Origin of the sequence: Desulfosporosinus sp. FKB (genome assembly GCF_002196705.1) — a bacterium.
Lineage (GTDB): Bacteria > Bacillota > Desulfitobacteriia > Desulfitobacteriales > Desulfitobacteriaceae > Desulfosporosinus.
Window position 1 is genome coordinate 57,672 of the sequence record NZ_NADJ01000037.1, and the last position, 57,671, is coordinate 115,342.

Annotated in this window: 53 protein-coding genes, 1 other RNA gene, 1 riboswitch and 1 other annotated feature (2 of these 56 cut by a window edge); of the genes, 10 read left to right on the forward strand and 44 right to left on the reverse strand. The window is 39.1% G+C overall.

What is annotated here, in order from left to right; all coding sequences use genetic code 11:
* Positions 1–469, forward strand: the final stretch of a protein-coding gene (locus B5Y67_RS15330) for a ferredoxin--nitrite reductase (RefSeq protein WP_088227304.1). Its footprint begins 1,181 nt before the window's first position; the window shows 469 of its 1,650 coding nt (coding positions 1,182–1,650); its start codon lies beyond the left edge, outside the window; its stop codon occupies positions 467–469.
* Between the two features lie 102 nt (positions 470–571).
* Here the strand turns inward: B5Y67_RS15330 and B5Y67_RS15335 are convergent, their stop codons facing one another.
* The 4 genes from B5Y67_RS15335 to B5Y67_RS15350 all read right to left on the reverse strand — a co-directional run bounded on the left by B5Y67_RS15335 (position 572) and on the right by B5Y67_RS15350 (position 3,821).
* The gene (locus B5Y67_RS15335; RefSeq protein WP_088227305.1) at positions 572–1,120 is read right to left on the reverse strand and encodes a flavodoxin family protein; all 549 of its coding nucleotides are present in this window, start codon (positions 1,118–1,120) and stop codon (positions 572–574) included.
* 115 nt (positions 1,121–1,235) lie between these two features.
* On the reverse strand, positions 1,236–2,417 hold the full coding sequence (locus B5Y67_RS15340; RefSeq protein ID WP_088227306.1) for an MFS transporter: 1,182 nt from the start codon (positions 2,415–2,417) through the stop codon (positions 1,236–1,238).
* A gap of 85 nt (positions 2,418–2,502) precedes the next feature.
* A complete protein-coding gene (locus B5Y67_RS15345; RefSeq protein WP_207652422.1) occupies positions 2,503–3,018 on the reverse strand; it encodes a MarR family transcriptional regulator in 516 nt (171 codons plus the stop codon).
* 221 nt (positions 3,019–3,239) lie between these two features.
* Positions 3,240–3,821, reverse strand: a complete 582-nt coding sequence (locus B5Y67_RS15350) for a flavodoxin family protein (RefSeq protein WP_088227526.1) — start codon at positions 3,819–3,821, stop codon at positions 3,240–3,242.
* A 274-nt stretch (positions 3,822–4,095) separates the two neighbouring features.
* Between B5Y67_RS15350 and B5Y67_RS15355 the strand changes: the two genes are divergently transcribed.
* Positions 4,096–4,260 carry an ATP-binding protein gene (locus tag B5Y67_RS15355; RefSeq protein WP_282432785.1) on the forward strand — a complete coding sequence of 55 codons (165 nt, stop codon included), beginning with the start codon at positions 4,096–4,098 and terminating at the stop codon, positions 4,258–4,260.
* A 32-nt stretch (positions 4,261–4,292) separates the two neighbouring features.
* On the opposite strand, the gene B5Y67_RS15360 is transcribed toward B5Y67_RS15355, so the two are convergent.
* Positions 4,293–5,435, reverse strand: coding sequence for a hypothetical protein (locus B5Y67_RS15360; RefSeq protein ID WP_088227308.1), 1,143 nt, complete (start codon positions 5,433–5,435; stop codon positions 4,293–4,295).
* A 247-nt stretch (positions 5,436–5,682) separates the two neighbouring features.
* Here B5Y67_RS15360 and B5Y67_RS15365 point away from each other — a divergent pair, with 247 nt between their 5' ends.
* Together B5Y67_RS15365 and B5Y67_RS15370 are read left to right on the forward strand one after the other, a co-directional pair.
* On the forward strand, positions 5,683–6,321 hold the full coding sequence (locus B5Y67_RS15365; RefSeq protein ID WP_088227309.1) for a lactate utilization protein: 639 nt from the start codon (positions 5,683–5,685) through the stop codon (positions 6,319–6,321).
* A 123-nt stretch (positions 6,322–6,444) separates the two neighbouring features.
* A complete protein-coding gene (locus tag B5Y67_RS15370; RefSeq protein ID WP_088227310.1) occupies positions 6,445–7,122 on the forward strand; it encodes an isoprenylcysteine carboxylmethyltransferase family protein in 678 nt (225 codons plus the stop codon).
* A gap of 35 nt (positions 7,123–7,157) precedes the next feature.
* On the opposite strand, the gene B5Y67_RS15375 is transcribed toward B5Y67_RS15370, so the two are convergent.
* The 3 genes from B5Y67_RS15375 to B5Y67_RS15385 all read right to left on the reverse strand — a co-directional run bounded on the left by B5Y67_RS15375 (position 7,158) and on the right by B5Y67_RS15385 (position 10,366).
* A complete protein-coding gene (locus B5Y67_RS15375; protein ID WP_088227311.1) occupies positions 7,158–7,667 on the reverse strand; it encodes a nicotinamide-nucleotide amidohydrolase family protein in 510 nt (169 codons plus the stop codon).
* Between the two features lie 153 nt (positions 7,668–7,820).
* Positions 7,821–8,798, reverse strand: a complete 978-nt coding sequence (locus B5Y67_RS15380) for a uroporphyrinogen decarboxylase family protein (RefSeq protein ID WP_088227312.1) — start codon at positions 8,796–8,798, stop codon at positions 7,821–7,823.
* A gap of 407 nt (positions 8,799–9,205) precedes the next feature.
* Complete coding sequence (locus B5Y67_RS15385) at positions 9,206–10,366, reverse strand: transposase (protein ID WP_242975991.1); 1,161 nt, start codon at positions 10,364–10,366, stop codon at positions 9,206–9,208.
* A gap of 144 nt (positions 10,367–10,510) precedes the next feature.
* On the opposite strand from B5Y67_RS15385, the gene B5Y67_RS15390 reads away from it, so the two are divergent.
* Positions 10,511–11,026: a hypothetical protein gene (locus B5Y67_RS15390; RefSeq protein ID WP_088227314.1), complete on the forward strand. Its 516-nt coding sequence runs from the start codon at positions 10,511–10,513 to the stop codon at positions 11,024–11,026.
* A gap of 78 nt (positions 11,027–11,104) precedes the next feature.
* Here B5Y67_RS15390 and ssrS read toward each other — a convergent pair.
* The 7 genes from ssrS to B5Y67_RS15425 form a co-directional block, all read right to left on the reverse strand.
* Positions 11,105–11,288, reverse strand: a non-coding RNA gene (gene ssrS, locus B5Y67_RS15395) — 6S RNA.
* 202 nt (positions 11,289–11,490) lie between these two features.
* Positions 11,491–11,754, reverse strand: a complete 264-nt coding sequence (locus tag B5Y67_RS15400) for a hypothetical protein (protein ID WP_088227315.1) — start codon at positions 11,752–11,754, stop codon at positions 11,491–11,493.
* A gap of 250 nt (positions 11,755–12,004) precedes the next feature.
* Positions 12,005–13,912, reverse strand: coding sequence for a molybdopterin biosynthesis protein (locus B5Y67_RS15405; RefSeq protein WP_088227316.1), 1,908 nt, complete (start codon positions 13,910–13,912; stop codon positions 12,005–12,007).
* A gap of 35 nt (positions 13,913–13,947) precedes the next feature.
* Positions 13,948–15,189 (reverse strand): gephyrin-like molybdotransferase Glp, encoded by a 1,242-nt coding sequence (gene glp, locus B5Y67_RS15410; protein ID WP_088227317.1) that lies wholly within the window; start codon positions 15,187–15,189, stop codon positions 13,948–13,950.
* A 27-nt stretch (positions 15,190–15,216) separates the two neighbouring features.
* Entirely contained in the window at positions 15,217–15,903 is a 687-nt protein-coding gene (locus B5Y67_RS15415; protein ID WP_088227318.1) for a HesA/MoeB/ThiF family protein, read from the reverse strand.
* Positions 15,904–16,128: a MoaD/ThiS family protein gene (locus B5Y67_RS15420; RefSeq protein ID WP_088227319.1), complete on the reverse strand. Its 225-nt coding sequence runs from the start codon at positions 16,126–16,128 to the stop codon at positions 15,904–15,906. It abuts the gene before it with no gap.
* 150 nt (positions 16,129–16,278) lie between these two features.
* Entirely contained in the window at positions 16,279–18,075 is a 1,797-nt protein-coding gene (locus B5Y67_RS15425; RefSeq protein WP_088227320.1) for an aldehyde ferredoxin oxidoreductase family protein, read from the reverse strand.
* Between the two features lie 540 nt (positions 18,076–18,615).
* On the opposite strand from B5Y67_RS15425, the gene B5Y67_RS15430 reads away from it, so the two are divergent.
* The 3 genes from B5Y67_RS15430 to B5Y67_RS15440 all read left to right on the forward strand — a co-directional run bounded on the left by B5Y67_RS15430 (position 18,616) and on the right by B5Y67_RS15440 (position 21,898).
* On the forward strand, positions 18,616–19,620 hold the full coding sequence (locus tag B5Y67_RS15430; RefSeq protein ID WP_088227321.1) for an extracellular solute-binding protein: 1,005 nt from the start codon (positions 18,616–18,618) through the stop codon (positions 19,618–19,620).
* A 149-nt stretch (positions 19,621–19,769) separates the two neighbouring features.
* The gene (locus tag B5Y67_RS15435) at positions 19,770–20,564 is read left to right on the forward strand and encodes an ABC transporter permease (protein ID WP_088227322.1); all 795 of its coding nucleotides are present in this window, start codon (positions 19,770–19,772) and stop codon (positions 20,562–20,564) included.
* Positions 20,565–20,707: 143 nt separating this feature from the next.
* Entirely contained in the window at positions 20,708–21,898 is a 1,191-nt protein-coding gene (locus tag B5Y67_RS15440) for an ABC transporter ATP-binding protein (protein ID WP_088227323.1), read from the forward strand.
* A gap of 64 nt (positions 21,899–21,962) precedes the next feature.
* Here B5Y67_RS15440 and B5Y67_RS15445 read toward each other — a convergent pair whose 3' ends face one another.
* From B5Y67_RS15445 to B5Y67_RS15455, 3 genes are all read right to left on the reverse strand, one after another.
* The gene (locus B5Y67_RS15445; RefSeq protein ID WP_088227324.1) at positions 21,963–22,877 is read right to left on the reverse strand and encodes a helix-turn-helix transcriptional regulator; all 915 of its coding nucleotides are present in this window, start codon (positions 22,875–22,877) and stop codon (positions 21,963–21,965) included.
* Positions 22,878–23,115: 238 nt separating this feature from the next.
* Positions 23,116–25,092 (reverse strand): heterodisulfide reductase-related iron-sulfur binding cluster, encoded by a 1,977-nt coding sequence (locus B5Y67_RS15450; protein ID WP_088227325.1) that lies wholly within the window; start codon positions 25,090–25,092, stop codon positions 23,116–23,118.
* A 376-nt stretch (positions 25,093–25,468) separates the two neighbouring features.
* Positions 25,469–26,632 carry an iron-containing alcohol dehydrogenase gene (locus B5Y67_RS15455; RefSeq protein WP_088227527.1) on the reverse strand — a complete coding sequence of 388 codons (1,164 nt, stop codon included), beginning with the start codon at positions 26,630–26,632 and terminating at the stop codon, positions 25,469–25,471.
* A 540-nt stretch (positions 26,633–27,172) separates the two neighbouring features.
* Here B5Y67_RS15455 and B5Y67_RS15460 point away from each other — a divergent pair.
* The gene (locus B5Y67_RS15460) at positions 27,173–27,778 is read left to right on the forward strand and encodes a class I SAM-dependent methyltransferase (protein WP_088227326.1); all 606 of its coding nucleotides are present in this window, start codon (positions 27,173–27,175) and stop codon (positions 27,776–27,778) included.
* Between the two features lie 172 nt (positions 27,779–27,950).
* On the opposite strand, the gene B5Y67_RS15465 is transcribed toward B5Y67_RS15460, so the two are convergent.
* From B5Y67_RS15465 to B5Y67_RS15555, 17 genes are all read right to left on the reverse strand, one after another.
* Positions 27,951–28,913, reverse strand: a complete 963-nt coding sequence (locus tag B5Y67_RS15465) for a helix-turn-helix domain-containing GNAT family N-acetyltransferase (protein ID WP_088227327.1) — start codon at positions 28,911–28,913, stop codon at positions 27,951–27,953.
* A gap of 139 nt (positions 28,914–29,052) precedes the next feature.
* A complete protein-coding gene (locus B5Y67_RS15470; protein WP_088227328.1) occupies positions 29,053–29,706 on the reverse strand; it encodes an MBL fold metallo-hydrolase in 654 nt (217 codons plus the stop codon).
* 262 nt (positions 29,707–29,968) lie between these two features.
* Positions 29,969–30,877: a DMT family transporter gene (locus B5Y67_RS15475; RefSeq protein ID WP_088227329.1), complete on the reverse strand. Its 909-nt coding sequence runs from the start codon at positions 30,875–30,877 to the stop codon at positions 29,969–29,971.
* 156 nt (positions 30,878–31,033) lie between these two features.
* A complete protein-coding gene (locus B5Y67_RS15480) occupies positions 31,034–32,275 on the reverse strand; it encodes an MFS transporter (RefSeq protein ID WP_088227330.1) in 1,242 nt (413 codons plus the stop codon).
* Between the two features lie 171 nt (positions 32,276–32,446).
* On the reverse strand, positions 32,447–32,938 hold the full coding sequence (locus tag B5Y67_RS15485) for a MarR family transcriptional regulator (RefSeq protein ID WP_088227331.1): 492 nt from the start codon (positions 32,936–32,938) through the stop codon (positions 32,447–32,449).
* 293 nt (positions 32,939–33,231) lie between these two features.
* The gene (locus B5Y67_RS15490; protein WP_088227332.1) at positions 33,232–33,921 is read right to left on the reverse strand and encodes an aspartate/glutamate racemase family protein; all 690 of its coding nucleotides are present in this window, start codon (positions 33,919–33,921) and stop codon (positions 33,232–33,234) included.
* 48 nt (positions 33,922–33,969) lie between these two features.
* Positions 33,970–35,154 carry a PLP-dependent aminotransferase family protein gene (locus B5Y67_RS15495; RefSeq protein WP_088227528.1) on the reverse strand — a complete coding sequence of 395 codons (1,185 nt, stop codon included), beginning with the start codon at positions 35,152–35,154 and terminating at the stop codon, positions 33,970–33,972.
* Positions 35,155–35,197: 43 nt separating this feature from the next.
* Positions 35,198–36,715, reverse strand: coding sequence for a PLP-dependent aminotransferase family protein (locus tag B5Y67_RS15500; protein ID WP_088227333.1), 1,518 nt, complete (start codon positions 36,713–36,715; stop codon positions 35,198–35,200).
* A gap of 402 nt (positions 36,716–37,117) precedes the next feature.
* Positions 37,118–37,522, reverse strand: coding sequence for a PaaI family thioesterase (locus B5Y67_RS15505; protein ID WP_088227334.1), 405 nt, complete (start codon positions 37,520–37,522; stop codon positions 37,118–37,120).
* Between the two features lie 81 nt (positions 37,523–37,603).
* The gene (locus B5Y67_RS15510) at positions 37,604–38,233 is read right to left on the reverse strand and encodes a DUF2238 domain-containing protein (protein ID WP_088227335.1); all 630 of its coding nucleotides are present in this window, start codon (positions 38,231–38,233) and stop codon (positions 37,604–37,606) included.
* Between the two features lie 1,078 nt (positions 38,234–39,311).
* Positions 39,312–40,529, reverse strand: a complete 1,218-nt coding sequence (locus B5Y67_RS15520) for an MFS transporter (RefSeq protein ID WP_088227337.1) — start codon at positions 40,527–40,529, stop codon at positions 39,312–39,314.
* On the reverse strand, positions 40,530–40,976 hold the full coding sequence (locus tag B5Y67_RS15525) for a MarR family transcriptional regulator (RefSeq protein ID WP_088227338.1): 447 nt from the start codon (positions 40,974–40,976) through the stop codon (positions 40,530–40,532).
* A gap of 309 nt (positions 40,977–41,285) precedes the next feature.
* Positions 41,286–41,837 (reverse strand): prolyl-tRNA synthetase associated domain-containing protein, encoded by a 552-nt coding sequence (locus B5Y67_RS15530; RefSeq protein ID WP_088227339.1) that lies wholly within the window; start codon positions 41,835–41,837, stop codon positions 41,286–41,288.
* Between the two features lie 517 nt (positions 41,838–42,354).
* The gene (locus B5Y67_RS15540; protein ID WP_088227340.1) at positions 42,355–43,572 is read right to left on the reverse strand and encodes an aminotransferase class I/II-fold pyridoxal phosphate-dependent enzyme; all 1,218 of its coding nucleotides are present in this window, start codon (positions 43,570–43,572) and stop codon (positions 42,355–42,357) included.
* A gap of 106 nt (positions 43,573–43,678) precedes the next feature.
* Positions 43,679–43,917: a binding site (T-box leader), on the reverse strand.
* Positions 43,918–43,966: 49 nt separating this feature from the next.
* Positions 43,967–44,491: a 3-isopropylmalate dehydratase gene (locus B5Y67_RS15545; RefSeq protein ID WP_088227341.1), complete on the reverse strand. Its 525-nt coding sequence runs from the start codon at positions 44,489–44,491 to the stop codon at positions 43,967–43,969.
* 15 nt (positions 44,492–44,506) lie between these two features.
* Positions 44,507–45,793: a 3-isopropylmalate dehydratase large subunit gene (locus B5Y67_RS15550; protein WP_088227342.1), complete on the reverse strand. Its 1,287-nt coding sequence runs from the start codon at positions 45,791–45,793 to the stop codon at positions 44,507–44,509.
* Between the two features lie 643 nt (positions 45,794–46,436).
* The gene (locus B5Y67_RS15555; protein ID WP_242975992.1) at positions 46,437–48,050 is read right to left on the reverse strand and encodes an APC family permease; all 1,614 of its coding nucleotides are present in this window, start codon (positions 48,048–48,050) and stop codon (positions 46,437–46,439) included.
* Between the two features lie 785 nt (positions 48,051–48,835).
* Positions 48,836–48,982, forward strand: a riboswitch (cyclic di-AMP (ydaO/yuaA leader).
* Between the two features lie 154 nt (positions 48,983–49,136).
* Here B5Y67_RS15555 and B5Y67_RS15560 point away from each other — a divergent pair.
* A complete protein-coding gene (locus B5Y67_RS15560; protein WP_088227343.1) occupies positions 49,137–51,143 on the forward strand; it encodes a KUP/HAK/KT family potassium transporter in 2,007 nt (668 codons plus the stop codon).
* A 311-nt stretch (positions 51,144–51,454) separates the two neighbouring features.
* On the opposite strand, the gene B5Y67_RS15565 is transcribed toward B5Y67_RS15560, so the two are convergent.
* The 9 genes from B5Y67_RS15565 to B5Y67_RS15605 form a co-directional block, all read right to left on the reverse strand.
* A complete protein-coding gene (locus B5Y67_RS15565) occupies positions 51,455–52,177 on the reverse strand; it encodes an amino acid ABC transporter ATP-binding protein (RefSeq protein ID WP_088227344.1) in 723 nt (240 codons plus the stop codon).
* Positions 52,164–52,838 carry an amino acid ABC transporter permease gene (locus B5Y67_RS15570; protein ID WP_242975993.1) on the reverse strand — a complete coding sequence of 225 codons (675 nt, stop codon included), beginning with the start codon at positions 52,836–52,838 and terminating at the stop codon, positions 52,164–52,166. The genes B5Y67_RS15565 and B5Y67_RS15570 overlap by 14 nt, the downstream gene beginning before the upstream one ends.
* A gap of 95 nt (positions 52,839–52,933) precedes the next feature.
* A complete protein-coding gene (locus tag B5Y67_RS15575; RefSeq protein ID WP_088227345.1) occupies positions 52,934–53,737 on the reverse strand; it encodes a basic amino acid ABC transporter substrate-binding protein in 804 nt (267 codons plus the stop codon).
* 823 nt (positions 53,738–54,560) lie between these two features.
* Positions 54,561–54,869: a type II toxin-antitoxin system RelE/ParE family toxin gene (locus B5Y67_RS15580; RefSeq protein WP_088227346.1), complete on the reverse strand. Its 309-nt coding sequence runs from the start codon at positions 54,867–54,869 to the stop codon at positions 54,561–54,563.
* Complete coding sequence (locus tag B5Y67_RS15585; RefSeq protein ID WP_088227347.1) at positions 54,862–55,122, reverse strand: type II toxin-antitoxin system prevent-host-death family antitoxin; 261 nt, start codon at positions 55,120–55,122, stop codon at positions 54,862–54,864. Before B5Y67_RS15585 ends, B5Y67_RS15580 begins: the two co-directional genes overlap by 8 nt.
* 291 nt (positions 55,123–55,413) lie before the next feature.
* Positions 55,414–56,052: a uracil phosphoribosyltransferase gene (locus tag B5Y67_RS15590; RefSeq protein WP_088227348.1), complete on the reverse strand. Its 639-nt coding sequence runs from the start codon at positions 56,050–56,052 to the stop codon at positions 55,414–55,416.
* Between the two features lie 4 nt (positions 56,053–56,056).
* Entirely contained in the window at positions 56,057–56,752 is a 696-nt protein-coding gene (locus B5Y67_RS15595) for a DUF4062 domain-containing protein (RefSeq protein WP_088227349.1), read from the reverse strand.
* A 1-nt stretch (position 56,753) separates the two neighbouring features.
* Positions 56,754–56,966: a WYL domain-containing protein gene (locus B5Y67_RS15600; RefSeq protein WP_088227350.1), complete on the reverse strand. Its 213-nt coding sequence runs from the start codon at positions 56,964–56,966 to the stop codon at positions 56,754–56,756.
* Positions 56,967–57,213: 247 nt separating this feature from the next.
* Positions 57,214–57,671 carry the end of a helicase-related protein gene (locus B5Y67_RS15605; protein ID WP_088227351.1) on the reverse strand. It continues 2,371 nt past the right edge of the window, so 458 of the gene's 2,829 nt are visible here — the last part of the coding sequence; the start codon falls outside the window, past its right edge — the gene reads right to left on this strand; its stop codon occupies positions 57,214–57,216.

Below are 57,671 nucleotides of genomic sequence, written 5' to 3' on the forward strand. Positions count from 1 at the left end.
TACGATTTCCTGTGCCGGTAAGGAGTTCTGTAATTTTGCCATCGTAGAAACAAAAAAATATGCCCAACAACTCTCCCATTACCTCGATGAAACATTAAATACAGATGATCCCATACGTATTCATGTTACCGGTTGTCCCAATTCTTGTGGGCAAGTGCAACTTGCAGATATAGGACTACGAGGAATTAAGACAAAAAAGGCAGGCCAAATCATTGAAGGTTTTGAACTACAAATTGGAGGTATACTAGGCCCGGAGCCACAATTTAGTACAAATTTGAAAGGATTCATTCCGGCAGATATAGTACATCTAGTACTGGAACATTTGATTCTTTATTACAGGGTTCACAGAAAAGATAGTGAATCTTTCCATATATTTATTAATCGAGTTGGTGTAGAGACATTTCAGACTATACTTAATGACTTTCTAGACAGTGTTTTTAATTTGAAGGAACCTCGATACGGCTCATAGACTCCTTGGTAAATGAACACCAAAGGTCTAGCCATTGAGCGACATGAAAAAAGGAGAGCTTTCCGCTCTCCTTTTTTAAGTGAACCACACAATTTCAGGTTGCTAGATTGTTTTTCCTGCTTCATAAGCTTTTAATAAAAGTTCTTGATTATTAGCCGCAGTATTGGGATCTAAGCCCCCCGTTAGTAAAATGGTATTAACTACATTTAAGCCAAACATCTTAAGCATCGCTTCATTGCTTTGAAAGGATGTCTGAAAAGCCTGGGCGTTTGGATTTCCTTGAGAATATACCATAATCAGGCTTTTAGGAGCATACCTAGGTTTATGATTTTCATCGAACAAGCCGCAGAGTCTATCCCATAATAGTTTCATTTGAGCTGTAATCTGCCAAACAAATATGGGGGAGGCGAAAACCACCGCATCGGCTTCAATAATATGTTTAAACATGTTTTGAAAATCGTCTTCCATGACACATTTTCCGGTCTTACGACATACTTGGCAGCCTTGGCAAGGCCTGATATTCATATCGTACAAGTTAAAAATAGTTGTTTCGACACCAGCATCTTGCGCTCCCCGAATAACTTCTTTCACAAGGGTAGCTGTGTTGCCATTTTTTCTTGGGCTCGCCATAAAAGCGACCATTTTTTTCATAGAATATAACATCTCCACTCTTTAATGTGTTGCATTGATTCTACCACCTAGTTTATCACGCTAATAATCCCACGCCAATTCGGAATCTTCGAATTGAAAGATTCAGTATTGACCGCTACACTCCACGAACTGTACCGGATCTTGTACTATAAAGATAATACACGTAAAGTAAGAAACCTACAAAGGTGATTAGCGTAGTCGCTAAAAAGGTAACCTCATATGAGAAATGCTGAATGACCATTCCCATTAGTAATGCACCTAAGCCAAGCCCGCCGTCAAAGGCAATAAAGAAAGTCGAAACTGCAGCTCCCCTCTCGGTGTGACCAGCTCTGTCCACTGTCCAAGCTAAAATTGACGGTTGTGCTGCTCCAAATCCAGCGGCGTATACAACACCAACCAAAAGAAGAATTGGGAAAGACCACGTATAGGCTAACAAGAATGTCCCACCGGCCAATAAAAGCATTCCGGGCATGATAGCCGCTTTGCGACCGTATTTATCAGAAAGTCGTCCCCAGATCCCTCTAGTCAAAAGTAAAGTTAAGGCATAAACAATATAATAAAAAGCATAATCTGACAAGCCAAGAAAATTTCCAGTAATCCCTCGATCCATTACTAATGTAGGTAAAAAACTAACCACACATCCGTAACCAATACTTGCAGTCATCATTACAAAACCCGGCAAAAGTGCTGCTCGACTTAAACGAGAACCATTAGATCCATCAGAATTTGGCTGGTAACGCTCATGTACAGACCCTGCAAATGCAAATGCGGGGAGAAGAGTAAGTGCAGCACCCCAAAAAACTGCTTTATAATTACCAAACTGGAGTAACAACACACCGGCAAATGGTCCAATAGCCATAGCAACATCCATGAAATTTGAATAATATCCCATAGCTTCGCCCCGACGTTTACCGGGAACGACATCGGCGACTATTGTACTAATCGCAACAGGCACCACAGACCAACCAATGCCGTGTAAAATCCTGATCAAGATAAGCCACCAGAGTTGATGAACTAGCGGATAAATTATAAAAGAAACTAAAATTACGATTAAGCCAAACATCAATAAGAGATGCCGGCCACGAGTATCCAGAAGTTGCCCTACTATCGGACGAACAGCCACAGCCACTAAAGTAAATATTCCCATGACAAGACCCACCGAAGCAACTGACCCGCCCAGCTGCAAAACATAGTACTGTAGTGTTGACAAGAGATAATAGAAGCTGCCAAAAACTAAAAAACTTGTTATATCAACAAAAAGAAAATCTCTTGTCCAAAGACGCTCTTGTTCTGGCATACTCTTTCCTCCAAAATTAGTATTTTCCCATATCTATACCCAATCAAATGTGGCACCTCCGCGATGTATGTCTGAAATTTATAGACTAAGATTCAGAAAGACCCTGATCTAGAATTGACTCAATGCCACAGAGAGTTTCACGGTTTTCCTCATTTATCTCTCCTTTGGTAACAAGTAAGGCATGTTTCGACATTAATTTTAGCTTATTAATAATATGATCTATCTCACCTTCATTCATATCCGTTGCTAAAATATCCGTCCAACGACTAAGCATATCTAATATTACCGGCTGCACATTCTTACCTTTTTCAGTTAGTTTTACAGTGTATGATCTCTTGTCGTCTAAACTCTTATTTCGTGTTACATATCCTTTTTTCTCTAAGTTTCTTATTACTCTTGTCGTCAACGCTTCATCGATATACAGCTTATCAGATAAATATTTTTGACTAACTCCATCATCCTTTTCAGCTAAATTTACCAAATAGATATATTCTGATGAGTTTAAATCATAAGATTTCATCTCATGATTAACATAAATTTGAAATTGCCTATGAAGTATTGAAATCCACTTTCCAATACTTTTCCTTTCTATATTTTGCAATATCCTCTGCCCCTTTTTAAAATACTTGATAGCTCAAGTAAATTATATCAATTATAGTTGATATGTCAAGTATATTGATAATTTACACTCCCTCTGGAGAGTAAAGTGTCTATCCGATAAAATCTTCAAAAAACGTAATTGCCAGACCGCATAAAAAACGATCTGGCAAATGTATTCCCTAAATGAATACCCCTGTTTATCTGCAAATTGCAATATCCTTATTATTTCGGTAATCGTTCCGAAATCAACGATGAACCGATATCCTTTAAGACAGTATGCAGATCTTTTCTTTCATACGCCGGTCCATTTCGCATACCGGTAACGACAGGTACCTCTTTAACATCAAATTCCAGCAACTCAAACATATGTTTCGTATAATCAATATACGACTGAAACAGGCTGGAATCAGGATTACCCTGATTAAACGTAAGAATTAACTTTTTTTGGGCGGCATTTTCTTCTTTGAAATATGGAGAGTATCGCGGAGAGAATCGCGCAAACATCCTATCGATGAATATCTTCGCCTGGGCAGTCATCTGCATCATGTAAATCGGAGAGCCAAAAACAATGGCATTGGCATGATCAATCGCCTGATTAAGTTTCTGCATGTCATCTTTGATAACACAACCCTGATCGCCCTTATGACAGCCCCAACACCCCCGGCACGGTTTGATATCAAGATCGCTGAAATACCAGGATTGAGTTTCAGCGCCTTGCTCTTTCGCACCTTCGAGTATTTTGTTTACTATCCAGGCAGTATTGCCTTCTTTCCGCGGACTTGTAATAAATCCGATGACTTTCATCTTTCCGCCTTGCCCGTCTTGCCTGTTTATGGTTTGTTCTGTATATTGCGTATTCATTATAAAATTCTCACCTCAAAAGGAATAATTATGTTTCCTCGGCAACACAATTATTCTATCGCTTTATTGTTTCCCTGTCAACAATTAAACTTTTGTAATTGGCAAAAATATCATTGTTATTAATGCTTTGCTATTAAGATATCTCGATAAAAACTTCAGAAAGTCTTTAGTTTTTTCCTCCCTTTCTCTTTAGTTTCCTGGGATATGATTAATCTCGTTGAAAGGGATAAAAATCCTGGAGAAATCTCGGTCCAAGGAGACCGGAGGTGCAGGATTAGGTCTTGCTATTGCCAAAAGTATTGTTGAACTCCACGGCGGAAGGATTTGGGTCGAAAGCCAAAACGAGGCCATTTATTTTAACGTCTGGATGCCTTTAGACTAAAGTTTAATTTAATTGAAGATTTCTTGTTGACTTTAATGTCCCAAACCCTGGCCAAGTCCTAGCGATATATTTACATAAATGCAAATACCTATTGACTTTAAAGCGTCCCCAATCACCCTTTGCCTATTGTTAACTATCATATTAATCAATTCATTAACACAAGGATTAATCTTGGTCAACACCAAAGGATCATAAAATGCCAGCAAGCTCCAAGTTCCAATAGATGTACGGTAACTACTTGATGAGAGCTCTTTTCGAGTTGAAAACGGGGAAATGTTGTCATTTACCATTATTTTACTACAATCTATGTGTACGATTCTTTTAGCTGTATTTGCTACTCTTTGGAAGTCAAGCGTCGAATAGACCGAAAGACACGCTTCATGATGAGCAAGCCAAAAGCCCATCATTGTTAGGCCGGCATGTGAAATATCTTCCCAGCCGCTTTCACCATAATAATATGGCCAGTAACTCCAATAATAGCTATTTGACGTTTCATCCCATCGAAAACACGTTTGGAAGTAGTTGAATCCTTTGACGGCTTTCTTTTTATGGTTTGATGTGGCGCATAACTTATCAAGAAGTACACAAGCAGCAAGATAAGCATTACCTCTGTTAGGCATAGTAACCTTACCGGCTTCATCGAAATTACCATAATTCGGTTCAACAGGATAACCGGTTATAAGTGAGAAATCCATCCAATTATCGGGGGTATTGTGTGCCTCCAGTGCATCCCTACAAACCAACAAGTAGATATCCAATCGGTCAAAGTATCGTTGAATACCTAATGTCATTACCACTTTAATAAAAAGAAGTATTGGCATACATATTACGGCAGTGTGGACGGGATAGGCATGTATCCTACCGTACTGGCCCCCATCATTCCACACTGGTAATTTTATTCCTGTACCCAAATAACTTTCTACATCCAAATCAGTGTCCCGCTGGCTAATAATCCACTCAATTTGGGGAACCATCCAGTCAAGGTATTTTACGTCACCTGTTGCTTTAAACATATAGTACAAACTAACCCCGATTGCACCCCAACCCCAAGCAAAATCACCGCCTCTATATGATGTATTCACTTCTGCAAACCATTTACCCGCGGACACGCCAGTGTGGTATGGGTCCTTGTTTTTATATATCCAGTCAAAGACTTCTTGCGCTGAATCTTTCATATAAAACCTCCATTCCGACGCTGTTGCACAATCCTGCGAATAAATTATCTTCATTACTGAAAACTGACTTTAACTCAAATATATGTAGCATTCCTTTTAGATAGTATCTACCCTAAAAGTGCATACTTTCATATTTTTAACTATTATATATAATTATACATATAGCTCGCTTCTAAACTAAACGTTGGAGCAAAAATAATAACAGGTTTAAAAGTCGTTATTTAAGCAAGAAATAGGGGGAATTATCATGGAAATTAATGAATGGCATAATGAAACAATTGGGTGCAAGGCTGTTGAAGCTTTAAAAAAGAATGAATTTGACGCGGTGTACTTTGCAACCGCTGAGGAAGCGGCGGCTTTTATTATGAATCACGTTAAGCCAGAAATGACCGTAGGTTTTGGCGGGTCAATGACAATCAAGAACATGGGAATTCAAGATAAAGTTAACGCTGTGGGTGGCAAGGTGTTGGACCACGGTGCGCCAGGTATTGCCCCAGAAGAAAAGATAACTATTTCTCGTCAGGAAATGCTGAGTGACTTGTACCTGTGCAGCAGCAATGCCATTACTCTGGACGGTATGCTAGTAAATGTTGATGGCTTAGGAAATCGAGTCGCTGCCATGAGTTTCGGTCCAAAAAAAGTAATTATCGCAGCTGGTGTCAACAAACTTTGTAAAAATGAAGCTGCCGCCTTTGCAAGATTAGAAGGGATTGCAGCTCCTATGAATAATAAAAGACTGGAGACTCCCAATCCTTGTACTAAAAACGGTGTATGTGTTAATTGTCAAGCCCCAACCAGAATATGCAGGGTATATTCTGTAATGAGGAAGAAGCCGATGGCGGCAGATATAACGGTATTAATTATTGGTGACAGCTGCGGATATTAATTCTGCAAAGGGCATTATTTAATGAAAGATATTGCAATTGCCTCTTCTTCTCTATTTTGGGTATATTATTGTTGAGGGATTTTACGGAACAATAAGCTCCAGGTAGAAATTGGAGGGTTTGTGATGAATAACTTATTAGGTAGAACATTAGCCGGATTTATAATGCTTATAATTGCTCTGGCTGCATTTGTTTTTTTACCTGCATGGACAATTAATTACCTGCAGGCTTGGATCTACCTGCTAACATTTTCAATTTCGGTAATACTTATAACTCTATACTTATTTAAAAAGGATCCGCAATTGTTGGGACGTCGTCTCAAAGCAGGAGCAACCGCCGAGAAGGAAAAGAGCCAGAAAGCGATACAAGCCCTGGCAAATTTGTTTTTCTGTTTTATTTTCATTTTTGCAGGGCTTGATTTTCGCTTTCATTGGTCCCGTGTACCCCTAAATATTAGTTTGTTTGCCAATGTTTTTGTTTTATTAGGATTTTACATAGTATTTCTGGTTTTCAAAGAGAACAGCTATACTTCCGCTATAATTGAAGTAGATAAAAATCAGAAAGTCATTTCAACAGGACCCTATAGGTTAGTGCGTCATCCTATGTATTCTGGGGCAATACTCATGATGATATTTTCACCTATTGCTTTAGGTTCATATTGGGCTGTACTCTTTGTAATGCCGTTAATCCTTACCATTGTTCTTCGGCTTTTGGATGAGGAAAAATTCCTATCTAAAAACCTCTCAGGTTATACAGAATATTGTAAAAAGGTTCGTTATCATTTAATACCTTTACTTTGGTAAATATCTAAAGACGTTCAGAACGCTCCAGTAGGGTGTTACACGTTGACCTTAAAATTTAATATCGCCTTATGTATCGATTCAAGAACATCCACCACTCTTTTTAGCACGATTTCTGTAACAAATTGTTTTTGATCATGCCTCTCCATTATCGGGACATTTATTTTCTCAGCGATTGCTTGCTCCGCTTTGAACACTATTGAGAAATAGACAACCCCCGGTTCACTGCCTTCATTATGTAAATCAATATTTGCGAAGGTTCCGGTTACCCCAACACTAAAATCAGCTTGGGTATTCTTCTGACCAACAACAGCCATGGCCTTTGCACACTCTAAGCTATATACACCATAGTTCTCAATAATATCTTCAGAAATTCCAATAGCTAGTTTTTGGCGGTTTGAATAAGTAACATAACCCCCTGGAGTGACATCTGATGCTCCTTCTACATCTGTAATCGTGGAAATGATATGTCCTCCTGTACAACTCTCAACAGTTGTGATGGTTGCAGACAGCTCTTTAAGCAGCTCTACAACCTTTTTTGCACTCATAAAAACTTCACCTCCTTAGGAATGATCGCCAACCTTATCAAAAGATATTTCAAAACTATTCTGGGACAAATTATAAATTTATGTCTTAAGCTAGTAAAGTTCTGCGCACCATGAAGAGAAAACCTCCGGAGATGGCTTCGGAGGTTTTCTCCACTAAAACATTTCCTTGCTTACTTTATCAATCTCGGCGCTAACACAATCATAGACACCGGGGAAGGAACTAACGCCCAAGCCCTGGGTTAAACAGGGAATGAAGTAAAGCTTTCCGCAATTTGTACAGGCTCTTCTAACTTCTTCCCCACAGATCTCCTGCGTCCAGTCCGGGAAATCGATGGTACCGCTGTCCAAATCGCCCATGAAAGAGATTTTCCCGCCGTATTTCTTGATCAGCTCAGGCGTGTTATTGGTCGTCATGACTCCCTGCCAGATGTCAATTCCCATTTCAATCATATAGTCAACGAGGTTAGCGGCATAGGAATCGCTGTGATGTACGATAAGTTCGACGCCATTGGCTTTATAGAAACCGTAGACTTTTTTATAAGCGGGTAAATAAAACTCTTCGAACATTTCCGGAGAAATAAACGAGTTTTTCTGACTGCCCCAATCGTCATGATGAAAAAGTGCATCGGGATGGATGTGGTTGATTATTTCTTTTGCATAAGCCAGCTCGAAATCAACTAGGTAATCGATGAGTTCATGCATGGCTTCTGGCTCTTCATATAAGGCCATCAGAGCATCTTCCATGCCCATGAGATTATGGCACTGTTCAAAGATTCCGGGTGCAACAAACGCTGTCACGAATTTTTCATTGCGGTCCACAGAGTTGGCATGCGCTACGGCTGGAGCCCAGAATTCATCAGACGTCGAGATCACTGGTGCTTTGACGTACTTTTTCCACTCGGTAATATCTTTCAATACCTTGTGCTCTTCATCATGCACAGGAAACTGACCGATCTGTCCTTCGGGCCATCTATAAGTGATTCCCCAGCTGTTTATGCCCTCCCCTCCGATCGGAAGCTTTTTATCAAAACGGGTTTCCATGATTATTTCCATGAATTCATACTGGTTGACAAAACGATCAGGTTTGCCACCTCTGATTGTTTCTAACAAATTCTGTCTTGGGGTTAACATGATTCGGCCTCCTTATTACTACTTTCAGATTAGATTCGAAGATTTTCAACAGCCACCACAAGCAGGTTTAAAATAGCAATGTGTTGAATATGTATAGCGATTTTATTATCTTCCGAAACACGTCAAAATACAAGATGTCTTTGGTTACAATATCCAAATTGCGGAAAGATTTAACTAAAGCAAGATAACATCCCCATTATTCGTCATTAAACATTATAGCCAATCTTACCAAATAGAATGGCAGAGATTATTAACAAGCGAAGTGCTTCCCAGTATTTGACACTCCCACGGCTGAAGCCGGTGGGATTCTTGGGTGATTAAACCAAAATCTATTTCTAGTGTCGGAGTATGACCCCAAGTTCAGGGCTATGCCATTAGCCCGTCCTAGAGCAGTACACAATGGTACTCTAGGCTGATAGCCTGTTACCAGCTACCACAGTTGCTGAGATTATATTAATCGCCCCAACTCGATCTCGATGAGCCTTAAATCCACATTCACATTGATACGTTCTGTCTTTAGCATGGTTACGTTTACCACAAGACGGGCATGTTTGGCTAGTGTATTTAGGATTGCCGTATTCAACTCGAATACCTGCCAGAAAGGCCTTGTACTCGATAAACGATGCTAGGCGATAGAAGCTCCAAGTATGTAGATTCTTCTCGTTTTTACGGCTTGTTCTTGCCGTCTGGCGTATACCAGAAAGTTTTTCTAATCGAATGACTTCCACATTGTTTTCTTTCGCGAAATTCACGATCTGTCGGCTCACTTTATGGTCAGTATCTTTCATCCAACGTTGTTCTTTATCATGGCGTTTTCGTATAGCTTTGAGTTTCTTCAGTTTGCCGAGTTTTCTACGAACTGACCGATGTTTACGCTTGATAAACTTATTTTGTCTGCCATTACCGAAGAATTTGGTTTTACCAGATTCAGTTGTAGTCACAGCAGGAACTTTAAGCCCTAAATCAACACCCATAACCTTATCGGCTATATTGAGTTGTTTAGCAGCTTCGACAGCGATTTGAGCCATATAGTTACCTGACTTTTGCGTTATTCTAAGGCTGCCCAATTTACCGATCAGCCGTTCTTGCTGATAATTCGTTAGGATAGCTTCAATCTCAAGACGCTGTGATTTGCCGTCAATAATTACAGGAAACGAGAATATATTGCCTTTAATCGCATAGTTTTGATTGTTCCAGATAGCTACCGCTTTTTTGAGTATAGGGACTTTAATTTCTTTCTGTTCTTCAGGTTTTAGTTTGGCGTTTGCTTTAACCGTTTTTTTGTACTTCGTGAAAACACTCTTGGCCTCTCGAATGGCTTGATTTTTAACGGCACTGGGTAGGATCGCCACTACATCTTTACTTGAATATTTGAGATGCGCGTCTGCTGAAATGAAGTCTGAAACAACCTGATTGACCAAGCGTATGTACTCTTTAGTAGTTTCACTGAGTAGCTGACGTTGTTCACTTGTCAGCTGTAGCTTGATTTTTATGGTGATTTGCAAATGCTCACCCCCTTGTTTTTTGTTCCGCAATGTATCGCTGAATAAATCCCCAGATAATTCCACTTATAAATTCCTTTATGCTTTCCACATATATTTTAGATATCCTTCTGATGAAAATTCTTTTATTCTTTTATTTTTTCACTTTCGTATAATATTTAATATAGGATATTGTACTTATATGCCAGTTTTGGATAGGAGGAGAAAACCATGAGACGCTTATATCTTAGCTGTATCATATTAACATTAGTTATTTTAATTATCGGAGTATTTGCATATCTATGTAGGTTTATTGAACCAAAAATATCAATAACAGCAGCGATAAGGCCGATCACTATTTCTGACTATAATAGAATTAAGGAACGTAAGGATGAATCATTTGCTTCTTCAAAAATAGATGATTTTAGAAACGTAAGTATAGCAATCAAATATACAGAACCATTAGCTCTAATTAAAAATAGAAAGATAACCTTTGAACACCTATCGAAAACAATTGCAAAGGGAGGAAAAGTTATTGATTTAAGCGGAGGGTATAGCGAGCAAGATAACAAAAATGAGCTGAAGGCAGAATATACCGAAAGTGCAGAGGTCTATCTTAACGGGCAAAGCGTTTATTTCTTTAAAGATTTACTTGCTGACGATAAAATTCGAATAAGTTGGGATAAACTCGGAACAGGGAAAGAAGAGAGGGTTTATTATTTAAGTGATCTGATTGAACTTAAATAATGTTATAACGCATTGCCAATTTCTTTTATAAGAAAAAATCCAGAGCATTTCGTTGCTCTGGATTTCATTTCACCAATTAAATTCCCCGCAAAGCCGTTTAGATTATTTGGTTTTTACCCCGCTCTCGCAGGTGGGCATTTTCACCCTACTTTTCAGCCTTCCTCTAAAAGCAGAGGCCTGACCTAATCAGTAAGTTTCTCAAATTCCCGAAATTTCAAATAGGATCAAAACCAAATCAGATCTTCGCACATCGCAGGTTTGTTGGAAGTTCATTATAACAAGTTTAAGTTTAAAAAGCAATTAGGGAATTTATGGTTAACATATGATCTTGCCTTCCATCACAAACTGGCATCGATAATTAGCTCTCCCAAGGTTTTCGGTCCGCCTTTTTCGCCGGGGGAATGATTAATTTATTCTGTGGAATTCCATTGATAAATCAATCATGACGTTATTATCAATTTCATTTATCCTCCAGCACGTAAAAAGTTTAAACTGAAAGCCAAAATTAAGGGTTCTATAAGTTCCTTGTTGCCACGGAACTTAACTTTTATCGCTGGAAGCTTAAATGAGCCTATGTGAATAAAACTTTCTTCGCTTACTTCGACATTCGACTCGCGAACAATAAATTTCCCATCGCTGACTTCTTCTCCATTCATACTTTTAAAATAGTCAATTATTTCCACCCTCCGGATTCCTCTCATTTCTAGTGCTTTTTCGGCAAATATCATTTCGATACAGCTCCTGTTAGTTAGTTGGTTAAATACTTTTCACCAATTTGCCTAAATTAACCAGAGTGTCGAGGGAATTTGCTGGAGAAAAAAGAGAAGTTCCTTAACTTCTCTCGATCGCCTCGATTGATCCACTATTTGATATAATAAACCGTTATATAATCCCTCAATAAATTAAGAATGCATTCAAAGCATAAGAGCACCAAAGCTGCTGCTAGCGTTAGAGTTTGCGCCAGCTTTTCATTTTTAATCACGTATAAAATATTCCGGTTTCCCTAACGTCATATCCGCCAAGAGCAAGGACAGCTTCTTGGAAATCCTTACTTTGAACAACCGAGATCATTGCTTGCATACGCGGTTCTTCAAGATATTCAATGGGTATCGCCAGATCATAGCGTTCTTCCCCAATAAAAATGTAATCCAAGCCCAGAGCTTCTGCTGCACTTTGAATGCCCAGCCCCACATCCGCTGATCCCGAAGCGACCGCTACGGCAACACCTAAGTGCGTAAATTCCTCCCGGTCATACCCTATAATTTGTTCTTTATTAAGACCTTGCCTCTGAAGCAGGTAATCCAATAATACTCGAGTTCCAGATCCACCCTGACGATTTATAAATCGAATCCCTGGCCGGACTAAATCTTCCAAGGTTCTTATATTAAGAGGATTTCCCTTGGGTACAATAAGAACCTGCGTTCTGTATACCAAATTCATCAAGGCAACATCTCTTTCCGGCAAGAAGCGCTGTAGATATGTGCGGTTATAGTCCCCAGTTTCCGGATCGAGTAAATGAATTCCTGCAAAATGTGCTTCCCTTTTGCGTAAAGCCAAAATTCCGGTAAGACTGCCAACGTGCGCTGAGGCTAATCCTCCATTTCCTCCCCTGGCCTTCATATGACTGCTCAAAACGTCAAGAGTAAGATCATGGGATCCAATGCAAACTAAGGTTTCCTCTAACTCGGTGACAGGCCGCAGTAACTCAACGGGCACAGTCTCTCCTTCATGAAACCCTTCCTGCAAGCGGGGAACCCGAAGTATCCCATCTGCTCTAACCAGACTCATGGTCACGCCTGCCCCCCTGCTCAAAGGAGCAGCAACCCAACGATCGCCGACCTTTCCTACTTTAACCCTGACAAATTCTTCACTTCCTAAGGAGGAGAAGACTTTCTTGCTGATAACTGCATCGAGGGTCGATGGTGGTATTTTGCTTAATCCCTGCAAATTCTTGACCCAAGGCTCTAAGAACAAATGGGCAGTCAGAAAAGCAGATACCGGGTAACCAGGGATGCCAATCGTTGGCTTTCCCTGAACTTCCCCAAGAGCAACCGGTTTACCAGGCTTGATTGCAACACCATGAAGATATAGCTCACCATGTTTTTCAATTAACTGGGCCGTATAGTCATCGCGTCCCTGTGAGGATCCTGCGATGATGACCAGAATATCTTGCGATTCGGCCATCTGCAGCATAGCTTCTTCCAATAAGTATGGCTGATCCGGCGTTATCGGCCATACTGTAGCTTCTCCACCCCATTCTTGAACTAAAGAAGCAAGCACACGGGAATTTGAATCCACAATATCACCTATCTGTAGTTCTGCCTCAGGTGGACGTATTTCGTCTCCGGTCGGTAAAATCCCCACTCGCGGCTTACGGCGAACTTCGACTTGCAAAACCCCACCGGCTAATAATGCCCCTTGATCTTGAGGACGAATGAGATGATGTATTGGGAGAAGCACTTCTCCTTCTACAAGATCTTCGCCAACCGGCCGAACATGGTTCCAGGGAACGACTGGAGCCTGCAGCAAGATGCCGCGTTCACCTACTTGCAATACATCTTCCAGCATAACCACCGCGTCCATCCCTTGAGGTATAGGGTCTCCTGTGTCGACTTGAACCGCCTGGACCCCAAGTTCTAACCAACGCGGCTCGCGCTCCGAAATCCCAAAGGTATCTTTAGCCCTAAGAGCATAGCCATCCATCGCCGAAGCAGCAAAATGAGGCGAACTTCTCTTAGCGCGAACAATAGTACCTGTAACTCGATGTAAAGATGAACAACTATCCACAATTTCATTTTTAGGCACACAGCATTCCGCAAGCTTTTCCATCATTAAAGACAGCCCTTCTTGCCAAGCCATACTTTTCAGATATATTCTGCGTTCCACGATTATCTTACCCCCATTCCATCAGTTATCCATAGTTAACGGATAAGCCGAAAATAGACATCATTTCCAGCCTCTATACCCTCCGTATCCAAGCCGATGTGTACTAGAGCATCAGCCAGAACCATCGTCCGTATTAAACCGGATTTTCCACGAATCGGTTCAACTACCCACTTTTCTCCGTTTGAACTAAGTTGGACTCGAATAAATTCCTCCCGGCCACTCCCAGAGTATAAATTCTGGGTTATTGTTCCCTTAGGCAAGGGCTCGGTTTTAGGATGTAAAACAGAGGCATCTAACCACGGACGGACAATTGTATCAAATACGACCATCGCAGAGGCTGGATGACCAGGGAGCCCAAAAATCAGTTTCTGATCCACGATTCCGCCAATAGTAGGCTTACCTGGTCGTAATGCTAAGCCGTGAAAAAGCAACCCTGGCTCTCCAAGTTCGTCAATAAGCTGAGCAGAAAGATCTCTCGAACCAACGGAACTCCCGCCGGAGAGCAGAACTATATCGTTTTCCTGTAACATCGTAGTTAATATTGTGCGCATTTTTTCTAAGTCGTCCTTGACAATACCATAGTGGTGAGCTTCGGCACCACAAGCAATGGCTTGCCCAAGTAATGTATAGCCATTGATATCTCTTGACTGGCCAGGCTGCGGTATTTGATCCGGCGGAATAATTTCATCACCGGTAGAAAGAATCCCAACTCGGAATCGTGGCAAAACTGGGACGGTCACTAACCCTTGAGAAGCCAGAAGCCCCATTTCTTGTGCTCTAATTCGAGTAAATTCCGGAAGTATAACCTCTCCTTTACTCAGATCCTCTCCAATATCAATAAGATTTTCCCCAGGTGCAGCAGACTTAGTAACACCATAAAGTCCATCCCCAAAGTTTTCGAGATGCTCAATCATTACAACAGCATCTGCACCTTCCGGAAGCATTCCTCCTGTGGGGATTAAAATGCCAATCCCCTTCTCTAATTGTTCCGCAGGAGCCTTGCCCATGAGCACTTCCCCGCGGCATTGGATTAAGGCCGGCATACTCTCACTGGCTCCAAACGTATCCACAGCCCGAACAGCCATTCCATCCACCGTTGATTTGCGAAAATGGGGCAGGTCACAGGTCGCCGGTATATCCCGGGCTACAATACGTCCTAATGAATCTTCCAAAGAAACCTTTTCAACGTGTTGATATAAGGAGAGAACATAGGGTTTTAAGGTTTCGATCGCCTCTGTTAATGTTTTGACTTTAAAAAGTTCACTGCTGCTTCCCATGTCTCATTAACTCCTTCTCCTCCAAAATTACTTAATCTTAAACCTTTCAAATTCCATGGTTAGCAAATCAACTTGCAGCCAAGCATTCCTCAAAGAGGGCTGGCGCCCAATAAGTATTTTTACAGTTTCAGCAACACTTAAGCAAGCCAAAACTCCAGGTGTAAACGCTGGATTACCCCAAGTCTTCTCAACACCATTACCTCCGCGTCCGAATAACCACTGAGCACTAAAATCCCCCGGCAAACTCACTCCCAGCTGACCATACCAACCCGCGATACTGGCATATACCAAAGGCAAATTCATTTGGTGACAGACCCTCTCCAACATAACACGAGTTTCTCTGGAATCAAGGGCATCACACACGAGATTGACTCCCTGTAAATGTTCGGGACCGGTATCTTCTCTAAACCAGCCTTTAATAGCATCAACATGGATCTCAGAGTTTACAATTTTTAATCGTTCCTGTGCTGCTTCTACTTTCCACTGTCCGATATTAAGCTCTGTAGCCATGATTTGGCGGTTAAGGTTACTTATTTCGAAACGATCACCGTCAAAAAGGATTAATTTGCCAACCCCAATACGGGCAAGTTGTTCGGCAATATGCCCCCCTAAACCACCGCAGCCAACAATTGCAACTGCGGAATTCGCTAATTTTTGCTGATCCTCATCGGTTAATGTTTTCTTATTACGACGATACCGGCCTTCGAAAACCATTTATCCCCCTCCTACTGGTGGAAATAGCGCCAAGGTATCATCATTATGCAACACAGTATCTGGCTTGGCATCCTTCCCATTACGATAACAGATGGCTATTTCTTCAGGTGTAATGTTTAAGGATTGGATAACATCAAGAACGCATGTTTCTTCGGGAAAGTCAAACTCTCTGACCTTAAAACGCCCATCGCGAAATGTAGCGAACAATTTAACGATTACACGCACCTTCTGTCCTCCATTCTAATCCATGATTTGATCGCAAAGTCTTGTCCACATTGAATTACTCAAAATCATACTACCTCAAATGGGGGACCATAAAGATCCCCCATTTGAGGTAGCATACAGTATTATCGAGTCAATCAAAGATATACCCTGCTAAATCCCTAATTTTGCAAGAGTTTCGGCAGTTGGTACGCCATTTTCGTCCCAGCCACGTTCGGAATAGTAAGCAGGCAGAAGTTCAGGTAATCTATGAACACTTCCTTTGGAACTTCCCGATTGAATCGGAACCTCTAATAAACGTTTTGGAAGTGTGTCATCTGCTTTAGTCATGCCTATGCGCAAATTCTGCAAGCGTTCTAGGTTCCAAATTCGTTCTCCACATTGCAGGATTTCTTCATCCGTGTAGTTGCATCCTGTCACAGCATTGATTATTTCGGTGTAATCAGAGAGCCCCAAGGCAAACGAAGTGAATAAGCACATTCCAATAGAATCAATCACAGCCGTGAGATCTTGAAAAATCTTAACCCACCCAGCTTTTCCTTCAAGGGAGTCTTTATCCAGTTTTTGCGGTAAACCAAGAATCTCTGGAGAAACCATGTATCCTCGAACGTGACAACCGCCGCGATTATTTGTAGCATATTGAAGTCCATGGCCTTGGATACCGCGTGGATCATATGCCGGAATATCGAGCTTCTTAACTGACATAGACAGTTCCGGATGACCATACGCTTCAGCCAAGCGATAAGAACCAGCAGCCAATTTAGCTCCTAATGCACCTTCGGCATACCCCATTTTACGTGTCCATTCAACCATACCTTGGCTATTTCCAAATTCCAGAGGTACCCCTTCCAGTTCCTCTTGCTTAATATATCCACGTTGAACAAGTTCCATGGCTACTGCTATGGTACAACCAGCTGAAATCGAATCCATACCTAGTTTGTTGCATAAGTCATTGGCAACATGAATCGCATCATAGTCATGAACACCGCAGTCTCCGCCAAAGGACCATACTGCTTCGTATTCAGGGCCGCCACCTTCTCCGCCTTTCCATTTGTTATAACGACCGCAAGCAATGGGGCAACGGAAACAGGGGTCTTTTTTGATCAAATGCTTTTCGGTCATTGTTTCGCCACTGGTCAGATCGGCATCGGGATCATAGGAATCCTGAAAATTTTTGAAAGGAAATATTCCGCTCTCATTGATAATATTAACAAGAATAGCTGTCCCATATGTTGGAAGTCCTTGACCTGTTACACCATTTTCTTTAATTTTAGCTAAAGCCGAACGGAGAACTTTTTTCATATCATCCGGTTTAGCATTTTCGACCTTGCCTGTTCCACGGCATACGATCGCTTTGAGGTTCTTCGAACCCATTACAGCACCTACACCACTACGCCCGGCGGCACGAAATTTATCATTCATGATCGCTGCGTTCATGGAAAGGTTTTCACCTGCAGGGCCAATAGTTAAAACTTTTGCTTTTGGATCTCCAAATTCCTCTAAGAGAGCAGCGGTGGTGGCATAGACATCCTGTCCCCAAAGATGAGCAGCATCTTTAATTTCTACTTTATCATCGAGAATGGATATATATTGTGGATTTACCGCTTTGCCTTCTAAGATTACCATATCCCAACCGGCAAACTTTAATTGTGCTCCCCAATATCCGCCCGAGTTGGAAGACGCAATGGCTCCATTAAGAGGAGATTTTGTGACAACCATGTAACGTCCGCCTGTGGGAGCGTTGGTACCTGTCAGAACTCCTGCAGAAATAAATATCTTATTTTCTTGTGAAAGCGGATCCACATCAGGGCCTACTTCATCAAAACACATTTTTCCGCCAAGACCACGACCGCTTAAATATTTTTTAGCCAGTTCCATATTTAAAGGCTCCGTAGTTATTTTCCCTTCTGTCAAATTAATACGTAATATTTTTCCTGTATAACCAACCATAATCTTCCTCCTCATGATTATCTTATTTCAGCACAAAAATTTTATAATAGTTGAACAAATTAACTAAGACGAATATGACAAATATATAAAGCAATTCTAATGCCAATATAAAGTGTTATAATAATTTTTTGACTTGCTTGAATATTTATCAATCCAAACCAAAATACATCCAATTAAAACAAATTAAATCAAATTAGATTAAATTCAAAACAACTTTGCAAAATCAATTCTTAAAATTGTTGTGAGGTAACGCAAATTAAATAGTGCTCCAAATTAGAACAGTCCAGAATTCAAACTGCTCCAAACTTAAACATTTTTGACCATTAAATCAAAAAGCGAAACAAGATTTAATCAAAATAATTATAATTAAACCAAATTATATTAAATTAAACCAAACTTAATTATTGACGGCCAAATATATTGGAGGTTATACTATCTGATAGATAAGCAGGTAGCCACTAATGTTGCCTTAAAACTTAAGTACAAAGAATTAGTGGTGACTGATTGTAAAAATATTTTAATTTGGGAGGAGTTAGAGAAATGAAAAAAAGAATAATACCATTATTACTAGTCGCTATCCTTACTGTGCTCACTGGGTGCGGTACAAGTAGCGGAAATAGCAGTTCAGGCGGAACCAGCAGCTCCACTCCTGATAAAAAAGTGACATTAAACATTTTAGCGGCAGGAACTTTAACAGTGCCGTTTAAACAAGTTGATGAAGCTTTTCAAAAGAAGTATCCTAACGTAACCGTACATCCTCAATTTGGCGGCAGTGTTAAGATGGTTAAACAAGTTACGGATTTGAAACAGCCGGCTGATCTAGTGGCAGTAGCCGATTATACCGTTATCCCTAAATACATGTTTGGCAGCAATGGTCAGCAAAAATATGCCGATTGGTATGTTGGTTTTGCCAGCAATGAAATTACCTTTGTTTATACGAATCAAAGCAAAGGCCACGATAAAATAACACCGGATAACTGGTATCAAGTGCTTGCTGAAAAAGGTGTGCAAATTGGTCGCTCGAATCCTGACACTGATCCTTCCGGCTATCAAACCTTACAAATGTTAAATCTAGCTGAGAAATACTATAAAGCTCCTGACTTAGCCAAGAATATTCTGGCCAATGCTCCGGCAACAAATATCCGCGATACAGAAACTGAGCTTTTAAGTGCTCTTCAAGCCGGACAGATTGATTATTTAGCAATCTATAAATCTGATGCCTTACAGCATGGATTAAAATACTTACAATTACCAGCCCAAATTAACCTCAGTGATCCTAAATATGCCGATTCCTACAAAGAAGCCAATGTACAAACAAAGAATGGAAATCTGACCGGCATGCCAATCGTTTACGCTTTGACCATACCCAATAATGCTGCAAACGCAGATTGGGCGCAGAAATATGCCGCTTTCCTCTTCGGACCTGAAGGGCAGGCAATCTTCCAAAAAGACGGTTTCGGAATGCTGCCTAAGCCTTATGCCAATGATGTCAGCAAAGTCCCTTCCTCTTTAAGTTCGTTAGTCAGCTCCTGGCCGCAAAAATAGTTATAAAAACACATCAGATGGAGTTTAACTCTATCTGATGTGTTGACGTATTATGGTAATTTCAAATTCGTAGGATAGCATAATATTTTGCATTTACTTATTGGTAATAATACAATGTTTTAATAAATGGTCCTAGGAGGAAGTTTCGGGTGGGTAACCGTATATTTTTTCTGTTATTTTGGTTAGTTGGCAGTATTATTCTGGCTTTTACCCTCATCCCTTTAGTAAATCTTTTTCTTACTCAACCTTTATCATCAATTGTGAATGTTGCCGGGATGCAGGATGTTCGGGCTTCAATTTATTTAAGTATGATTACTGCTGTCATAACGGCTTTATTAGCCGCTATATTGGGGACTCCCTTAGCTTATCTGTTAGCAAGACGTTCATTTCCTCACCAGGCAGTTATTGAAGCGATTGTAGATTTACCTTTAGCGGTACCCCATACGGTGGCCGGTATATCCCTTTTATTCATTTTTGGGAGAAATGGTCCTATTGGCAGAATAGCCCAACATTTTGGTTTAAGTTTCTGGGGGAGTTCCTTAGGTATTATTATAGGAATGCTGTTTGTCAGCTCGCCGTACATGATTAATGCTGCTCGGGAAGGTTTTGAGAGTATTGATATTCGTTTAGAAAAAGCAGCCCGTACTTTAGGAGCTACTCCTAGACAAGTCTTTTTACATGTATCTCTTCCTCTCTCATTACGGAGTATCCTGACAGGGATTGTACTTACCTATGCTCGTTCCATTGCCGAGTTCGGGGCAGTAATTGTCATGGCTTATTATCCGCAAACCGCACCGGTCAAAATTTACGAACTCTTCCTTAGCGGGGGTATAGAACAAGCCGCAGCAGCAGCAGCACTTTTGTTGTTGATCACTCTTTCCACGTTTGTACTTTTCCGATATTTTGCCTACAAGCCTAGGCTAAAACAGTATCATAAGAATTAGTGAACTCGTTCAGCTAATATCCTGTGGACAGTTTCGCTGAAAGCGCCTAGCCCATAACAGATGCTATCGCGCTGCAGGATGGACTCTACCTCCACCGAAGCAAGGTATGGGAACCACTCCCACTTGAAGTGGGAGTTTTGCGATTGAATAAAAATAAGAGAATCGATTTTATGCCATTAAAAATGAAAGGTACTGTTGAAGTTATGACTATCCAGGTTGAAAATCTTACGCTGCAAATTGGAAGTTTTAGACTTAAAGATATTAGCTTGAATGTACCGACAGGCAAAGTAGCAGTTATCCTCGGCCCAAGCGGTTCTGGAAAATCAATATTATTGGATGCTCTTGCCGGATTTAGCCGGCCACAGAGCGGACGAATTCTCCTCGACAGTCAAGACATAACTGCGCTTCCCCCGGAAGCAAGAAAAATCGGTTTTATGTTCCAAGATAATGCCCTTTTTCCTAACCTTACTGTGCGCGAAAACATTCTATTTTCACTTCGGTTTCGCAATAGAAGAACGCCGGCTGACGATAAAGAATCCAAGATAGACGTTGGACAAATTATGAGGATGCTTCACATCGATCATCTAACCGATCGTGCTATTGGTGGATTAAGCGGAGGAGAAAAGCAACGTGTGGCTTTGGGTAGGGCCCTGGTTAGAAACCCTCGGATTTTTTTATTCGATGAACCCATGTCAGCTCTTGATGCTCGGGCTAAAGAAGAGCTGCAAATAGAATTGAGTGAACTATTACATAAATTATCTCTCACAGCAATTTATGTTACCCATGACCAAGCGGAAGCCTCAGCCTTGGGAGACCTTATCTGTATTATGGAAAATGGGCAATTAGCTCAGACAGGAACTCATGACGAGATATTTCGCCATCCTAACTCACCTTTTGTTGCCAAATTTGTCGGCATGGAAAATTTATTTGATGGTAAGGTTATTGAACTACACCCGGAGAGCGACAGACGCTCACTGGTTAGTGTTCAAGTTATAGGGACCGACGGTTCATCCACCGCCTTTACAATCATTACGAATCAAGAGGTTAAACTTGGAGAACAAGTATTGATTGGGATACGTCCGGAAGATTTAATTATTCAACCCAGATCCCCTAAACAACAATTCATAGATAATGGCGATAAAATTTTCGCAACTATAAAGGATATCGTACCCTGGGGTATCGTCTATAGGCTTCAAATGGAAGGACCGTTTTTGATAACAGCTTATCAGAACCATCAAAACATCGAGAAACTCAATTTAACTGAACAACAGTATGTGCAGGTGACGTTCCCATCAACTTCGCTCCATCTTATCAAAAAAGGGCTAAAGGATTAAATACGTACGAATCAAAGGCAGGGTATAATTTCTTCTAAAATTATACCCTGCCTTCAACATTCAATTATGTATTTAATAGAATTTTCCCTGTCATTGAAGTATCGTATCCGGTCTGCTGGTTAACGGCCTGGATAAATCCTGGAGATCCTAAAGTATTAAGCAACTGATTCCAAATAGATGTTTTTGCTGTCTTACCCAAACAGACTAGATCATATCTTTCTTGGAATAGCGGGATAAAATCAAGGCCAAGTCGTTTTGCGGCGGCTTTTACTCCAACGCCCACATCGGCTTGTCCGTTAGCGATAAGACAGGCAAGGGCCGAGTGGGTAGTTTCTTCGTGAGCGTAACCCTGGATTCGATCAGGTGAGATTTTTTTCGCTTGTAAGAATGAGTCAATTCGCAAACGAGTACCGGATCCTTTCTGGCGGTTAACAAAACGAACCCCTACTTGAGTCAGATCGTCCCATGTCTCTAGATTGAGAGGATTTCCAGAAGCCACGATGAAACCTTGCTGACGTTGAACTAAGTTTACAATGCAAACAGATTCATTGGGGATAATATGACGGACGTAAGAAATATTATAATCTCGTAAATCGTTATCCCACAGATGTATCCCTGTAATATCTGCTTCCCCGTTGTAAAGTGCAATTAGCCCGTCCATACTTCCTCTAAAAGAAAGTGACGTTTCAATGGGAATCGCATTATGCTTAAGAAATTCAAAGAGTAGTTCTACGACCGGGTCATGACTTCCAATAAAACAAAGACTTGGTTGTGTCAGATTCTCCGATGGTATAGTCTTAGAAGTTTTATAGTTACTCATTGTTCCGTGTAAATAATGGTCAAGTACAGCAGGATCTACCCGAAGTTGTCGGCCAATGCGCTGAGCAGGAATCTCTCCCCGTTTTATCAGCTCATACATGGTGTACGTCGAGATTTTTAGTATTTTCGCTGCTTCAACCGGAGTCAGTGTTTGACTCAATGTAGTCACCCTCTGTATAATCATAATTCGTGAACTTAATAGGGTTGTCTAAAAAGCAAATCAATACGGCAAATTAAACTGTAAGGGTTTAGCTTGAACCTGAATAATGAAGACACTGTCCCAATATTTATGATATATTAAATGATCTTGAAAATCAAATACTTCTTTTTTTGCTCTAACATAATATAGTCTCTCAGAATGATTAAAGCCGTAGTTTATGTTTAATACCCAAAGGTGGCTAAAGAGAATTATACACAATTTCAGCAATGTCCTGACATTCGATCACCTTTTCGGAATTCTGCGCTTCTTTAGTTAGTGTTAATAAACACAAGGAACAGGCGCTGGCAAGAAGATCTGAATTGGTCCTAAGCACTTTTTTCATAAGGAGGCTGCTAATACCCTCCTTCTCTTTGTCTTTTATCCATATTCGGCCTCCCCCGGCTCCGCAGCAAAATGCCATGTTTCGATTACTTTTTTTCATCTCTATCAGTTCCAGTCCGGGAATTGAAGTTAAAACAGCCCTAGGTGCTTCGTAAATCGAGTTATACCTTCCCAGATAACATGGGTCATGAAAGGTGACTTTACATTGATTGGCCTTTTGTGGTTTAATTTTCCCTGATTTGATAAGATCTGCAATTAGCTCTGAATGATGCATAACATTATACTGTCCTCCGAGCTCTGAATATTCGTTTTTAAGGGTATGAAAACAATGTGGGCAATGAGTAACGATCGTTTTAAACTCATATCGATTTAAGTTTTGGATATTTTCAAGGGCCAGCTGTCGAAAAAGTTTTTCATTTCCTAATCGCCTTACCGTACTTCCACAACATTCTTCTTCCTTACCTAGGATGGCATAATTTACCCCTGCCTGTTCTAAGATTTTAATCATTGCCTGGGAAACCTTTAAATTGCGGGAGTCAAATGTCCCATAACATCCTACCCAATACAAAATATCTGTTTGCTTTACCTTACTAAGAAGAGGTGCCGATGTTCCTCTGCCTAAATATTCCTTTTCATCGAAACAGAAGCTTAATCCCCAGGGGTTACCTTTTAGAGCAATATTATCGAATTTCGTATAAACTTCAAGAGGATAGCCAGTTTCCATTGTAGCTAGATTGCGTCTCAGATCTACAATTCTTTTAATATGCTCCATATTGAGCGGGCATTTAACTTCACAAAGTCCACATGTTGTACAAGACCATAACGTCTCTTTGGAAATTATGGTATCAATTAAGGGAATCTCGAAAGTCTCAGCTATATTTTTCGAGTTAGCGTGTCTTTTAAAATCCTGAATCATCCCTCTTGGCGTAAGGGGATCTCCACTTGCATAAGCCGGACATCCCTTTTGACACCTCAGGCAGGAAACACAAGCGTCAAATTCAATAAGTTGTTTTTTGCTGAAATCCTTTAGCCGGGCAACTCCAGTGTCATGTTCTTGTTCTGTGATTGGATCAGCCGTGGTCAAAGTTCCAAGAGAGGATGAAGGTTTGAGGATAATATTTAGTGAAGATGCAATCATATGAAATAGTTTTGAGTATGGAATATACGCAATAAGTCCTATACCTATAATCATATGAAAATACCATAAGCCGGTATAAATTGAGTGGGCCGCTTTAACTGATAATCCGGATTTCTTGGCTAAAAATGAGAGAAATAGCCCGACAGGTGTCCATACTGCCCAACTGTCACCGATAACATATATCCTTAAACCCTCTAAAATAAAGCCCGTTAAAAGAATTGCAAAAACCAGAAAAAGCAAAAAGCCATCGTCAAACGTATAATCAGAATGGTCACGTTTGGTGATATAACGTTTGTAGGCTGCCATAAGTGTTCCTATCGTCGCCAGCAGTCCGAATATATCCATTAAAAAGCTAATAACCAGATACTTTATGCCATAAAATATTGGTATTTTAAAATCCACTTGAAGTCCTATCATTACTGTTCCTATCAGTAAAATCAAAAAGCCATAAAACATACCCAGGTGCATAAGGCGGCGAAAAGTTCCCTTGAAAATTTGATTATTATGCATAGATAAGTCCGAAATGAACGCTTTATATCTATAGCCTAAGTTATCAAATGGCCTTGACCGTCCTTGTCCCCAACGTCTTAGCTTTTTAACAGTGCCAATTAAAAAAATCAGGAAGGATACTAAGGCCCAAAGATACATTATACCCTCCCCGTTTGTGTTCCAAAACAAGGGTCTTGTTGCTCCCATTAGAAACCTCCGATTTATGATTTTGAATGAAAACTCATTTGAGTCACCTTAATTATAATATAAAATCCAACTATACAACTGAATTTTTGATCAAGCTCTTGAACTAGATTTCGAAATCCGACCATTATCTATCCTATAGAAACCATACGAAGAAAACAAAACTGTTGATCTTATTTAATAGAAAAGCCCCTCGTCTCTTGGATCGAAGGGGTGTAGGGTAGGCGGAAATAGAGAGATTGTCGAGCTATGTAATAATGATTAAGACATCAAAGAGAGAAGCCTGAATATTAGCTCCTCTCTTTGAATTAGCTTTATTCTTTATTAATTATTTTGGAATTTTTTCGCACAAAGCTTCTCGTACTGATAAATATACCGCTTACATTGCGTTTTTATAAATTTGAATCACTTGTTCCAGGGTTGCTGTCCGCGGATTGGTCAATTGACATGCATCCATTTTTGCATTACCTGCCATGAGGGCAAAGTCTTCTTCTTTGACTCCAAGTACAGATAATCCTGTGGGAATTCCAACATCTTGAGAAAGTGTTGCAATTGCGCTGAAACATTTTTCAGCAGCTTCTCTGGCCGAAAGTCCTGTAATATTTTCTCCCATGGCTTCAGCAATCTCTCCAAAACGTTCGAGATTACCTATCATGTTAAAGCGTGATACATGCGGCAAAAGGATGGCGTTACAAACACCATGAGGTAAGTTATAAAAACCACCTAATTGATGAGCCATAGCATGAACATAACCTAAACTGGCATTATTGAAAGCCATACCGGCCAATAATTGAGCATAGGCCATTTGTTCACGTGCTTGAAAATCATCGCCATTAGCTACGGCTCGACGCAAATATTTACTAATTAATTTAAAAGCCATCAGAGCTGCCGAATCCGTTACAGGCGTGGCTATTGTGGAAACATAGGCTTCCACAGCATGGGTAAGGGCATCCATTCCGGTAGATGCTGTCAGACTAGGCGGTTGTTTCATCATCAATAGGGGATCATTAATGGAAACATTAGGGGTTACATGCCAATCAACAATAGCCATTTTGATATGTCGTGCTAGATCCGTGATAATGCAGAATCTTGTCATTTCTGCAGCAGTTCCAGCGGTAGTATTGATAGCTATCATTGGAGCCATCGGCAAAGGAGATTTATCCACACCTTCATAGTCATTAATTCTTCCACCATTTCCAGCAACAAGTCCGATCCCTTTGGCACAATCGTGCGAAGATCCTCCGCCTACGGATACAATAAGATTACAGCCCTCTTTTGTATAGAGGTCAAACCCATCATGAACATTTTTGTCGGTTGGATTCGGTTCAGCCCCTCCATAAATAACAACATCGAGACCTTCTTTTTTGATGATATCAGCAATATCTTGAGCCATCCCGATTTTTTCAAGGAAGGCATCAGTTACCAAAAGTACTTTTTTTCCACCCAATAATTTAGCTTGTTTTCCAGTCTCTTGAGCTGCTCCAGCTCCCATGAGGTTCACGGTTGGCATATAATAGCCATAAACTTGATTAATAATTGCCATATTAGTTTCCTCCATTTGCTTTTGATGTTTCGTTTTTTGCTTAATGGTTTCTTCGTTTGCATTATTCTCGGGATCATCCATAAAATAAAGCAAAATTCATGCCAAAAAGTAAGAAAATTTTAGTAATTAATTTCACTTAGAGAGAAATCAGTGATAAGTTAATATTGAATTAAATGAATGATGTATAAATTCACACTTTATAGAAATATTAGTTTCGTTAATGTGTTAGTATGGAGCACTTTGTTCAAGACAGGCGCATTATTTTGGAACACTTTGTAGACCATTGGCTAATTAACAAGTTTTAGCTCAAAAAGCAAATAGGAATTTTATGGTTAATATATAATATTACCTTCCATTACAAACTTGACTCAGAGCGCACCGACAAGGATTTAAGTTATTGTGCTTAACAAATAAATACATCTGTGGATGTTCTCGACTTCTAAATAATATATTATAATTAATATAATAATCTGTTCCAGTTTACACTCCCACAAGTAATTTCTTAATGCTTATTGTTACATCTGAAGGAGGTATAACAAGATGATCGAAGAACAATTTCAGGAAAGATACAAATCTGGAAATACACCTTGGGATAACGGCAAACCCGATTTCAACCTTATTCAGACTGTAACAACGATGGACATAAAACCCTGTCATGTATTAGAAATCGGATGCGGAACTGGCAATAACTCTATATGGCTTGCACAAAATAACTTTGATGTTATTGGTATCGATGCTTCAGAGATTGCGATACAGAATGCTTTTGAGAAAGCTTCAAAAGCCAAGGTCAATTGTTCCTTTATCGAGACGAACTTTCTTAAAAACAAAATTGAAGGCGCACCATTTGGCTTTGTCTTTGATAGAGGTTGTTTTCATGTATTTAATTCGGATCAAGAACGAATTATCTTTGCTAAAAAAGTATCAGCCAATCTGGAAAAAGACGGTCTCTGGTTGAGTATTGTTGGCAACGCTGATGAACAACGTAATCATCCAGGTCCACCTCAGCGTAATGCCAGAGATATAGTTAACTCAGTGGAACCTTACTTCGAAATTCTTTCGCTCGTTTCAAGCCATTTCGAATCCGACCGTCCGAACCCTCCTAGAGCTTGGGTTTGTTTAATGCGAAAAAGGAACTCTTCCTTTTAGTGCCACCTCTTTATAATCTTGACAAATTCTTGAAACAATGCTCATAAAATATCATGAATTTTATTGTATTCTAATTGCAGAGGAAATCACAAAGATAAAGATAAGAAAAACCATGAAAAAGACTAAAAGCCGCCCTTGCTGTGGGGCGGCTTTTAATTTGAAACCTTTACTTTTAAAACTTAAATGAATCCAAATTTCCTATAGGTAAGTCCAACTCATAGGTTCGTTCGATCAGTTTCTTTCCCCACTCCTTATTTTCATGTTCCGCCACTTTCTTAAACCCTACCTTCATGTACATTTTGATCGCAATTTTCTGGTCATCTGTAGTCTCCAGAAATACCTGCTTATATCCTTTCTCCTGGCAATATTTCATAGCTTCATCTAACAAAGTGTTTCCTAAGCCAATTCCTCTGAATGATGGATGGAGAATGAACCATCTTAACTGAGCCCGTGCCGCAGAATGTCCAATAATAGCAACGGCGCCAATTATTTCTCCATTCGCTTCTGCAAACCAGAATCTATCCTTTTCCGCGTTGTAATTATTAAACATATCGAAAATAGTTTTGCAGACATAACCTTCAAACATATAGTTATATTTACATTCTTCAGCATAAAACCTTCCATGAAGATGAATTAAATAGCCCACATCTCCCGGTCTCAATTCACTGCGAATTGTAATCTTTTCTTTGATTTTTAGAGGGTTTTCTGAGAAAGCGTTTTGGATCGTTTTCATACTTTCTACAACGCTCATTTTATCTTGTTCTGGCAGACAGCTGATTAATTTATAGATTTGAGCATTAGACAGATCATCCAACGTTGAAAGAGTATTTTTGCCTTTATCCGTAAGGTAAAGGTAATATAACCGACCATCTTCCGGGGATTGTACTCTGTATATAAGGCTATCATTCTCAAAGCGTTTTAATATTCTGCTTAGATAACCCGGATCAATTTTTAACTCGTCTATTAATTTCTTAGCTGTACAAACTTCCATATGTTCAATATCGTATAAGACCCGAACTTCTGCAAGCGAAAATTCGCTTTCATAAATATGCTTGTCCAGTAATCCCAAAATATTAGTGTAGAACCGATTGAAGCTTCGAATGATTTGTATCAAATTCATGTACTGCGAATTCACGATGGACCCTCCTCCTCAATATAGTCACTTAATTAAATATGATATAATTTTAATAAATTATTTGACTTTGTCAACTATTTATTTACACTTTTTCAAATTGGCATGAATATAACTCTACTCAGGTTCAAACTGTCTGGTCTCATTCATATTGAAGGATAACAATCTCTTTATCTTCTTTGTATTCTCTTATATTGGCTTTATCAATGTCCAATTCCTTACACGTTTTAGCCTTTAACCCTGAAGCAGCAATGAATTTATCGACCTTTTCAAATAAAAAGCCAAGTAACCCGAACGCCTTTGTCCGGTAATGCATCGGGATCACAATTGCCGGATTAAGCTGCTTCATAACTTGAACAGCATCCAGTGCATCAATGGTAGCGCGTCCACCAACGGGAAGCAGGAGTATGTCTACGGTTCCTATTTCGTTAATCTGAGTATCTGTCAGCATATGTCCCAGATCGCCGCAGTGGCAAACATTGATTCCATCGATACTAAAGTTATATACCGTATTTTTTCCTCTTTTGCTGCCCAAAGCCTTGTCATGAAATGTTGCTACCCCTTTTATAGCAATACCATTTACCGCAAAAGTTCCGAGTTCGTTGATATGGGTAAAGCTGCATTTGACTGCATTAACATTATTATGATCGCTGTGATTGTGACTGGTTGATACGATATCCGCTTCAATTTCAGGCAGCTTATAACCCAACATATTTTTAAACGGGTCAGTGAGTATTTTTGTTCCATTTTCCGAAGTTATCAGAAAACATGATTGGCCTAACCATTTGATTTTCAATTTGCGGCACCCCTTTTTATGGTTGATCAGCACATTTCATTATGTTAGCAAAAGTGGAGTGTTCTCCATTTAGTATAAATAGTATAAACGGAGATCGCTCCACTTGTCAAGATGATCAACAACCAACTTACCATCAAAAACAGGTTAGATTTCCGTCAGCTTGAAGTACAGGTCTACATCAAATTGTCAATCGGTTTTGCCGTTTTGAATATAGTCCCCTCGACAGCCTGCTTGGGAGGGGACTATGAAATTTGCCAAAAAATCACCCTTGACGGTTCAAATGATGTTTCAAAGGATAGGGTTGTTTCAATTTATCTAATTTAAGCAGCAAAACTCCGGATACAATAAGCAACCCTCCAAACAGTTGGCCGCTTGTTAGTGTTTCTCCTAAAATGAAACTAGCTAATAAGGTCGTAATTGCAGGTTCTATGGTACTTAAGATAGAAGCTCGGCTTGCGCCTAAAAGGGATAGCCCTTTTTGATAACAAAAAAGAGGAATAATCGTACATAATATGGCTGTTCCAAGGCCTACGGTCCACAGGGTCAACTGAGAGTGCCCCGAAAAGACATTGATTGGAGGATAAATTACAATGGTGGCAAACAAACAAATGATGGTTATACAAGCAGATACGGTAAATGGATCCGACTTTTCGGAAAGATACTGTCCATTGATATTGTACAGGGCATAAAATAAGGCAGATGCAACAGCATAAAAAAGTCCCGACATACTCATTTTTTGCCCAGACATGTTTCCGGCATCTACAACCAGCAAGCAACCGATAAAGGCGATAAGCAAAGTAACTACCTTAACGAATGATATTTTCTCTTTAAAAATTAAGGTGGACATAAGTACAACCATTAGAGGATAGGTATAAAGCAATATATTTGTAATGATGACAGACATATGCTTAATGGAGAGAAAATAGGTATATGAACATCCAAAAAAAAGTAAGCCCTGGAGGGCTAATTGAATAGAACAAGATTTAGATATCTTGAAGCCCTTTTTTCTACTGACAAATAGGATAAAACCCATTAAGCTGCTGGCTATGAAAAATCGTGAGAATAACATATGATCCATGGTTAGGCCTATGTTATACCCCCATTTTATGAATATGGGCAAAGCCCCATAGCCTATGGCAGCTAAAATAATTAATAAATAGCCATTTAGCATGTCATTGTTTCACTTCTCCTAACACATATTACCCGATACTTAAAATTATAGGTAACGAACCGACTATTTACCAATACCTAATGATTATATAGGGTATACACAAAATTTTAGTAATTTTACGTGTACCAAAAAAGTGAACCTAGAAATGCCAATATATTATGAACCTAAAACTTTACAAGTACCTTTGTTCATAGCTGCTACTGCCGCCGCCACCAGAATTATTCCCATTACGGCAGGCGCGTAATGTCCAAGTGATACATACAATCCACCTCCAAGGATAGGCCCGATAATTCGCGTCAAAGCCTGAACGGACTGACTGCCTCCTTGAACCCTGCCTTGCTCATCGGAGCTGACAGCACTGGAAGTTATCCCATTTACTGCCGGGCCAAAAATGGCATCTCCAAAACCGAACACAATTGTACCTGCGATAAAAAATGGAAAGTATAAGAATATACCGGATACCGCAATGAGAGCATAAGCTATAGTCTCAGAAACCATGCCAAGAACTGCTATTTGTGACACTTTGAGTTTCTTCAGAAGCTTGGGCATTATAAGACTTTGAGTAATAATATCCAGTACGCCGAGAATAGAGAACATAACTCCTATTATTGTCGGACCCCATTTAAAGGCATCTTTGGCGAATTGTGAAAAAAGGGTTTGCAGAGAACCGGAGGGTACTCCGAGCAAGAATATCGCAATGAAAATCCATTTTAGATTATTGGTAGAAAATATACTTGCTAATTGAGTAAATGGATTCAACCTCGCTAAGGAGATTGTATCCATTCTGCGGTCTTTGCTAAGACTTTCGGGCATATAAATGGCCCCATAGACGACATTTAACAAAGTTATTATTGCTCCAAAATATATGGGAGTAGAATAGCCGAAATTAGCAAGCAATCCGCCTAGACTAGGTCCGATGATGGAGCCTGCACCAGCCGCTGCGCCAGCCCATCCGAAGTATTTCGTTCGCTGATCCGCTGGAGTGATGTCTGCAAAATATGCCAAGGTGGTGCTTATGTTACCGCCTGTAAGCCCATCTATTATGCGTCCCAGAAACAGTACCCACAGAGCTCCGCCTATACCAAAGATCAAGTATCCGGCAGCGGAGCCCAAAAGGCATATTATGAGTATCGGACGGCGACCATACCGATCGCTCAAAGCTCCAAGACCGGGAGCCGCCAAAAAAACGCAGACCGCGTAGATGAAGGTCAGCAGTGCAACGACTATAGCCTGATTTCCAGGACTCTTTACAAAGGGTTGTACCAAAAATGGGACAACAGGTGCTGTGAGACCGAAACCTATACCATAAAGAAATACGGAAATCAGACCGAATATTAAAGCATTCTTATTAACAGTTTGTTCTATAGATTTTGTATTAATTGATTTTAATTCGCTCATCAAGATTTCTCCTCTCGAAAAAAAGTGGTTATGTTTCCTTGGCAACATAACCACTTTAGCATTGTATTGTTTCCTTGTCAACTATATTGTTTCCGTGTTAATTATAAAAAGAGGAGAGTATCCTACGTTGATATTCCAACGTTTTGACACTCTCCCCTTTAGGCTGATTTATTACAATCCGTTATTCAAATTCATTTCCATTTGCCATTCTACACTTTGTTTCTTGATTTCTGCATCCAAATGTCTTCTATACGTTTCCACGAAGCTTAGCATCGTATCAAATTGTTCTTCGGTTACCTGCTCAAATACGACTTTATCCCGCTCCTGAAACTCTTTATGCAGTTCCTCATGGACTTTGTAAATTTCTTTCCCTTGCGGAGTCAAGCGAAAATAGATTTCTTTCTTGTTAACTGGCTTCTGGTAGCTTTCAATAACGCCTTTTACAATGAGCTTCTTAGCTATTTTACTTATGGCTCCCCTGGTCATATAAAAGGACTCCGCAAGTTTTGTCACATTGGAATCCTCATTTCTTCCGATGTATTCAATGCAATGTACTTCAGAAGACTTATAACCCTTAAGACTGTCTTCCATCTTCCTATTAAGAAAAACCATCTTGTTGTATAAGTCCCTGAAGCCCATCATGAGCTGTTCTTCTTTGTCCATGGCCAGTCCTCCCACCCGTTGGTGCATTAACAATATTATATTAAACTTTTGTTTCTATTTCAACAATACTAAAGTAGTTATTCAAAGCACCTATCTTTATAGATAAATCTTTTCTTATGCTGTTCTTAGGCGGGTTAGGAGCATGTTCTGACACGTTATTCTCTTTATATAAAAAGACGTCAAGATTTGTTCTTCTGACGCCTTTTTGTTTTACTCAGTAAATTTATTGTTTTGGGGCGATAAACAAGCTCGGACACTCGATTAGTCGGTTTAGCATCTATGAACTAACACGATTAAGCAAGAGCAAAATTTACAGCCTCTTTAGCATGAAGTTCGGTTGTATCAAACAATGGCACTGTGGAGTCTTCAGATTTAACTAATAGACCAATTTCTGTACAGCCTAGAATAATTCCCTTCGCGCCCAGCTCAATTAAGTTCTGAATAATACGCTGATAGTTAGCCCTGGATTCTTCTAAGATTTGTCCCAAGCATAGTTCATTAAAAATCACATCATTTACAATTACCCTATCTGCTTCCTCAGGAATCAAAACCTTGATGCCCTGAGCCTCTAAACGCGCTTTATAAAAATCTTGTTCCATTGTATATCTTGTTCCCAAAAGACCAACAACATTGATTCCTTTCGAAATAACTTCTTGCGCCGTGACATCAGCAATGTGCAATAATGGTATATGAACACCGGCCTGGATCTCCTCTGCAACTTTGTGCATAGTATTGGTACAAATAATAATAAAGTCAGCACCGGCGGCCTCTAGACTATGGGCAGCACCTGTTAGAATTTGAGCAGCCTTTTCCCACTCATTATTCCTTTGGCAAACTTCGATTTCCTCGAAGTCAACACTGTAAAGAACGCATTTAGCGGAATGTAAACCTCCGAGCCTCTGCTTAATTTCTTCATTAAGAATACGGTAATATTCAGAGGAGGATTCCCAACTCATCCCACCAATTAAACCTATTGTTTTCATCAATACTCTCCCCCATAATTCCCTCCACCGTTGGTACGCTATCCCAAATCATATAAACTGTTTCAAAGTTTCTCCAAGATATTTAATACCTTCAATTATCCTCTCCTCAGGCATGTTAGAATAATTGACCCTAAAGGTGTTCTCTTTTCCGCCGTTAGGAAAGAAAGAACCCCCCGGCACAAAGGCGACTTTATTTTCTAGACTTTTTTCCAAGACGTCTCTGGCATTAACGTTCGCGGGCAGCTCTACCCAAGCAAATAATCCCCCTTGAGGTCTCGTAAAGGTTACACCATCTGGAAATTCCTTTTCCATAGCTTGGACCATTATAGTTTTCCGTCTCTTATAAACTTCACGTATTATAGCAATATGCTCATCAATATCATACAACTCAAGGTATTTGGCAATTTCCCTTTGGGCAAGGGTATTGCTTTGCAAATCTGTCCCTTGTTTTACAAGTACATACTTCTCAATAACCGACTTTTCACCTGCAACCCAACCAATTCTATAGCCTGGACAAAATGTTTTGGAAAATGTTCCATAACAAAGCACACTACCTGCCTGGTCGAAGGATTTAACAGATGGTAAATTTTCACCTTCAAACCTCAGTTCTCCATAAGGATTGTCTTCAATAATCATAACATTGTGCTTTGTTGCCACCTCAACCAGATATTTTCTTCTCTCAAGGCTCCAGGTTCTTCCCGTTGGATTTTGAAAGTCAGGAATGATGTAAATTAATTTCACTCGTTTAGTGTTTTCCAAAATCCGATCCAGTTCTTCCGGTATCATCCCCACATCATCTGTAGGAACCTCTACAAACTCGCAGCCATAAGCTCTGAAGGCACTTATAGCAGCAAGGTATGTCGGGCTTTCACATAGTACAATATCTCCTTCATCAAGAAAAACTTTACCCGTAAGGTCAAGAGCCTGCTGAGAACCGTGGGTTATAAGTATATTTTCGGAATCGAAGCTAGTTCCTAACCGTTGATTCATTCTTTGCGCTATCCATTGCCTGAGTGGGGCATATCCTTCCGTGGCTGAATATTGTAACGCTTTTGCACCTTCTTCCTCAAGCACAATTCTGCATACTTCTTTGATTTCTTCTACAGGGAAAAGCTCTGGTGCAGGCAAACCTCCAGCAAATGAAATATACTCTGGTCTCTCAGCAACCTTTAAAATCTCTCTGATCTCGGACGCCTTTATGTATTCCATTCTCTTTGCATACTTAAAATCCACACTAACTCCTCCTTCATCTCGCTTAAAATGAAAACCATCTATCTTAAACAATGGGATTGATCTCCAGTGCGGGATAAACGTCGCAATGATTTTGCTCATCTATCAACTCTTTCATAGCCACACACAATCTTTGAATCCCATCCGTGATATCTTTAAGTTCTTCAAAGGTAAAGTTTAAACGTATAAAATCGTCACCCTGCCCCGAGGTAAAGAAAGGAGTTCCCGGGACGAAAACTACCTTGCGTTCTGCTGCCTTGGTAATTAGTTTTGATGCTGAAACTCCACATGGAAGCTTACACCAAATGTAGTAGCCTCCTCTAGGCATATTCCATAGTAAATCTGCCGGTGCATTTTTGGTCAGCGCATCGTACATTGCATTTCTTTTTTCCCGATAGTCTTTGCAAAGCCTGGGAATATGCGCTTCAAGTCCCCCGCTTCTAATAAACTGTTCAATAATCCACTGTGATAAACTGCTGGAATGTAAATCCATGATTTGTTTCGCAGCTGCAAATTTTTTTATGACCTTTTTATGCGCCGTCATCCAGCCCAATCTCAAACCTGAATAAACAGTTTTGGAAAAGGTACTTAAGTAAATTACATATCCGTCATTATCCATTGCTTTCAGCAAAGGAAGTGAATGACCTTCATAACAAAGGCCCCCATAGGCATCGTCCTCAATAATCAGAACCTTGTATTTATAGGCCAGTTCAATCAGTCGTTTTCTTCGTTCCAGCTCCATTTCAGTCCCTGTAGGATTGTGAAATGTTGGTATTGTATAAATCAATTTGGGTCTGTACCTTTGTAATAGCTGTTCAAGTAAGTCGACTCTCATACCCTTTTCGTCAATCGGAATTCCCATAACTCTGGCACCGATAGATTTGAACACTTGTATCGCGGGAAAAAATGATGGTTCTTCAACGACAACGATATCCCCTGGATCAAGTATTATCCTTGCTGCCACATCCAGACCTTGTTGTGAACCCGAAAGAAGCATGATTTCATCATAGCTGCAATATACTCCTCGTTTATGCATCAAACCGGAAATGGCTTCACGCAACGATGTGAAGCCTTCTGTAGGAGAATGCTGCAAAGGCTTATAATTTCTGCTTTCAATTAATTCTTTCTCGATGCCGAGAAAAGCATTTAAAGGACCATTTTCCGGAGAAGCCATTCCTGTCGCAAAAGAAATTACGTCTTTTCTGCTTGCTAAGGTTAACAAGTCCTTTAGAATATAGGAATCAAAATCATTAGCATGATGGCTAAAAATTTGGTTCCAAGCAGGTTCCTGTGAAGTGAAGTTACGCAAATCCGACTCATCCTGAAGACAGGAAAGTACTACAGTTCCATTTCCAACATGAGAACCAACCAGTCCTTCAGCTTTTAACTCGCGATAAGCGTTCAAGATTGTCGTTCTATTAACGCCAAGACTTTGAGCCAACTTCCTTTCAGGAGGAAGTCTGAAACCGGGTGAAAGCTCCCCGGATATAATCATCCGACGTATCTGCTCAAAAATTTGAATATAAACAGGTGTATGATTTCCTCTATCAACGACAAGCCTCATACCAAATCACCTCATTGGATTCATCCAATTAAATTATTAACCCAAAACACACCCAAATCAACTACCAATACCTTAGTTTTTTATTCAGCCAATTGATAATAATGCACTTCAATGGTTCTGCATTGAAGTGCCAAGGTCGGAAATATTTAAAACTATAATTGTTTATAGAGAAACTTAGGCCTTAAATAAAAGTTTAAGTTAGGACTGGATCTCCTAATTCTTAATACACTTTCATCTGAGGCCTAAGCTTTGATCTATTCTGCATCATCGTCATTCTGTAATGTATCGAACAGAATACATATATAATTACGCCTTCGATATAACACGCGGTCTTAGATGTGCCTCGATTGACTTGTCAATATAGAACAATGCATAGATAGCTATTCAAGTAAGCAAGTTTTCCTACTCAAATTCAATCTTATCTTTCTTTCTGTATACAATACCATTAAACCTAGCAATAATTTCCTTATTCTCATCAAATACATCAACATTATAATTTCCGATTTTCTTAGTTGATGATACTTCTTTGGCTTCAGCAATGAGTGTACATCCTTTAGGGGGACGAAAATACGATATAGCAGCATTTATCCCAAGAGAAACTTGTCCATATGAATTAGACGCAGCCGCAAATGCAAAATCTGCCAGCGTAAATATTGCTCCTCCATGCACAATATTAACAGCGTTTAAGTGCTTATCGGTGATCTCCATCTTGGCTTTTGCATATCCAAGCTTCACTTCGACTAGTTTGATTCCTGCCAGAGCTGCGAACTGATCATTTTCTAGGTAACTCATAATGTTTTCGTTCATTACGTCCTCCTGACAATACAATTTTTATGAACTTCCCCACTCGCCACTGGCTATCATGTACAAGGCGTTTAATTCCCTACTCTATTTCCCTTTTTCAAGGCTTAAATCATGGAATTTCCAAAGTGTGACTAGGGAGATAACCGAGCCGCATAAAGCGAAAAACATATCCCACTGGGTATCCCATACATCTCCTTGAGTTCCAAGAAAGGCAGCAGCCGCACTACCTGTAGCCTCTGCTACACCCCACTCAATTAACTCATATGAGGCACTAATCGCAAGACAAATGCAAATTACCAGGAATGACAAAAGTTTACCTCTCCTTATAGGTGACTTTCGCAACAGTATTTCCCTGGAAATAATTGCAGGAACAAAACCCTGTACAAAATGGCCTAAACGGTCATAATAATTCCTTGCTAAGTGAAAATGATCCCGCACCCAATTGAAAAATGGCATTTCAGCATACGTGTAGTGTCCACCAATAACAAGAATTAAAGCGTGCAATAATATTAATACATAGACTAAATTAGTCAGCCGAAACCGAGGATATGTAATAACGATAACTGCCAACCCTATGATGGCTGGTGATACTTCTAAAAACCAAGTAAAAAGATCCTTTGGATTGATGACAGACCAAATGAGGGCAAATAGGAAAATCAATAACAAACCGACATGAAGCGGTTCAATAGTCTTTAATCTTTGTACACGACTCACCTAACTTCCCCTTTCAAGAATTTTGCTGAATAAGTAAATACTCTTCACAATCCTATCCCAACCTTAGAAATGAACTAACTTCTTCCCTCCTACTTATTCCATCATTATCTTATATTTCCTGCATAAAGTCAGCAATAAAAGCAAAGGGAGTGCTCATTCGCTCTGGCATCGATTATTCATTCATTGCATTGTAATTTGGTTTTAATTGGTTATTAATTATTGGTTAAAAAAACAGCATCAAAATGCTGCCGTGGAAAAAGGCTTAACCTTGACCAAGGTCATCGATCAGCCATGGTCCATTATCACTTTCTCTAATCAAAGTAAAACTTTCAGTTTGAATTCCACTAGGCCATGGTCCTTTTCTATATAGAGATACATAAGTAACTTTGTACGCCATAACGTTGTTCGGTTTAACTCCGTTAACTGACCCGCGGCCACAACCCAAATATGCATTAACTATTGTCATATCGTTATTTCCAATAATTAAAGGTTTTATAAATACTAGATTGTCAAAGTCAAACTCCACATTTGATTTGTCATGCCATCCGGTTAATGTGGATAACAATCCCTGCCTATTTTTCTCATTGTAGAATTTAAAGTAGTTTTCTATTACTTGTTTTGGTTGTGATAATTATTGGTGCTAATAGGAACGCTTCCATTGCCACATCTCATCAAAGTAAACACAAATAGGCTTATAAGTCCTAGGATTACTAAAGTTTTCTTCATGATACCCCTTACCCTCGAAGATTTCGTTTATCATCCTTTAATCACATTTACCATACCCTGCTCTGGGACTGACAAAACAATTCCTTTACATCTTCTCGAAATTGTTCAGGCTGTTCAGGCGTCTTATGAGCTTCATGGATAAATCTAAAGTAGTCTTTTCCCCGATCCGGGAATGGTCATCTGTCCTGATTTTTTCAAAATTGAATCACTATTTCTCTTATAATATTCTTTTTTTCATGCGTCCTATTTACAAAATAGCGAAGAAATAGTTACAGAATTCTTAATTTGACCTCTCTATTTTTCTATAGTTTTGCATTAACATCTTTTCTGAACAATCTTCATTATTTTTTATTCAAATCGCATTTTCAAGCAAGTCTTCTTTATGTATAGCACTTTTCTTTTCCTTTAATAGGACAAAACCGTATGCCAATATAAAAATAACCATAAAGATGTCAGAAAATCGATACATTATAGCATAACTCTTAATTTCTGCAATGAGGCTTAATACTATTGAACCAATTGTAAAGCTTAAGTCCATTGAGGATAGGAACGTTCCATTTGCCGCACCTATACGCTCAACTGGTGATCTGTTTATCGCCCAGGCCTGTAATGATGGCTGAACAGCACCATATCCAAACCCATAAAATAGTGACGAAATGACCAAAGTAGTAACAGAATGTACGTAGGAGAGTATTATGAGTCCTATGATCATTGATATTGCTCCAGGTATAATTACTACAGCATGACCTTTTCTATCAAATAACTTTCCGACAAAAGATCTTGTCACTAAAATCATTGAGACATGTCCAATAAAATATATCCAAATGTTAGATAGCTTTATTTCTTGACCATATAACATTATATAACTCATTATTCCACACAAAGGAATTACCAATAAAAAACAAAGAAACGATGGAAACAACGCTCTCTTTTCAAATAAATCTCTCAATACAATGATATTTTCTTTTTTAGGTCCTAACCTTTGGATCTTATTGTGAGGAATCTTTAATAATTGTAATAATAGTATTGCAACACCAACTAGAATTATAGAAAACACAGCTACTACATTGAATTTATAACTATTCATAACCATAATTGCTATAATTGGGGCTAAAGACATCGAAATTATCATAGATAGTGAATAATATCCCATTCCTTCGCCTCGAAGTTTACCGGGAACCATTTTCGAAACTATGGCAGCAATAGCTGTAGATGACATTCCCCAACCAACCCCTTGAAGAATGCGTACTACTATGACTGCCGAGATTGGAAGGAACATATAAGAAAGAGTACATAAAGCTAAAATAAAGAGTCCAATTACTAAAAGCGGCTTCCTATCAACTTTATCAGCCAGATATCCGGTAACTGCCCTACATATAAGTGAAGATATAGAAAATCCACTAACTACTAAACTGGCTTGTAAATTACTCCCGCCAATCTGTTTTGCAAACGCAGGTAAAGTTGGTACCAAAAGATAAAAAGCTATGTAAACAAATAAATTTATGCTTAAAATCAATGTATAACTCTTTGTCCAAAGTCTGTCCGAAGAATTCAAATTTAGTCTTTTCAATTATTTCTCCACCTTTTCTTGAATAGTTATATTTCTTTTTATTTTCGAGAGAACACGTTTATAAGTTTCAATTTCCTCACCTGAAATTCCCAAGACTATTGTTTCAAACAAATTTTCAAGAAGAGGTGTCACTTGTTTCTTTAGGTTTATCCCTTTCTCAGTCATATGTACTCTAAATGCTCTTCTATCCTTTTCATTAGGTTTTCTTTCAACAAATTTTTTTCTTTCTAAAATATCCAATATCCTTGCCAAAGTAGGTTGATCCTTATCTACATTTTCAGCTAACTGCTTCTGTGTGATTTTATCTTGCTGTGATAGCTTCGATAATACAATCCACTGCTCAAGAGTAATATCATGCAATTCAAGTTTTGAGTTTAAATAGCGCATTATTATTTTATTAGTTTGATTTGTCAGTTGTCCTATCGATTCATCATAAGATTTGTACATATTCCTAAACCCTCTCTTACTTGTTTAAACAATTATTGTTGCACTAATTATATTTCAGAGAATAATCAAAGTCAACAACCCATATACAGATTTGACAATATGTTGTTTTATATAAAAAATCATGGCCCTGCTTTAAGGTATAAGTTTCCTCAAAAGCAGGGCCGTTTATATTGGGTGCACCAATTTAGTTCGTCAATAAGCACACCACTACCTAGCCAGGACAAAATTGCAATAATAAAAATATTGTACCACTCGAAGTTGCGCGTGTGTATATTTTTGGCTTCTTCTGCCCGAAGAAGTGACTTATCCTTACAAATCCACCGGGATTGGCTGATGTCCGGTATAAGGCAAAAACTTTGTGAGAAGGTCTGACGTCTTAATCTTTAAACTGGAAGTATTAACACAAGGATGACATCCTACATATTCGCTCTGCAAAACATCCTTATCAATAAGCAATTGTACAGATTGACTTATGTCATTCACAAGGCCTAATACACTAACTGATCCCGGTTTAATGTTCAATAGTTTTTCCATATCTGCCGCCTCGGCAAACGATAACCTGGATGAATCAATCTGTCTCGATAAATCTTTTGTCCTAAACTTCTTTCGGCCTGGCATCATTAGCAGATAAAACCTTGTTCTTTGTGAGTTGCAAAGAAACAAATTTTTACATATTTCAATTTCCAATAGTTTTTCAACCTCATCACACAACTCAATGGATGGTGTTTCATCATGGTCGAGCCTGAAATATGGAATATCGAGTATTTCCAATAAATCGTAAATATCCAGTTCCTTTTTTGCCCGGTTTGCTTTGTCCGGTTTGGTCTTATAAATCGTGCGATCTATTTTAATATTTTGCATAGTTTACCTCATGTTTTCTATCTACGCATAACCAGCAGAAAGGGGTGCGTATAGGTATATAACCTCTATAATAATGTCGGGATGCTGAAGCATCCCGACTCAACTTACCGATCATATCATAATATTTCTGCTGCTAACTGCTTTGGCTGCCCAGTTTTACCTGAGCCTTTCTATATCAAAGTTCATTTTACAGAGCAGCAAAAACCGGATTAAGATCAATTACCAAGTCCGCTAAAGCGCTTAAGGATATTTTTTTCTTCATCTGTATACCTCTGGCCGTCCATAGCGCTTATTGTTCTGTTACGTAAACACGCTCACGAACTTACCGTCTGGTTCTAAAATCCAATACTCTTTAAACTTCAAAAGCTTATCGTACCTTGCCGTTGAAGGAGATGATGTATTTACCATATTATAACACATCATCAGCGGGGCTATAAAGAGTATAATGTCTGCCTTAATGCAGATTTATATTTTTGCAAGCTATAGCGCCAAATTGCTTGATCTGTATTTAACTCTTTTAGGCCTGCCGATACCCATCCAGAAAATCGCCTAGGCGGTCACAGGCAATTTTTAATTCCTCGATTTTGGGCAAATATACGATACGGAAATGATCAGGCATGAGCCAGTTGAATCCACGCCCATGAACCATAAGGATGTGTTTTTCATGAAGAAAGTCCAGGACAAACTTTTCATCATCAGTGATATGGAACCGTTTGGTATCAATCCGGGGGAAGACATAGAAAGCAGCTTTAGGTTTTACCGCCTGAAGACCAGGAATATTGTTTAAAGCATTGACTATATATTCACGCTGCTCATAGATCCGTCCTCCGGGCAAAAGAGTGTCGTCGCATTTATGGATGTCAGAAAGGGCTGACTTAATGACGTACTGGGATTGTACGTTTGAACACAACCGCATTGATGACAGAATGTTTAACCCGGCAATATAGCCGCGGGCATGTGACTTGTCTCCGCTTAAGCACATCCATCCGCAGCGGAATCCGGCGATCTTATGGGATTTTGAAAGGCCGTTCAGAGTTACAACAAATAAATCCGGAGCCAATGAAGCAATAGATGTGTGCTGAAAGCCGTCCATCATAAGACGGTCATATATTTCGTCAGAGAAAATAATAAGACCGTGCTGCCGGGCAAGTTCTACAATCTGTTCCAATATTTCGGCCGGATAGACCGCACCGGTCGGATTGTTCGGATTGATAATAACAATGCCTTTCGTTTTAGGGGTTATTTTTCTGCTTAAATCTTGTATATCCGGATACCATTCGGACTGCTCATCACAGATGTAATGGACGGCTTTTCCGCCCGCCAATGTGACTGCTGCCGTCCACAGCGGATAATCGGGCGCAGGAACGAGAATCTCATCTCCGTTATCGAGAAGTCCCTGCATAGCCATCACGATTAATTCGCTGACACCATTGCCGGTATATACATCGTCTACCCCAACATGGGGTATTTTTTTAAATTCACAGTAATTTACGATTGCTTCGCGAGCTGAGAGAATACCCTTTGAGTCCGAATATCCTTCAGCATTGTGAAGATTTTCAGTCATCTCGTAAATTATTTCTCCCGGAGCATCAAATCCAAATGGAGCAGGGTTGCCGATATTTAAACGCAAAATATCGATACCTTGACTACGCATGCGCTCTGCTTCCTCAAGCACAGGCCCACGGACATCATAACAGACATAATCTAGTTTCTTTGACATATTGAATGTTCTCATGACAAATCACCCTTTTACAATATTTTTCGCAATCGCCCAACAGATCATTGCTCTTACGTTCAACAGGCTAAAGCCCAAAATAAAAAGCCCTAAGCTGCTTTAATCAGCTTAGGGCGAAATAGCATATCCGTGTTACCACCTAAATTCAGAGGTTACTCTGCACTCTGTCGGCACAAAATGCCGCTTCCGTTATAACGGTCGGAACTCCGGTAAAGCTTACTGGATAAATATCATTCGGCTAAACAGCTCAGAAATGGCTTCCCCGTTTTCTTCATGAAGATTTTCACCAACCATCTTCTCTCTGCGCATATTAAAACAAGTACTATTTTTCGTCACAGCTTTGTATATTTAATTTTTGCCATTATAGTTCATACGTTTAAAAAAGTCAATACAATCAATAGTTTTTATCAGCGTAACCGACCCAGCCCTCTTCTTTAACTAGGGTTTTGTCAAACCCGCCGACTTTGAAATCTATTTCTTCAGACTGCTCTGATGAAGTTACAACAATCTTATCGTTATCAATATCAATAGTTATTGAAGTGTCTTTGCCTGCATAGTTCTCAAAAAGATATTCGATCTTATCCTTTGGTAATTCGATAGCAAACATGCCGCAATTGTACATGTTCTGTCTGAATATCCTTGCAAAATTTTCAGCAATCACTACATTGATTCCATTGACTTCTAAAGCCCAGGGAGCATGTTCTCTGGAAGAGCCACAACCAAAATTAGCTCTTGTCACAATGACTGCTTTGTCCTTGACATCTTCTTTATTTTTAAATCCGGTAAGAGACAAATCCTCTAATAAATAAGGTTTTAAGGCCTCTTTAGTGATTTCAGTAAGGTACTTTGCTGGAATGATTTCATCGGTATTGATATCACATCGATCCAAGAATAGAACTTTTCCGCTAAATTGTTTCATTGTTCCCTCCATTACTCACGCTTTATATAATTGTGAATTTGTTATTTTCCCTTCGAGCGCTGAAGCTGCAGCTGTAGCAGGGCTCATCAGATGAACGGTACCGCCCTTGCCCATTCTGCCATTAAAGTTTCGATTTGTTGTCGAAGCACAGACCTCACCATCAGCAAGAACCCCATTGCTCATTCCAAGACATGCACCACAGGTTGGGTTTGTAACACAAAAACCGGCGTTTTGGAAAATCTCAATTAATCCTTCTTTTAAGGCTATGGAAAAAATAGCCGGGGTTGCAGGGCTTACAATAGCACGCACGTCATCATTAATTTTTCTGTCTTTAAGAATACTTGCAGCAATTCTCAGATCTTCGATACGGCCATTGGTGCAGCTTCCTATATAAACCTGATCAATTTTCGTCTCTGACATTTCCTTAACGGTTTTTACTTGGTCCGGTTTGTAACCAAACGTAACCATCGGTTCTAAAGTCGTAACATCATATTCATAGACTTTTTCATAAGAAGCATCCTCATCAGAAACCCATTTGGTGTATTCTTTCAAGGCGTCTTCCTTCGTTTTAAATTCGTCTTTTATGAATTCCCATAAATACTCGACGGTTGTCATATCCGGGTAACAAATGCCACAAGTGCCTCCGGCTTCAATGGCCATATTACAGAGGGTCATACGTGATTCCATGGACATGGCATCGATGACCGGTCCTGTAAATTCTATGACCATGTTTGTAGCACCGTTTACGGTTAATTCTTTAATAAGAAAAAGTATCAAGTCTTTGGCATAAACGCCGGGCTTTAAAGTGCCCTTAAGCACAAATTTAATGGTCTTCGGAAAGTGGAAAGCACAAACACCCTTAAGAATTCCTACTTCCAAGTCGGTCGTACCGACACCTGCTGCAAAAGCTCCAAAGGCCCCATGAGTACAGGTGTGTGAGTCCCCCATAATCACAGTATAACCAGGTCTTACGAATCCCTTTTCCGGAAATATGGCATGACAAACACCATTTCTTCCGATGTCAAAAAAGTCTTTGATACCATGCCTTTTAGCCCAATCCCGCAGTATCTTTCCTTGTTCAGCCGTTTTAGAATCTTTGGCAGGTGTTACATGGTCTATGACTGCTTTAATTTTCGTCGGGTCAAAGACTCTGTCCATTCCCCTTGCAATAAGATCCGTGATGGCAATCGGCGTGGTAATTTCATGACAAAACACCCTATCCAATTTTAAAACATGCGTATCTGGAAAAGGCATGTTTACCCTGTGCGCATCAAATATTTTCTCAGCTATTGTTTTACCCATTTTCTTCTCCTTGTTTTTCATCAAAATCTTCAAAATTGACTGGTTGTATCAAATGTCTATACTCATTTTACAACAAATTGTTATAGTATAAAAGTCAAATTTTGTGACCTGTTTAAAAACTATTTTACAATTGTTTATTTCAAAAGTTATAGAAGTCCAATACTCGATATTTTCAATAGGCAACGGTTACTGTCACATACAAGAACAAATACAGCAATGTATGGTTTACGCGACAAAGGATGTCCTTCCCATAGTAAGCTGATCCATGGCTGCCTGTACCATACGTTCCGTACGTGTATCCACCGACTCTCTTTCTGACCTCTCTCTTATTTGCCTTTATGTTACAGTTATTTCTTGTCTCATATCCTCAAGAAACTTGCTGCAGCTCTCGGTGTTAGTATTGCAGTACTAATCTGAGAACAATTTCCCAAACTCCTGGAAAAGAAATGGGGAGCATCGCTCACAACTTTAAAAAGTAGTTTCGCTACACTCCCGCACCACGCAAGACTCGACACTTGACCTCATGGACATCGTCAACATTGAGCTTTAGCCTATTTCGCATTCTGTCAACCTGGTTAACTAATCATAAAACTTTCACCCAACCAGTCCATCATGCTTCGAAATTGGCCTTCTATTGTGTCTACTATTTTTTGTCCTTTGCCTGTTCATCAACAATGTTCAGTATTTCCTCTGTTGGGAATGCGCTAGCACTTCCCCAGAAGTAGAAAATAACTGCTCCTATCATCGCGACAACTTGGTCCATGGGGTATTTGATTAAGTCTTTGCCACCGAACTTAGAGCTTCCGAGGTAGCTGATGGCGATCATGAAAAACATATAAACCACAAGCCAGATGCCAGCTTTAATATGCTTACCAATATTTTTCCGTAAATCAGGCCGAACTACCAGAAAACCGACAAATAGTATGAGACCAAAGAGATTGGCAAGCATTACGACCGAATCGGTTGCCCAACCACTCCAATAAATGATCATAGTGCTAACGATAAAAGCAATACCAGCCACAAAGCTGAAGCCTTTAAGAACAAAAGGACGGTGAAGTCCGGGAGCAGTTCGGCGAAGGGCTACGAGGCTAATTGGGCCAATCATATACGTGAAGACAACTGCTCCAGATACAACTCCGACTAATTTTCCCCACGAAGGGAAAGGGGCTGTCCAAACCAAGGCTAGCACCATAGTCAGCCAGAGAGCAGGCCGTGGAACCCCTGATTTAGCATGTACTTTCTTAAATACTCCCCACCAAAAACCATTTTCCGACTGAGCCATGATCAAGCGTGAGGTGGTCCCCATGTAAATGTTACCAGTCCCAGCAGGAGAGATAACCGCATCTGCAAAGAGGATTGCGGCGAGCCAGTTAAAGTTAAGAAGCATAGCTAACTGGGCAAAAGGAGAACGAAAATTAATATGCCCCCAACCTTTAGCCAGTTCACTCGCAGGTAAAGCCCCAATAAAGACAGTTTGTAAAAGAATGTATAAAATGATACCCAAGCCAATCGCGAGACCAATCGCTAAAGGGACATCACGCTGAGGATTTTTAGCTTCTCCAGCCATAACAACTGCTTGCCGAAAGCCAAAATACGAGAAAATAATCCCACCGGAAGAAATAGCTGTAAACACTCCTGGTACACCAAAGGGAGCAAAACCACCCGCTGCCATATTCCCGGCATGGAACTGTGTTAAAAGGACAATGACAGTTAAAGCAGGAGTTAGGAATTTTAAAGCGGTTATGATGGTATTACTTTTAGCAAAAGCCTTTGCACTAAGATAATTGAGGAAGAAAAATATGACGATTAAAATTGCTGCCAAACACCATCCAACGGCCGTCATCGCACCTGCAGTATTATTATAAAGCGATGGCACATAATAGCTAGCATACTGAACAACCGCTTCTGCTTCGATGGCAATAACCGTTGAATCTGCAAGTATGAGTGCAAAAGCCATCATGTAACTGACGAAACTTCCATGGGAGTACTGGCAATAACGTACAAGTCCTCCGGATTCGGGAAGCATGGCACCTAATTCGGCATACACTAAGGCGATAAACATAACCGCGATACCACCGCCGAGCCAAGCAAAAATTGCGGATGGGCCAGCGAGATTACCCGCCTTCTGCGCAGCGTACAACCATCCGGAACCGATTATGGCACCCAATCCCATCATTGTTAAATCAAGCAAACCAAGTTCTCGTTTTAGCCCTTGCCTCATACAGCCGCTTTGTCCTGATTTTTGCGGACAAAGCAATTCACCTCTTTTCTCTTTACTTCAATTTCAATAAAAGTTTAATTATAATAAAATACTTTTAATGATTTTAAACTATTATACAACTGAAATTGAAAGTAAAGAAATATGTTCGTAATTGTATTATTTTATAGTTATAAATAGTTTTAATTTTAATTATAATTTAAAAAATGGCAATCAATATTCCATACAATGGGTTAATATCTAATTTTAGTAAAAATACGGTTCGAAATAGATTGTAATCTTGATAATCTTGCATATAACAGAAAATATTTCATAAGTTAAATTATAATACAAAGCAATTATTTGGATTGATTAAGATTGGATACCCACAAAAGATAACAATAGTTATTTAATAATTAAATTGACTATCAAAGTTAAAAACTTAAAATATTTGACAATCTGGCGATTCATTGCCTCATATCAAATTTGCTATTCTTCAAGAAATTTTACAAATTTACTTTCTGAGAATATTCGTCCATTGTTTTCGTTTCTCTTCCATTTCAAAGAAATATAGATATCTATTTCGGTATTCTCCATATCACCATCACCTTGATATTCTTGTTTGGGTACAGCAAAGAAACCTCGATACAATCGTACCGGGGATCAGGCATCAAAAAAATGATTGAGAATTAAGCAAATGAAAGAACAATGCAGATTTAAGACGCATAACTAATTATGATAAAAGTACCCCTGAAAAATAAGCTTGTTAGGAGAATTTTCACTGTATTTGCTCCATTATGGTGCTATATATTCTGGAATTAAAGGATTAATATTATTAACAGTTGAATAAACAATCGCTGAATTCTCAGGAAGCGGGGGAACCATAAACGGGCTTATTGATTAGCCCAATGGGGTGAATCACAGAATGTGACGGGTTATTTCTTTCGACCCGAACCCGGCAGCTAACCTCGTAGGCGTTGAAAGGGGGATGAAAAACAAACCATACCTCTTGGTTTGTTTAAAACTTTTTTAACACTAACCCCAAATGGGGTTTTTCTTTTGGTAAGGAAGCTAATCGCAAGGGAATTAATTTAAAAAGCAGGAGAAAATATAGCTAAACTATAAAGTGATATGAAGGGATACATAATGGAAAAGGGATTGAATTTCTGTAAAGAACGACCATTAACCACAGCAGGTATGCTCGTAACCCTCGGTGTTGTTTATGGTGATATTGGGACTTCACCATTATATGTAATGAAAGCGTTAGTTGAAGGAAATGGACAATTAAGTTCAATTACCAACGAGTTTATATACGGTTCCATTTCCCTTATTTTCTGGACCATTACATTACTTACCACGATTAAGTACGTCCTCATCACACTCAAAGCAGACAATCATGGGGAAGGTGGCATCCTCGCACTATATTCGCTAATTCGAAGGAAGGGTGCCTGGTTCATTGTTCCGGCTATGATCGGGGCGGCAACCCTGTTAGCAGACGGTATTTTAACTCCGGCAGTTACCGTCACCAGTGCTGTTGAAGGATTAAAATGGATTCCCGCCTATATCAATAATTTCGGTTCAAATCAATCCACTGTGATTATAATTACCATTGTTATTCTTTGTGTTTTATTCCTCCTGCAACGTTCCGGAACTGAGATATTAGGACGATTATTCGGCCCGATTATGCTTTTATGGTTTCTCATGTTAGGCTTTCTAGGCATAATTCATATTTTTGGAAACCTGAATATACTGAAATCACTATCTCCATACTATGGAATTAAATTGTTGTTTAGTGATCAAAATAAAGCTGGTTTTGCGATCTTGGGCAGTGTATTCCTGGCTACTACAGGTGCTGAAGCATTATATTCCGATTTAGGACATGTTGGACGGAAAAACATTTACGGCACTTGGCCTTTCGTTAAAATCTGCCTGCTTCTAAACTATTTCGGTCAAGGGGCTTGGGTGCTACAGATTAAAGATAATCCTGGAATGCAACATCTGATTGATTTTAATCCCTTTTTTGAACTAATTCCAGGAAACTTTCGCATTATCGGTGTCATCTTAGCAACTCTTGCAGCAATTATTGCTTCTCAAGCCTTAATTAGCGGTTCCTATACACTCGTTTCAGAAGCAATTAAATTAGATTTATTGCCGAGATTAAAAATTTACTATCCAGCTATGTCAAAAGGTCAAATGTACATTCCAATCGTCAATCACCTTTTGATGTTTTCTTGTATCGGAGTAGTTCTCTACTTCAAAACTTCATCGCACATGGAAGCAGCTTATGGATTAGCTATTACAATTACGATGTTGATGACTACAATCTTGTTGTTCAATTGGCTTATTAAGAAAAGGGTATCGAGGTTACTCTCACTTCTCGTGCCTATCATTTTTGGGACATTGGAAATTGCTTTTTTCATTTCAAGTGCAGCAAAATTTTTTCGCGGCGGATTTATAACAGTGTTTATTGCTGCTCTGATTTTAATACTAATGATGTTATGGTATAAAGCAACAATTTTTGAACAAATCGTGACAAAAGAGGTATCATTGGAAGATTATATTGATAAGCTTGGAATGCTTAGAAATGATGAACAATTTCCGGTATACGCTACAAATTTAGTTTATTTAACAAGCAAATCTAAACCTGGAAAAGTAGACAAGGAAATTATTTACTCGATTTTAGATAAAAGACCAAAAAGAGCGGAAGTTTATTGGTTTATTAATGTTCAGGTAACCGATGAACCAAGGACTATGACCTATACTGTTGAAAATTTTGGTACTGATTATGTTTTTAAGATTCAACTCCGTTTGGGATTTAGGGTTGAACAAAAAGTGAGTAGATATTTAAGGCAAATTGTGACCGATCTTATGAAATCGAACGAAATAAAAGAACAATTCCAATTATATGCTACAAATAATATCAATCGTAACATTGGGGATTTTTGTTTTGTTTTAGTACGTGAAGAACTGGCTAATGATACCAACCTCGCTTTATATAAACAACTAATTATGCAATTTAAACTTCGCTTAAAGAAAATTACGGTTTCTCCAGTAAGTTGGTTTGGACTTGAACATACTGATGTTAAAGTTGAGCATGTTCCTTTGCGTTTAGGAACCCCCGGGCAAATTAAACTTAAAAGAGAACCCATATAAGACAAAATTCAAGTTCCATCGCTAAACTTCTTAAATATAATTTTTAGCCTGCTCTAAAACTGATACGGACGTTTTTATACTCAAATGGTAAAAGCCCGCAAGATTTTACATTTCTGTTAACGTTAGATACATATTCGCAGCTTCCCTTCTTGTAGATTAGTGTGTGGCAGCCTTATCTTGCCAAGCAGTTGCGTTTATGTCCTATCATAAAAACTATTATCTAAAGGGAAAACTAAAAGCACAGGCAGAACCGGCCTGTGCTTTTAGAGTGGTTAACTCTTCCATCAGAAAGTTTATGCAAACTTCGTTAATTAAAGTATTTTGCTTAAAAACAATTTTGTTCGTTCTTCCTTAGGATTGTTAAAAATTTCATCCGGGGTATTTTCTTCGACTATAATTCCATCATCCATAAATAAAACTCTATCACCCACTTCGCGGGCAAAGCCCATTTCGTGTGTAACCACTGCCATAGTCATTCCCTCTCTAGCTAAATCCTTCATGACAGCGAGCACTTCTCCGACCATTTCCGGGTCTAAAGCTGAGGTGGGTTCATCAAATAACATGACTATTGGATTCATAGCCAGAGCCCTCGCAATAGCCACCCTCTGTTGCTGCCCTCCTGAGAGTTGATCTGGATAAGCTCCTGCTTTTTCACTTAAACCCACTTTTTCCAATAAAGCAAATGCTCTTTTCTCGGCTTCTTCTTGAGAAACTTTCAAAACTTTGCGCGGTCCAATCGTTATATTTTCCAGTACAGATAAATGATGAAATAGGTTAAATCTCTGAAATACCATGCCAACTTCTTTACGAACATGACTTAAATTTGTTTTGCTATGCGTTATTTCTTTATTATTTACAAATATTTGCCCATCAGAGACTTTTTCCAAACCATTCAGACAACGTAAAAAAGTACTTTTACCTGATCCTGAAGGGCCAATGATCACGACTACTTCTTGTGGCTTGATCTCTAAAGAAATATTATTTAGAACCCTATGTTGGCCAAAATGTTTGGTAATATTTTTAACGCTTATCAATTTGCCACCTTCTTTCTAAGTATCCTGAGAGAGCTGTTAGCAGAAGGATGATGGCTAAATAGATGACGGCAATTGCTGTCCAAATCTGTAAAGAGGCAAAGTTTGTGGATATAATAATCTGTCCGCTTCGTGTCAATTCAGTCACGGATATAGCTGATAATAAAGACGTATCTTTTATTGTTTGGATAAATTGATTAACCAAAGGCGGTACCATGCGTTTAAATGCTTGAGGCAAAATTATAAATCTCATAGTCTGAGGACCTGTCATACCAATACTTAAAGCAGCCTCTGATTGGCCGCGGTCCACTGCTAAAATTCCTGCACGAATAATTTCTGTAATATAGGCACCTTCATTTAATGCTAAGGCTATAATCCCAGCAATTGGTGTAAAATAAGGATCAAACCATTTATGCAAAGGTAAAATCATAGGGATAGCAAAATAAATATAAAAAATTTCCACTAAAAGAGGCAAACCGCGGAAAATATGAACATATACTTCACCAATTCGGCGTGAAATCTTAGAATGAGATAATTTAAGCAAGGCAAAAACAAGGCCCAAAACAGTAGCCAAAATAATTGACGCTATTGAAAACCAAACAGTTAATTTAGCCCCCTGTAACAACTGGGGCATAGCTGCTGATACTATTTGAAAAAAGTTCACTTATGCCTCATTTCCTCCCTGATGATTTTAAATGAGCGCAGCACTAGCTGCGCTCAACGCATTTGATTCTTCAACTAAGCCATTTTGGAGTCGTTTTATTTATTAACTAAGCCATTGTTATCTGATTTGAAATATTGTCTGTAAAGTTTTTCATACTGTCCGTTGGCTTTTAATTTATCCAGTCCATCATTAATCTTTTGCAGGAGTTGAGAATTTTGTTTGGTAACTGCTATGCCATAATCTTCTCCTGTCAGAAGGCTGCCCACTACTTTAACATTGTTGTGTCCAGTGTTGATATAATTTAAGTTAACAGGATTATCGAAGACAACCGCTTGGGCTCCGCCATTTTGTAATTCATTATATGCATCATCAATATTATTAAATCGCTTCATGTTAATTCCTTGATCTTTAGAAAGCATGATATCAGCTGTTGTACCTAATTTAACAGCCACCGTCTTGCCTTTGAGATCGGCAAGGCCATTGATCGTACTATCATTCTTAACTAAAATTGACAGGCCCGAATGATAATAGGGTTTAGAAAAGTTAACTTGCTGCTCACGAGCTGATGTAATAGTGATGCCGGCTACAGCAACATCAATCGTTCCAGTTTGAATTGCAGGTATCAGGCCTTGGAAATCCATGGTTTGAATAGGATCAGCAATTTTTAAATTCTCTTGAGCTGCAATAGCTTTGATCAAGTCGATATCAAAGCCAGTCACCTTACCATCTTTCATCATCTCAAACGGGGGAAACGTAACATCAGCACCTAACTTAATGACTTCCTGTTGACTCGTGTTATTCCCTGCTGAACTTGATGAACCAGTCGTGCCAGTTGTACCACAACCGACAAGTAATGCCCCCGCCATGATAGCGGCCATTAATACCTTTACTTTGCGCAAAAATAACTCCTCCTTAATGATTCCCCATAATTTATAATATGTTTCTTATCCGCCACTCTTTTAAGACTATCTTTGAAAATTTCTACATCTTTTTGACAGCTTAAAGAATAGCAACTTATTACATATATTATTTCGTTATGCCTTTTACAATTCCCTTCTGTTTTTTATCAATTAAGCATGTATACATGCAATATAACGTGTATAATGTATACAAGTTATATTTTATTTACAAATCATTAATATCCTTGAAGGGATTTTTTTAGCAAGCGCTAATAATTGTGGCATAAAATTGAATGAGTCGTTAACGAATAATAATTTACAACTTAGGTATTCAAAAACTGCTCCCCTTTTGCAAATTAATTTTTATACGAAGCAACTCAAATTCAGCAAACTTTCAAGAGATCTTCAATTTAACCTCAGGTTATACCCCCATACTTATGCATGAACGTATAATAAAACGCAAGTATATTGACTTAATATGGAGGCACTTCCTTGGAACCGACAGTACTAAGCTTTGGGGAATGTACCTCTTATCTTTTCTTACAATCATAACCCTAACAGAAATTCGCTTCGGGGTTCTTCGAAATGCACAAAGATAAGCCCCCACATACAATTAAGTGAGAGCTGTATCCCAACAGGTTTTATCGATTTATCGCAAAAAGCCCGCAAGGTCAGTAAATGTTCGAGGAAAATAGTAACTATATCACTTTGGGCGCAGCCAGACCAAAGAAGCGAAGCTTCCCCCCAAAATTTCAGCAATTTATTAATTATTATAATGAGTTTAGATAAGTCCGCATTGGCAGGTTAGACCAAGCTAACTCACCTATATCAATAGAATATAGTTTTGCACTCCATAGAAAAGCCTATAGATAATTACAACTTTTGTCATCTCATCCATCTTATAAACCAGAACATAGTTATTAATTGTCGCCTTGCGATAACCATCTGCTTCTAAACGAACGTCATGGCATCTTTCATACATAAACGGATTACTTTTTAAAAACCCGCAGCACCTTTCAACTTCATCTAAGAATGTTGCTGCAGCCATGGGATTATCGAGTTGTAGAGCGATATACGAAATAATATTGTCTAAGTCTTCATTAGCAAGTTCAGTAACCACAAGCCTATACATTGTATTTTTCTCGTATGTTTTTTATTGACGCATCTCCGTCTAGTACTTTCCCCAAAGATATCTGGGCTTCAGCTGCAGCTAATTTGTTGTAAACATCAAGCATATATAGTTTTTCTTCGTACATTTTTACGCTCATAATGACCATGTCTCCATAACCGTTTTTGGTTATATAGATCGGCTCAGTTGCTTCTTGGCACATTTGAGAAATTTCACTTGTATTTTTTAAATCCTTAATCGGGATAATACGCGGCATCTAATACCATCTCCTCTATGGTATTATTATACCATAATTATGACCATTGTGTTAAAACATGGTTTGCCCTGATACTTCAGTATATATTACTCTTTAGCTTCTCATCAGTCGAATTCCATACCTTCAAGTCGCTGTCTCAACGTGGGCTGATGTTACTTCATTGTTGATCATTAGGGGTAAAAGTCCCCTCGTCTCGACTGTCTAATGACTCAATCTTTGATACAAATTAACGATGCACCCACTCTTTTTTCAAAGGGGGTGCATTGGCTTAAAAAGGGGAGCAATTTTAGACTAATTTAACCTTTGGTCTAAGTTCCCCACACCTGGTATAAGCATGCCATCATGATCCACTTGGTCTGGATTTGTACAAACATAAATTTCAGCATGAGGTATTTCTCTTTTTAACTCATAAACTCCACGCTCACTGTAAAATGCACTAGCAATAATTATCCCTCTCGGCATATATTTTTCCAACGCCTTTTTGGCCAAGGAAATAGCGGTGCAGCCTGTGGCTAAAACCGATTTTGCAATAATAACAAACTCTACTGGTCTTCCAGTTTTTATATCCGGCAAATCGATTGATCTTATTGGCGAGGTATAAACATCCTCACCTCTACTTCCTCCAAAATCAATATATCCTCTATAACAGTCACCAATTACACTTGAAAGTCCATTGGCAAAATAGGCGTAATCGTCCTTTGTACTTATAACTATATATTCTTTGGATGTGTCAATATTAAAACCTTTAAATTCTTCTTTCATTGGAGTATGTACTTTAACTTCTGAGGACATATTTTCCAGACAAATTTCTTGTCCTACCATGACACCAAGCTCATAAAGACTTTTCCTTAACATTTCTTTATCCGTATTACAATCTCTGATCTTGGTTTCGATAATTGAAGCATATTTATTAGTTATTACTTTATACATTCATTCACCCTCTTGACCATTCATCACATTTTACTTGTAAATCATTAATACATCCCCAGAAATCCCGGGCAATAGACATATGGTCATATTGAATTACTTTAGTTGTTCCTGCAATTGGGTATTCAAGTTCAACAAAGGTTTCTGCTACTCTATAAAATACTTTTGTTGTTTCAAGAGGTAATATTTGTTTTGCAACTCTTATAAAATGGTCTAAGTAGTTTAACTTTCTTCCAAGTTGCGCCCTCTCTTTTAGCCATTCAGTAAATGAATTTAACACCATATCTTTTAATTGATGTGAATATTTAAATTTCGGTCTAAAGTATCCCGAATAATAATCACTCACTTTTTTTATAAACTCTTTTTGCTTGTCTTCCACTAAACGTTCGTCACAGTCTTTTAAAAATACCATTATTTTAGTAGGATCATCCTTAATTGCTACATCATACTCAGCTTCGGTTGCCGACTTATCCCCAACAATTCCCATACCGTATCTTTCCGATAAAATAAGAATATACAGGTCGCAATTCCTAGCCATTTCAAGGGTTGCGTAGGCGCTACTTGATGAAACTGCAGTATTGTTAAAAGGTTCAGCCCCTATTAACTCAACGAATGGTATATTACTAAAACAACCTTTGATTGCGTCTCTCTCAGCTTCTAATCCACCGATTACTGAACTAACCATTACATTTATTTTTTGCATTTTAATCCCCTACGTTCCAATTCTCAATATCTTTTAGCGCAAAGTTACGAAAATCTTGCTTTCCCAAATCATAAGCCTTTAAGAGCCATTGTTTAGAAGTGTGATATTTAGTACTCCCATACCATATCTCAATTGGTACAATTTCTCTGTTATTTAATTCCCCCTTATAATTTTTGTATTTAATGAAAATAATTTTTTCTTTATCATAATCCATATCTTTAAACCTACTTCTGTTTTTTTAGTATAGTGTTAACATTTTAAACTGGTGGAACTTTCGTCTTTTTACATAAAGAAGTTTTTGCTGCCTATTGATTGGAAAAATTATATACATAAGCATTTGCCGATAAAAACTTTAATCTGTTGCAAATTATCCAACCATGAAAATCAACCCTCAGTCGGCAAAGCCTTGAACTACAGGCTATCTTTATTAGATTTCAACCTTAATAAAGGCTTCTTAGCCTTTACCATTTAACCCCTAAATCAAGCTGGATATTTTTGAATATATTTGCCGAAATATGTGTTACATTGGGGTCCATTTCAAAAGTATCCCATTGGGGTGTTCCACCGAGTAAAAGGTTAAACCATTTCTCCCTATCTTTTAAAGTCTTATAAATACTCTCATCGATTGTATTTTTAATATAAGGATAAAACACGTCCAGTGTTTCTTTTCCGCCCTCATCACGGAGCTTTGAGATGAGGCTATTTATTCTATCAATTCGTCCAACACGTTGTTCCATTGATGCCGGATTCCATTCCAAATCATAATGAATAATTCTTTTACATTCTACCTGTAAGTCAACGCCCTCTTGCATTGTAGGAGTAGCAATTAGAACCTGGGGATAAAACGGGGTATTAAACCCTGCTTTGATTCTTTCCCGCGCTTCTATTTTGGTTGCCCCTGTGATTATTGATACAACAT

Coding starts and splice junctions, on each gene's coding strand:
- B5Y67_RS15335 (WP_088227305.1), bottom strand. CDS start 1,120: ATGAAAAAAATGGTCGCTTTTATGGCGAGCCCAAGAAAAAATGGCAAC.
- B5Y67_RS15340 (WP_088227306.1), bottom strand. CDS start 2,417: ATGCCAGAACAAGAGCGTCTTTGGACAAGAGATTTTCTTTTTGTTGAT.
- B5Y67_RS15350 (WP_088227526.1), bottom strand. CDS start 3,821: ATGAAAGTCATCGGATTTATTACAAGTCCGCGGAAAGAAGGCAATACT.
- B5Y67_RS15360 (WP_088227308.1), bottom strand. CDS start 5,435: ATGAAAGATTCAGCGCAAGAAGTCTTTGACTGGATATATAAAAACAAG.
- B5Y67_RS15365 (WP_088227309.1), top strand. CDS start 5,683: ATGGAAATTAATGAATGGCATAATGAAACAATTGGGTGCAAGGCTGTT.
- B5Y67_RS15370 (WP_088227310.1), top strand. CDS start 6,445: ATGAATAACTTATTAGGTAGAACATTAGCCGGATTTATAATGCTTATA.
- B5Y67_RS15375 (WP_088227311.1), bottom strand. CDS start 7,667: ATGAGTGCAAAAAAGGTTGTAGAGCTGCTTAAAGAGCTGTCTGCAACC.
- B5Y67_RS15380 (WP_088227312.1), bottom strand. CDS start 8,798: ATGTTAACCCCAAGACAGAATTTGTTAGAAACAATCAGAGGTGGCAAA.
- B5Y67_RS15390 (WP_088227314.1), top strand. CDS start 10,511: ATGAGACGCTTATATCTTAGCTGTATCATATTAACATTAGTTATTTTA.
- B5Y67_RS15400 (WP_088227315.1), bottom strand. CDS start 11,754: ATGATATTTGCCGAAAAAGCACTAGAAATGAGAGGAATCCGGAGGGTG.
- glp (WP_088227317.1), bottom strand. CDS start 15,189: ATGGGAAGCAGCAGTGAACTTTTTAAAGTCAAAACATTAACAGAGGCG.
- B5Y67_RS15415 (WP_088227318.1), bottom strand. CDS start 15,903: ATGGTTTTCGAAGGCCGGTATCGTCGTAATAAGAAAACATTAACCGAT.
- B5Y67_RS15425 (WP_088227320.1), bottom strand. CDS start 18,075: ATGGTTGGTTATACAGGAAAAATATTACGTATTAATTTGACAGAAGGG.
- B5Y67_RS15430 (WP_088227321.1), top strand. CDS start 18,616: ATGAAAAAAAGAATAATACCATTATTACTAGTCGCTATCCTTACTGTG.
- B5Y67_RS15450 (WP_088227325.1), bottom strand. CDS start 25,092: ATGGGAGCAACAAGACCCTTGTTTTGGAACACAAACGGGGAGGGTATA.
- B5Y67_RS15455 (WP_088227527.1), bottom strand. CDS start 26,632: ATGGCAATTATTAATCAAGTTTATGGCTATTATATGCCAACCGTGAAC.
- B5Y67_RS15460 (WP_088227326.1), top strand. CDS start 27,173: ATGATCGAAGAACAATTTCAGGAAAGATACAAATCTGGAAATACACCT.
- B5Y67_RS15475 (WP_088227329.1), bottom strand. CDS start 30,877: ATGCTAAATGGCTATTTATTAATTATTTTAGCTGCCATAGGCTATGGG.
- B5Y67_RS15480 (WP_088227330.1), bottom strand. CDS start 32,275: ATGAGCGAATTAAAATCAATTAATACAAAATCTATAGAACAAACTGTT.
- B5Y67_RS15485 (WP_088227331.1), bottom strand. CDS start 32,938: ATGGACAAAGAAGAACAGCTCATGATGGGCTTCAGGGACTTATACAAC.
- B5Y67_RS15490 (WP_088227332.1), bottom strand. CDS start 33,921: ATGAAAACAATAGGTTTAATTGGTGGGATGAGTTGGGAATCCTCCTCT.
- B5Y67_RS15500 (WP_088227333.1), bottom strand. CDS start 36,715: ATGAGGCTTGTCGTTGATAGAGGAAATCATACACCTGTTTATATTCAA.
- B5Y67_RS15505 (WP_088227334.1), bottom strand. CDS start 37,522: ATGAACGAAAACATTATGAGTTACCTAGAAAATGATCAGTTCGCAGCT.
- B5Y67_RS15525 (WP_088227338.1), bottom strand. CDS start 40,976: ATGTACAAATCTTATGATGAATCGATAGGACAACTGACAAATCAAACT.
- B5Y67_RS15530 (WP_088227339.1), bottom strand. CDS start 41,837: ATGCAAAATATTAAAATAGATCGCACGATTTATAAGACCAAACCGGAC.
- B5Y67_RS15540 (WP_088227340.1), bottom strand. CDS start 43,572: ATGAGAACATTCAATATGTCAAAGAAACTAGATTATGTCTGTTATGAT.
- B5Y67_RS15545 (WP_088227341.1), bottom strand. CDS start 44,491: ATGAAACAATTTAGCGGAAAAGTTCTATTCTTGGATCGATGTGATATC.
- B5Y67_RS15550 (WP_088227342.1), bottom strand. CDS start 45,793: ATGGGTAAAACAATAGCTGAGAAAATATTTGATGCGCACAGGGTAAAC.
- B5Y67_RS15560 (WP_088227343.1), top strand. CDS start 49,137: ATGGAAAAGGGATTGAATTTCTGTAAAGAACGACCATTAACCACAGCA.
- B5Y67_RS15580 (WP_088227346.1), bottom strand. CDS start 54,869: ATGTATAGGCTTGTGGTTACTGAACTTGCTAATGAAGACTTAGACAAT.
- B5Y67_RS15585 (WP_088227347.1), bottom strand. CDS start 55,122: ATGCCGCGTATTATCCCGATTAAGGATTTAAAAAATACAAGTGAAATT.
- B5Y67_RS15590 (WP_088227348.1), bottom strand. CDS start 56,052: ATGTATAAAGTAATAACTAATAAATATGCTTCAATTATCGAAACCAAG.
- B5Y67_RS15595 (WP_088227349.1), bottom strand. CDS start 56,752: ATGCAAAAAATAAATGTAATGGTTAGTTCAGTAATCGGTGGATTAGAA.
- B5Y67_RS15600 (WP_088227350.1), bottom strand. CDS start 56,966: ATGGATTATGATAAAGAAAAAATTATTTTCATTAAATACAAAAATTAT.